Origin of the sequence: Bacillus sp. GB_SG_008 (genome assembly GCF_052038115.1) — a bacterium.
Classification (GTDB): Bacteria; Bacillota; Bacilli; order Bacillales; family Bacillaceae_G; genus Bacillus_A; species Bacillus_A rhizoplanae.
The window spans coordinates 288,356-345,180 of sequence record NZ_JBPZSK010000004.1 but is presented as its reverse complement, the minus strand read 5'-3'; the positions used below and the strand labels follow the sequence as shown (position 1 = coordinate 345,180).

Sequence of the window (56,825 nt, the reverse complement as noted above, 5' to 3'; positions counted from 1 at the left end):
AACGAGTGGGCATTGCCTATTAAAAAAGCCATCCTTATCATAAGGATGGCTAAAAAATAATATAGCATACAAATATAATAATCATAATGATTTGTAAAATCGCTTTAGCTATTGTGCTGCTTAAAAATCCGATAACTGTTGCAACTCCAACCATAAAGGCTTCTTGTGGTGCTTTTTTATGCATTAATTCTGTTACGAAAACGGAAAGAAACGGGATAATAATTAGCCCAAATGGCGGGAAAAAGAACGATCCAACAATAATAGAAACCATACCGATACGTTCGCTCCATTTTGTACTTCCGTACTTTTTTAAGAAATAGCTATTCGTAACAAAATCAGCAATGAAAAATATAATTGTAAATACAATTTGAATAAGCCAAAATGATTTTGTTAATTCTAAGTCGTTAATACCAAATTGATAAATACAAAACCCAGCCCATAAAGCGAGTATACCTGGAATAATCGGATAAATAAACGCAATGAACGATATAACGAAACAAGCAATAATACATATAGTTAAAAAGGTATTCACAGCGTAACTCCTTTTTGTGTATCTATTTTACTAACGGCGATTTTTTTTATTTGATGGCCATCTAATTCTAATGCTTTGAACTGATAATTTTCATATTGAATAGTATGGCCTGGCTCAATATTTACGTCAATTGTTTGTGACAAGAACCAGCCTCCGATTGTATCTAAATCACTATCATCGATATGAAGGCCAAACATATCATTTACATCAGAAATAAGCACTTTTCCGTCAAGTAACGTTAATGTTGGATTGCGTTTCTCAATCATTGGTGTTTCATCTATATCGAATTCATCTTGAATTTCCCCAATAATTTCTTCAATAATATCTTCCATTGTAAGAAGACCTGCAGTTCCACCATATTCATCCATAATAATTGCTAACTGGACACGATTTTTTTGTAGATGAATGAGTGCCTTTTTAATTGGTACAGTTTCGAATACTGTTAAAACAGGATGTATGTATGACTCTAGCGGCTTACAGATCCCTTTTGTTTGATCATGAAAGATTTCTTTTGTATTAATCATACCGACAACATCATCTTTATCTTTTCCGATAATAGGATAACGCGTATATTTTTCGTTAGAGATAATTTCCATATTTTCCGCTAATGAATTTTCAGTTGATAAACAGATCATTTCAGTACGTGGAACCATAATCTCTTTTGCAACTCGATCATCAAATTCAAAAATATTGTTTACATATTTATATTCAGATTGATTAATTTCTCCGCTCTTATAGCTCTCGCTTAAAATAAGGCGCAGCTCTTCTTCGGAGTGAGAAAGTTCATTCTCTTTTATCGGTTGTAATCCAAATAGTTTCGTGAAAAATAGAGCTGTGCTATTTAATAACCAGATAAAAGGATACATTATTTTATCGAATATAATTAAAGGTCTTGCAAACATTAAAGTAATTTGTTCAGCTTTTTGAATGGCAAAGGATTTTGGAACCAGTTCACCTAGTACCACGTGAAAGAATGTAATGACGCTAAAAGCTATAATAACTGATAATGTATGTTCCATTGAACCTGTTATATTCATTTTTTCAAAAAGCGGCTCCAATAAGCGCTCCACAGTAGGTTCACCAAGCCAACCGAGTCCTAATGAAGTAATGGTAATACCTAGCTGACAAGCAGATAGGTATACATCTAAATTGGAAACAACTTTTCTTGCTAGGATTGCTTGTCTATTTCCTTCATTGGCAAGTTGGTCAATTCGACTTTTGCGTACTTTAACAACAGCAAACTCTGATGCTACGAAAAAGCCGGAAATAAGAATGAGTAAAGCGATGAAAAAAAGTTTAAGTATGTCCAAGGATATTCTTTATTCTAAATTTAGAATAAAGATGTCACCTCCTGATAAAAGTTTTACTTTAATAATATATGGAAAAGGAAGGGATAGTCAAAGAAAGGAGGCGGGGAATGTGAAATTTTATGAAAAAATGGTCGTAAGAATATAATTGATGGGGATTTTTATCCCGCTACTTTTGGGCAGTAAGTCCCCCACCTCTAGGTTAAGAGAAAGCGAAGAAGATAGGTGGGGGGATGAAGGACCCCCACCACTTGATAGAAGCTTCACTTTATTGTTGTGCGTGATAGTGTATGGATACGCGCAATATGGCGATTTCTTTTCCATAATATTTGTAAGAGAGAAATCAGCATGTATGGGATATACAGTAATAAAAGGCCTATTGCAACAAGTGTTGGTGAACTAACACAATACTGTACAATAAATTGAAATAACCCATTTACATGAAAAATGCACTCCATATATATAAAGGAAATTAATATGGAACTAACGATAGATTTATGGCTTGCAAGCAGCGAAGTGAATAGTGTATTACTAAAAAAAGCTGAATTATGCGCATGAGTTGTTTCTTGTACTGTATATAAGAAAGGAATCCATGTTTTGATAGCTTGGATGATAATAATCATGGACGTACTACAAATGATTAAAAGAGAAGAAAAGTATGGAAAAGATATGTACGATGCTGTGAAGAGAAAAAGAGTGATGATGATACATTGTAGTAGGACAGTGCCAAATGAAAATGGAATCCAGCGTAAAAAGGAAAAACGTTTTCTATTTTTAGGAGATAACTTAATAAAAAATCGACCAATTCTAAGACTAAGGAGAAAACCGACAGTAAGTGAAAGTAAGAATCGCATCATAGATAAAAAATATAATTTCCATATGTATGGGAACAACGGAGTTGAATTTTCATGTGAATTAAATGATTTTGATATGTCATGTGGCTGATAAGAAGAAAAAAAGAATGATTCATGAATCCAATCTGTCATCGGAATAGAGATAGAATGAAAATGTACAAAATGATTAATCATTGTATATAGTACTTCAAAATAGGATTGTTTGTCGTTTAGAAGAGCAGCAGGAATTGGACTAATAAGAATAATAGCCACAAAGCCTAAAAGACAACGATACACATAAGTGATAATAGAAGACGCTATATATCTCACCTACTTTTATAAAATTCTGAAAATTATTACTACTATTTTAACGTTTCTTTTTGAAAGATACAATCTCTTTTTGATAGGATAAGAAAGGAAATTTTTATATAATATCTTCTTCCTCGTTTGTCGAAAAAATGAAAAAAATGATGAAAAACGATAAATAAAGTCAGAAAAATCAAATAAAATATTTATTTTTTTCTGAAAATATTATATATTTATGACACAGAAAATATTTTAACATAAGGGGGATTTTTATGAGGGTAAAAGGAAACTATGTTTCAAAAAAAGAAGTGTTGTTTTGTAAGGATACATATACGTTGCAAGAAGCGCTAGATCATTTAAATAGAACCGGATATCGCTGTGTTCCAGTTCTAGATAAAAAAGAAGAAACATTTTTAGGGAATATTTATAAAGTAGATATTTTAGAATATAAAGGTTCTTTAGATGATAATGTGAAAGAGTTATTGCGCAATAAAGATGGGTATGTAAAAGAAGATTCTTCATTCTTTAAAGTGTTCTTTACAATTAAAGAGTTACCATATATTGCTGTCGTGAATGACAATGGATTTTTTCTTGGTATTTTAACACATAAAAAAGTATTTGAGTTACTAGAAGATGCATGGGGCCTTCATTCTAGTATGTATTCAGTTATGGTCGGAACGCAAGATTATAATGGTGCTATTCAAAAATTATCAACTGTACTGAAAAAATATAGTGGAATTCAAAGTCTAATGACATTTGATAACAACGCACTATATGTACGTAGAATTATGTTTACATTAGGAGAAGGATTTGCGGCAGAAGAACTACAGCCGCTTTTAAAAGATTTAGAAGATCATGGATTCCGCGTTATACATGTAGAAGAAATGAAAAATTCACGTGAAGTGGAAATTGTAGAGTAAGAGGGAAATCCATCTCTGAAAATAGGAGATGGATTTTTCTTATCTAGTTCGAAAGAATTGCAGGAAGTAAAAAAGAAAGGTGCATAGGCACCTTTCTTTTTTGAAGGGAAATAAAAGTAACTGTCTAATATGAATATAAAATGAAACTTCCGTCAGTGGGGGGTTCTTCATCCACCACTGACGGAAAGCTCTCACCAATAGGGCTTTTACGGGCAGTTATCCCCCACCCATCTTCTTTGCTTTTCTCTGAATCTTGAGGTGGGGGTCTTACTGCCCGTTAATACGGGATAAATGGCAAGGAGGAATATAAAAATGGCTACTTTTGAAGATTTTATGAAATTAGATATTCGTATTGGGACGATTTATCGAGCAGAAGTATTTCCTGAAGCTCGAGTACCCGCTATTAAGCTAGAGATTGATTTTGGTGAGCTTGGAATGAAACAGTCAAGCGCGCAAATCACGAAACGATATACGCCGGAAGAACTTATTGGAAAGCAAGTTGTTGCAGTTGTTAATTTTCCGCCAAAACGAGTGGCCGGATTTAAATCTGAAGTACTTGTACTTGGCGGCGTTCCTGAAAAAGGTGATGTTATTTTATTAGAGCCAGGTATGGAGGTTCCCAATGGAACAGCAATTGGCTAAAAGTATGAGAAAAAAATGGACATGTATAAGCATCTCAAAAGGAAAATCTAATCAGTTTCTTTAGAAGTAACGTTCAATGTACCAATAAGAAAAGAAACGGTAAAAGATTGGAAGAAAGCAAAGCATACTAAGCCAAAATACAGAAGGGTCTGTCAGAAGTAAAATGAAACCAATACAAAGTGTGTAAGATGAAAGAAATTTGCCAAACAGTGTGTTTAAGGGAAGGAATTTGGACAAAGGAAAGCGTAGTTCGTGTAATTCTTGCTCAAAACAGCAACCATGATAAGTGAGGATTTGAAAAAACAAAGCAACTGTAACGAGATCACGCTTACGATAAATGCACTTTTTACATTTATAGCAACGTATATAATTTTTCATCATAGCACCTTCCTTTAATTTCTTATGCTTGAAATGAGTTTATACAGTATTAGATATAAAAAATATATACCGATATACGCACCAGTAAGAAGAAATAAAGGGTTTAATAATATACGATGAATGGTTGTCATAAAAACAGTCTGCTGAAGTAATACATCGTATACAGTAAATGCAATAATGGTTCCAAATCCATATAAACAAACATACGCAAATATATCTAACCAAATGCGAATACGTGGATGTACCGCAAGTAAAACAAATAAACAAGATAATATAATAGGAAATAATCCAATCATCAGTTTCAATTCTTTTCACCTCAATGCCAATATTGCCAAATTGCATTCGGTCTATTCTCTATAGCTTGTACATATGTTTATAGGGAGAGGGTGATCTAATGAGTCGAAGCTATTTTTATGTGAAACGGACAAGTCTTACAAAATTTATTTTTCTATTTTTAATAGGAATAATGGCTGCTTTTTTGTTTGTTAGTATGATCGTAACATCATTAAAAGAAACAAAATCAACGTATTTATATAAATGGTTAAATGACCTTTCTATGAATGGATATATGTATGTGCTTGGTTCAGAAAATCGTTACTTTACACAAGAATATCGTCATTTAAATGCAGATTTTTCTATCTCTTCTTTTCTTTTATCTGCAATGACAAATATCCGCTTTGATGACGTTCGTAGTTTAATTGGAACGGAACTTCCAGGTTTTTCAAAATATGACACGGAAATTGTGATTGCTGGAGAAGGAACAAACTATACAAATTTGCCTATTGAATCGAGTGTACCTCTAGAAGAGCTTGTAAAAGAGAGGACAGGAGAACAAGGAAATCCTCAAAAAACAGATTCAAATAAAGAGAAACCGAAGCCAGCACAAACGACGGGAAATCGGCAAGTAGTATTTATTTATCATACACATAGTTGGGAGTCATATTTGCCATTATTAAATTTAACGAATGACCCGGATCCAAATAAAGCCACCAGTGCAACAACAAATATTTCTTTGTTTGGAAACAGACTTCGTGAGCAATTTGAAAGTCATGGAATTGGAGCAGTAAATGATACAACGGACGTGGGTAAAAAACTAATTAGTAAAGGGTTAAACAGTAATAGCTCTTATAAAATGTCTCGTGAGATTGTTCAAGAAGCTATGGCCAGCGATAGACAGCTTCAATATTTTTTTGATTTGCATAGAGATAGTGCAAGGAAAGATGTAACGACGAAACAGATTGGTGATAAATCATATGCAAAGTTGGCATTTGTTATTGGGAAAGGAAATAAAAATTATGCAAAAAACCTACAATTGGCAACAGCGCTGCATGAATCATTAAACGAAAAGTATCCTGGATTGAGCCGAGGAGTAGTTCAAAAAGGTTTTAGTTCAGGAAATGGGGTATACAATCAAGATTTATCCGGTCAAGCGATTCTAATTGAAGTAGGCGGTGTTGATAATTCGGAAGAAGAACTCAATCGTAGTATTGATGCGCTTGCAGAAGCGTTTAGTGAGTACTATTGGAAAGCGGAGAAAGTGAATGGTTAAGCGTAAGCAAACATTGCTTACGCTATTTGTTTTGTATCGAAATTTGTCTCTTTATCTTATGAAAAAGGAAAAGGGATTTAGAAAAATAGTAGCGAATGTTCATTTATAAAATGGCTCTTGTAAATAATTTTATTATGTAAACAAAGTAACCGTAATGAGTAGGTAAATTGCAGTATAAGAAGCAAAAGCATCTCTGAAATTTTGAAATACGTTGGAGCGAATGGTTTAAACGGATGAGAGAATGGGGAAAAATATATGGTATGTGATGTTTAGAATTAACTGTTATTGAGCGTAACGGAAGTTGATGAGGATTGTATCGAAAAATTATTAGAATAAAAGGATGTTATATGAAGAGAAAATGGATGTTGTTTAGTGTAGCGATTGTCATTGGAGTGATTGCAATGCTGCAATATATAGAGCATAAGGAAAAACAAGCGATAGAAGCGCAAGGAAACGTTGTTTTTCCAAAGGTACAAGAAACAATTGCAAAAATTGAAGGAGGGCTTGCGGTTGTTAACAATCCAGATTCAACTCTTGTCCTTGTGAATAAGAAAAGGCGTTTGCCAGATTTGTATGAACCGCAAGATTTGGTAATACCAAAAGTTCGTTTTCTATATGAAGGCGATAATGAAAAAAAGAAAATGCGTAAAGAAGCTGCTACAGCATTAGAACGCATGTTTCAACAAGCGAATAGTGAAAAAATCTCTTTATTTGCTGTTTCTGCATTTCGTTCATTTGAACGGCAAAAAGCATTGAATACGATGTATAAAAAACAAGATGGGGAAGCAAAAACAGCGATGTCTAGTGCAGTACCTGGTACAAGTGAACATCAAACAGGATTAGCGATCGACATTACATCACAATCTGCAAATTTTCAATTAGAACCTTTATTTGGAGACACGAAGGAAGGAAAATGGCTTGCTGAAAATGCTCATAAATTTGGTTTTATTATCCGTTATGAAAAAGAAAAAGAAGCGATAACAGGATATACGTATGAACCGTGGCATGTGCGCTATGTTGGAAATCCATACGCGACGTATTTATATGAAAATCAGTTCACTTTAGAAGAAGTTATAAAGTGAACTTTCTATCAGTGGGGTTTTTCTTCATCGTGCACTTATCTTCTTTGTTTTCTCAAAATCTTGAGGTGGGAGTTTTACTGCTCACAAGTAGCAAAATAAAGTAATGATGATGGAGGGGAGAATGGTAGAATGACGATGCTATATAAGAAAAAAGTATATGCGTAAACAAGAAAGCGATGTTTCTATTTAAGAAACATCGCTTTCTCACTGTTACGTATACGTAAGTGATAAACATCATAGTGTAAACAACAGTGAGACATATATATGACTGAATTAGCTAAATACGTAGGAAATGTTTGCTTAGATAATGTAATGGTTTCTTATCTAAGTTATTTATTTCATGGTCTCATTTGTGAAAAAATATTTTTTGTCATTTTTTGAGAGGATTTGTCATGTGTAATAAAGAATATATTAATATATCGTTTTAGTATATTCTTCGTCTAATAGATGTGATACTACATACTTTCTAGTAATAGTAAGATTTTATTATTTGTGAATGGGCGCCTCAGCTTTTTAGTGGTTATTCGATACAACGTGATAAAGTGAAACTTCCATAAGCGGGAGGGGCTTCATCCCCCCACTGATGGAAAGCTCTCACCAATCGGGCTTTTACGAGCGGTTATCCCCCACCTATCTTCTTCACTTCCCTCAATCTTGAGGTGGGGGTCTTACTGCCCGCGAATAGCGGGATAAAGTTTTCTTTCTCTCATATACATATAAAAAATAGAATGGAAGCGAGGGTTGCACATGGCAGGATGGGTGATTTGGTTTGTCATTGCCGGACTTTTATTTATTGCAGAGATGCTGACTGTTACATTTTACTTATTATGGCTTGGAATAGGTGCAGTGATCGGAGGTCTAATTGCGCTATTTGTACCAAATTCTTTGCTACTTCAAGTTGTAATAGCATCTATTGTCAGTCTTGTTTTGACAATCTTTACAAAACGTATTTCCAAGAATTTTCGGGAGGCAAAAGGGTATACAGATGCAGTTGATCAACTTGTTGGTAAAAAAGGTATAATAGTGCAAACGATTACAAATGAAGCGAATGGCATTGTGAAAATAGATGGAGATATGTGGACTGCTGTTTCAGATGAACCAATTTTAGATGGAGAAAGCGTTATTGTTGTAAAGAGGAGCAGCACAGTTGTGCATGTGAAAAGGGAGTGTGAACTATAATGGTTGGTTTAATATTATCAATTATTTTAGTATTGATTGTTATTGTATTTATCGCTTTAACAATTAAAATTATTCCGCAGCAAAAAGTAGGTGTTATAGAGCGCTTAGGTAAATTCCAGCGTGTGATGCACCCGGGTTTAAATATGATTATCCCGGTTATTGATCGTGTACGTCTTTATCATGATTTACGTATCCAACAAACAAATGTACCACCGCAAACAGTAATTACAAAAGATAATGTACAAGTTGAGATTGATACGATTATTTTCTATCAAATTGTTGACCCAGAGCTGGCGACATATGGTATTTCAAATTATGAATTTGGGGTTCGTAATGTTACATCTGCAACAATGCGGCAAATCATCGGGAAAATGGAGCTTGATGAAACGTTATCTGGTCGTGAAAAAATTTCAACAGAAATTCGTTTAGCACTTGATGAGGCGACAGAAAAATGGGGCGTTCGTATTGAACGTGTTGAAGTTGTAGATATTATTCCACCTAAAGACATACAAGTAGCGATGGAAAAACAAATGAAGGCAGAACGAAATAAACGTGCAATTATTCTCGAAGCAGAAGCAGCAAAACAAGATAAAGTACTTCGCGCGGAAGGGGAGAAACAAAGTAAAATCCTAATGGCTGAAGGTGATAAAGAAGCGCGTATTCGAGAGGCAGAAGGTTTACGACAAGCGAAAGAACTAGAAGCGCAAGGGGAAGCAAAAGCAATTGAAGAAATTGCGAAAGCAGAACAAAAACGTATTCAAATGCTGCGTCAAGCAGGACTTGATGAGCGTGTTCTTGCATACCAGTCATTTGAATCATTAACTGAGATTGCAAAAGGACCAGCAAACAAAGTGTTCCTTCCATCAAATGCTGTTGAAACATTAGGAAGCTTAGGAGCAATTGGAGAGCTGTTTAAAGAGAAACAGCTGCCTTCTATAGATACGAAAAAAGAACAATAGAAACGAGGAAGAGAAATGGTTGCCATTTCTCTTTTTTTTTGAAGGTATATTTGAAGTTGAAGATGTGAGGAGTAGATATATAAAATGAAGCTGAAAATATATATACGAATTAAATAGTAGGTGTATATATTCAAGTTTCAAAACGTGCAGGACATAGTAGTGTAATCAGAATGTATATTGTATAAAGCTTGTACATACCCATGTATAGAAAGGGTGGTACGATGAAAAAGTATTTTATACATTCTCAGACACATAGTAAGAAGATTATAATTTTATTGTGTTCTTATGCATTTTTCATTTTAGTGGCTGCATCGTTAGTTACAACGATGTTACATACAATGAAATCATATTATGTGAATCAATGGTTTGGAAAAATTTCCTCACAAGGATTTATGCAAATGATTGAAATGGAAAATCATTATTTTTCTTTTGAATATTTTCAAACAAAGAAACGAGAATCAGTAGGAGTGTTATTGTTTTCGTTAACAACAGATATGCGTTTGCAAGATATTCGAACATTTATGGGAAAAGAAATCCCAGGAATGGCAAATTATTATTCTGATATTCTTGTAGCTGGAGAAGGAACTGATTATACAAATATACCAAATGAATCAAGTGTACCGATAGAAGAAATTACGAAAGAGCGTGAAGTGGCTAAAGAAAAAGTTCAGGAAGCAGAAAAGAATAATCCTGTTCAAAAGAAAGGAAATGCTATAGAGGGAAAAAATGCCGTATTTATTTATCATACGCATAGTTGGGAATCGTTTTTACCGTTATTACCTGGAGCAAAAATTCCAGATGAAGCATCAAGTCCAGATGTAAATGTTTCACTCCTTGGTACGAGATTAAAACAGCAATTAGAAGGACAAGGAATTCCGGCTGTACATGACAAGACAAACATGGGAGACTTATTAGCGCAGAAAAAGATGAAGTGGTATCAGGCTTATAAAGCATCGCATGGATATGTAAAAGAAGCGTTAGCTCAAAATAAGCAAATTGTATTTCCGATTGATATTCACCGAGATGATCAGCGTAAGAATGTTACAACAAAAGTGATTAATGGAAAGTCATACGCAAGACTTTATTTCATTATCGGGATGGAGAATGAAGGACGAGAAGAAAATATGAAAATCGCAAACGAAATTAATTCATATTTGGATAAACATTATTATGGACTCAGCCGAGGAATTTTCAAAAAGGACAAAAGTAAAGGAGATGGTACATATAATCAAGATTTATCTTCCAATGCTCTACTTGTAGAAGTTGGTGGTGTTGATAATACGCTAGAAGAATTGTATAACTCTATTGATGTACTAGCAGAAGCGTTTAGCAGGTATTATTGGGATGCGGAGAAAGTGAATTATTAATGAGAAATAAGAGCAATAGAAAGGGACGGAAAACCGTTCCTTTTCTATTTCCTGAAGACAAATGATAGTTGTACTTTATCTCGCATTAACGAGCTCAGGATTGAGAGAGAAGCGAAGAAGATAGGTGGGGGATGAAAAAAACACTGATGGAAGTTTCACTTTATCAACAGCAGCTACTTGTATGAACATGATTGGCTGCTGTTTTTTGTTGAAATGCAAATGCAGTTTGTTTTCATTCGAATAAAGGAATTAATGGGTCTTTCACATGTTCTGTCAATAAAGTATGTAGCTGTCCGCGATGATGATAAAAATGAGCAACAATTTCAAGTAACCATTCAAAACGAGAATAAGAAACGCCCCAGTAGGAATGTGTGATTTCTTCAAGCTCTGCTATGGAGTATGCTTGAAATGTTTTAGCAAGAAGTTGAAAACCTTCTTTCATTGTCTGTTGAACTTCTGCAAGTGTATGAGGTGTATGTTGTGAGTAAAATTTATTTAGTTCTTCTTTTGATGCTTCATTTAAAATAAGAAGATCGGCATAACAAATAAGAGATAAATGTGTATAAATTTCAAAGAGGGATCGCTTGTTTTTGATAGGGCGATGTTGTAATTCATCGTAAGTAAATTGTTCTAACATCTGTATTGTAGAATCAATCCCAAATTTTAATTGGTGTAGCGTGGCTTGAACAAACATTGTATTTCTCCTCACATCCGTTTATAATAGTGTCTTAAGAGTATTTTATCATATTCAAAATTCTGAAGATTCTTGTAGTTTGACGAAAAAAATGAAAAGTATTATATTGTTAAAGGTCCTATTGAACGATAAATAGAATGGAATTATTGAGTTAGGAGTTAGAATAATGATTTCAAGATATGGAAGAAATACAATTGTTGAAATTAATTTAGATGCTGTAAAACATAATGTAAGAGAATTTAAAAAACGTGTAAACGATGAAAATATTGCAATGATGGCAGCAGTAAAGGCAAATGGATACGGGCATGGTGCGATTGAAATTGCAAAAGCAGCGATTGAAGCTGGAGTAAGTCATTTTGCAGTTGCTTTTATAGATGAGGGAATTGAGCTCCGTGAAGCAGGAATTACTGCACCAATTTTAATTTTAGGTTATACGCCGGAAGAAGCTGTAGCAGATGCAATTGAATACGATATTATGATTACGGTATATCGGACTGAAGATTTAATAAATATTGACCGCATAGCGGAACGTGTTCAAAAGAAGGCACGTATTCAAATTAAAATTGATACAGGTATGAGTAGAATTGGCTTACAAGAAGAAGAAGTGGTACCATTTCTACAGAAATTGAAAGAAATGAAACATGTGAAAGTAGAAGGAATGTTTACACATTACTCGACTGCTGATGAAGTAGATAAAACATATACGTTGATGCAAAAAGATTTATTTGGGAAGGCTGTAAATACTGCAAAAAGTATGGGGATTCATTTGCCGCTTATTCATAGTTCCAATAGCGCAGGAACAATGGAGTTAGATAACGAATTTCAAAACATGGTTCGTGTCGGGATAGGGGTATATGGAATGTATCCTTCAAAAGAAGTGGACCATAAAGCAGTTTCACTTCAATCAATTTTAACGTTAAAGTCAAAAGTAGCTCATGTGAAACACGCGAAAAAAGGAAGAGGCGTAAGTTACGGAAATACGTATGTTGCAACAGGTGATGAGTGGATTGCTACGATTCCAATCGGGTATGCAGATGGATTTAGCCGTCAATTATCAAGTAAAGGATATGCGTTAATCAATGGCGTGAGAGTACCTATTATCGGTCGTGTTTGTATGGATCAACTTATGCTTGATGTAACAAAAGCGATGCCTGTACATGTTGGAGATGAGGTTGTCTTCTATGGTAAGCAAGGTAATGAAGAGATTACAGTAGAAGAGATTGCTGATTCGTTAGGGACAATTAACTATGAAGTAACGTGTATGTTAGATCGAAGAATTCCACGTGTATACAAAGAAGATGGTAAAATCGTTGGTATTGTAAATCCATTAAGAAGAAAGTAAAAAAGAAGAATGTTATGCATTCTTCTTTTTTATGTAAATGAAAACGGTTACTTCCGGACTATTTGTTAATTAAATCATAGTAATGATAGCTCGCAGTAATTTCAAAACCACAGTGCTTATAAAGTTGCAAAGCATTCTCATTTTTTGTCTCTACCTCTAGTGTAATGTTTCTTTTTCCTTCTTTTAATAATCGCTGTACAGTAGTTTGTAACATGTTTGTTCCAATTCCTCTTCCTTGATAAGAAGGATCTACAGCAAAGCCAGAGATAGATGTGACCTCTTCTTCATGAGAAACGGTTATCGTTCCTACTACTTCCTGATTGAAAAGAGCCATATAAAGCTGACGGTTAGGTGCTGATATTGTCTTATGTAACCATGTTATATTATCTTGTAAGGAATCGTTAAATGCTTTACTTGCAATTTTAGCGATATTCGGCAATTCCTCAGTAGTAGCTGGTACAAGGTGAATTGTATTTTTTATATTTATAAAAGATGTTGAATCTCGTTTAAATCGCATAGAGTATTCACTAAACAAAATTTGTAATCCAAAAGATTTAGCAAAGGCGTTTCCACTTGTAGAAGCGGCATTTACAATGAATAATAGTTCATTGATGTTGCGATTTTTTATTTCGTCAAAAGCTGCATTTAGAAGGTTACTACATATTTTTTGTCTTCGAAATGAAGGATGGACCATTCCTATTAATTCAAGTTTAGTAGGCCTTTCAAATTCATACATACCTACAAAACCAACTAATTTGTCGTCTTGGTAATAAAGAAAATCATTCACCTGATTTTTATTTCTTGTTTGGAGCACATCTACATATAAAGAAGGTTTATACTCCAGTCCATCGTTACGTTCACAGTATGTTGCTAAATCGATTATTTGCTGTATGTCTTCTGAGGTTAATATATATTTTTTCTTAATAGTCAACGAATCACACCCCATTTCATACTATTAATCTTTTTTGTAAGTAATAGTGTGTATGTCCTTTCGGGAAGTCTTCTATAACACCATATACTTCATAGCCATGTTTTTTGTAAAATTCCGGTGCTTGAAAGCTAAATGTATCAAGTTTAATAAGATTACAATCGTTTTCTTTCGCTATTCGTTCGGCTTCTAATAGGAGTTTACTGCCATAGCCTTTATGGCGCAGACTATCACTGACCCATAAAATATTGACGTGTAAGCATTGCCAAAATATGACCCCTGTTAAGCCAGCTACTATTTCTTCATTAGCGTTTTTTAGTGTTAAATTGATATCTTTAACAAGTGATTTCTCACTACCTGAAACTTGTGAATGATTGAATGCGATTAATTGTTTTCTAATATAATCGCTGTCCTCTTGACTCCATTTGTTTTGGATTTGCATATTGTATTCTCCTTTTTATATTGTGTTGTTTGATAATTAAAAGAAAGATGGGTGTTTTATCCACTCGTCTAGGTCTACACTTCCTTGGACAGACAGTAAACGATATAAATATCGATATGGTTCTCTGCATTGCTTGCATGGTTTTCGTAACCAGGATGTAATTCTTCTATCTGTAAGATAGGAGAAGAAAACATTGTTTGTAGCATCATAACGCATATGGACTCCTTTTCGAAAAATTCGAACAAAATAATTATATAATATTTATAGGTAAAATAGGGATATTTTAGGCGGATAAGTAAGGGAGCAGAATCAAAAAAGGTGTTGTAAACAGATGAAAAACATCGTTTACAGCACTTTTTTTGATTTTTTGTTAACGTTTCAAGATTTGTATTGAAAATTGTAAACTCTAGAAGTATCATATACATATTCAAACATTTGAAGATGTATATGATACTTCTAGGTTATTTAAAATTAACATTAAGTAATGGAGGTGTTTTAATGGGTGGGGAAATGCAACAATTTAAGGCTGATTTTTTTAAAGCCTTATCACATCCCTTGCGAATTCGAATTCTCGAATTGCTGTCAGAGGGAGAAAAAAGTGTAAATGAAATTCAAAGCATTCTTAATAAGGAAGGTTCCGCGGTTTCTCAACAGTTAAGTGTATTACGTGCAAAAAATATTGTTGTTGGTACCAAAGATGGAAAACGAGTTTTATATTCTCTTCGAGATCCAATGATTATGAATTTATTGGAAGTTGCACGGAAAATTTTTAATAACCATTTAATTGATACGATTTCAATGTTAGAAGAACTAGATGAAACAGACGGTGAAACGATAGCCAAGGAGGCACAGGTTGAGTATTGAGGTTAAGAAAGAAGTTATTATCCAACACGGAATTGAAATATTTCGTTTGATAGGAGCTCATCACGTTTGCAATGTTTGTATTAAAAGTGGGAATTCTTGTTGTTTTTCATGCCAACATTTACAAGATGGAGTTGGATGCCAAGAAAGGAATACAGCCTGTACAGCTTGGTTATGTGGGATTCAAAGTTTTTTATTTGATCAAATAGGATTACTGGATGAATGGAATCGTTTTTGGAGCGAAATTCCAGGCCAGATGTTTCGTAGAGATATGACGCCAGAGAAGGTATCGATTACAGCACTTATAGATACGCAGAAGTTAGATAGTCGAGTTGGAGAACTTCTAGCCGAAAGGTTGAAAACCTACGTGCAAGAAGGCGGGGATATAGGTAAGCTAGAATGCCGTTTGAACAAAACGTATAGTAAATATTAAGTTGATATTCTCTTAGAAAAATATAAAGTTTGCAATTCAAATTTATTAAGAATAGAAAAGAAGGGTTTGTATGAAAGGGTTATTTACGGGAAGATTTGAAGGATACTCATTGAGACATTTTCAAAAGGATCTTCTTTCAGGAACAATTGTCGCAGTTGTTGCGATTCCACTTGCTATGTCTTTTGCTATCGCTTCTGGGGTGAAACCAGAGTACGGGATTTATACAACGTGTATTGCTGGGATTCTTACTTCGTTATTTGGTGGTTCGAAGTATCAAATTGGAGGACCGACAGGTGCTTTTGTTCCGATTCTTTTAGGCATTGTAATTACTTATGGCTATGAAAATTTACTACTGGCGGGGTTATTAGCTGGAATTATCTTATGCCTTATGGGGATTTTTAAACTGGGATCTTTAATTAAGTTTATTCCACGTCCTGTAACAGTTGGTTTTACATCAGGTATTGCTGTTACTATTTTTACGGGACAAATTGCTGGCTTTTTGGGGCTGACAGGTATAAAAAAGCATGAGGAATTTATAGCAAATTTGAAAGAAATCTTTATTCATATTGATACCATTAATTTTTATAGTATTATAACTGCTTTGATTTGCCTTTTTGTGATATTGATAACACCAAAAATTTTACCAAAAGTTCCTGGTTCATTAGTAGGTATTGTTATTTCAACTGTAATTGCAACGGTATTTTTCTCGGGTCATGTACCTACGATTGGTACAGCATATGGTGCGATTCCGAGTACACTTCCTCAGTTCCATATTCCAGAAATCACATTGGAGCGTATAAAACAGTTAATTGGTCCTGCATTTGTTATTGCCATGTTGGGTAGTATTGAATCTCTTTTATCGGCTGTCGTGGCAGATGGTATGACAAATAGTAAGCACAACAGTAACAAAGAGCTTATCGGTCAAGGAATTGCTAATATTGTTACACCCTTATTCGGAGGAATTCCGGCAACTGGAGCGATTGCCCGGACAGCAACTAATATTAGGAGTGGAGCTACTTCTCCGATGTCAGGTATTATTCATGGGGTGCTTGTCTTATTAACGCTTCTACTGTTAGCTCCATCTGCTTCACATATTCCGCTTGCTAGTATGGCCCCCGTTTTAATGGTAGTAGCTTGGAATATGAGTGAACAAAAACATTTTGCTCACATCCTTAAAATGAAAACAGGAGATTCTCTTGTATTACTTGTAACATTTTTGTTTACTGTATTTACTAGTTTGACAACAGCTGTAGAAATCGGTCTTATTCTAGCTATTATTTTATTTACAAAACGTATGAGTAACATGCTTGTTATATCTAAAGTGCTTCCTGATCATACAAGAAAGAACGAAAAATTGCTGCCACATGTGGTGAATAAAACGCATGACTGTCCGCAAATTAGTATTTATACAATAGAAGGTCCGTTATTCTTTGGAGCTGCTCAAACGTTTGAACAAAACATTTTAGCAACTATTCATTATAAACCAAAAGTTTTAATTTTACGTATGGGAAAAGTTCCTTTTATTGATACAACAGGAGAATCCTATTTTAGGAATATTGTTCATCACTTTAAAAAACAAGGTGGAGTACTTCTTGTTTCAGGAATCCAAGCTGAGTTAAAAGCAACTTTAGATAAAAACGGATTGTATGCTGAAATTGGAGAAAAGAACTTTTTTGAACATACAGGGGAAGCTATCACTTATGCTTTAGAACATTTGGATACACAAAAATGTATAGGTTGTAAACATTTTGCTTTTCATGAATGTACCCAACTTTCTCATCAATCTCAACCAGTGAATGCATTAGATTATTAAAAAAGATATGTCAGGATATGCAAGAAAACAAGGCCCTTTTATCCTGTAGGATTAAGATAATAAGAAATGAAAAAGTGCTATAAACAGATAAAATATATCGTTTACAGCACTTTTTTTGTTGCTTATGTTACCTAAAACCAAGCTTTCTTTAATAATTGTATAGCACAGAGAATGTCGTTTGCTGATAACCCTCCAAACCCCATCAATACGTAAGATTCCTTCTGTAAAGCATTTTCTGCATCATATAGAGAAAGAGGATATACTTTGACTCCATTTTCAGCTGCCCTATCGATAAGCTCATGTTCATTCATTCCGTTATGAACATGTAATACAATATGAAGTCCAGACTGGGAACCTATGATATCGACGAGAGGGCCCATTTCTTGTTGAATTGTATGTACTAGTAAATGATGTTTCTTTTTGTATATAGTGCGAATTCGATTCAAGTGTCGATTCCAATAACCTTCTCTCATAAATGTTGCAAATGTGAGCTGTTGTATTTTTGAGACGGTTTGCTTGAAGATGGTACCATCATGTTGATAAGTTTTTAGCAAAGTTTGTGGAAGAACCATATAACTCATTCGGAGTGAAGGCAAAAATGACTTAGAAAATGTTCCCATATAAATGACACGTCCATTTGTATCTAATCCTTGTAAGGAAGGGATAGGTTTTCCTGTGTAACGAAATTCACCGTCATAATCATCTTCTATAATATAGCTATCATTTTCACTTGCCCATTTTAGCAGCTCCATTCGGCGAGAAAGAGGCATAATCATCCCGTATGGAAATTGATGAGAAGGTGTTACATATACGACATTAGCATCGCTTTTATATAAAGAGGAAATATGAATCCCTTTTTCATCTAAAAAAACCGGCTGTATATGCAAGCCGCAACTTTGCATGACAGCTCTTACGCGATGAAACCCTGGATTTTCCATTGCATATCTATACTCATTCCCAAGCAATTGCAAAAGTAACCAAAGAAGAGGCTGTGTACCTGCTCCGATGATAATTTGTTCTGGAGTAGAGTGGACACCACGCGCTTGATAGAGATAGCGAGAGATTTCATAGCGAAGCTGCCATTCACCTTGTGAGTCTTCTTTTGTAAATAAGTCATTCTCATATTCTAGGAGACAATTACTCGTTATCTTTTTCCAAGTAGACAACGGGAAGGAGTCTATATCAATGCTCCCATGACTGAAATCATAACGTAAATTTTCCTGAACAGGTTTCTCTTTATATGCAATATTTTTATTGTTTGTTGTCTGGATCATATCGTAATCTGCATCAGCAACAAATAAACCTCTTTTTTGTTTACTTTCTACATACCCTTCAGCTATTAATTGCTGATATGCATATTCAACTGTATTACGACTTACACCAAGCTGCAAAGATAAATTGCGGTGAGATGGCAGACGACTACCAACCTCAATACTTCCTTGTAAGATTTCTTGTTTTATATAGTTATAAATTTGTATGTAAAGCGGTATCTTACTTTCTGAATCTAATGGGATGATAAGTTCCATTGTCATCTTCCTTTCAAACTGTCCCTATAAAAAAGAATAAAACTGCCACTTACAAAAGGGGCATGTGCTTTTTATAATAACAATCATAAAACATTTTGAATTTTTTATAAATAATTGGAGGGAAAGAATATGAATACATGTGTGCAAGAGGTAAAAACAAAGCAAGAATTTTGTAAGGTGTTACCAGTATTACAGCAGTTGCGGCCTACACTTTCTCAAGAAGAAGCACAGTCTCTTTTGGAAAGAATGAAAGAAGAAAATTATCGCCTATTTGCTTTGTATAATAGTGAAGGAGAAGTAGTGAGTTTAGCAGGAACAGCAATTTGTACAAATTTTTATAATAAGAAACATGTCTTTATATATGATCTTGTTACAGCAGAGGCACATCGTTCAAAAGGATATGGAGAGACACTGCTGTCGTATATTGAGGGGTGGGGCAAAGAAAATAATTGTACTTGTGTCGTATTAACTTCGGCGTTTCCAAGAAAAGATGCGCACCGTTTTTATGAACGCGAAGGGTATGAAAAGGTGAGTTATTCATTTCATAAGGAAATAAAATAAAGCAGAGGATAGTCTTCTGCTTTACTTTATCCCACATTAACGGGCAGTAAGACCCCACCTCAAGATTGAGAGAGAGGCGAAGAAGATAGATGGGGATAACTGCTCGTAAAAGCTCGATTAGTGGAGGATGAAGAAAACCCCCACTGATTGAAGTTTCACTTTATACAAAGAGTTTGTTTTATGATTTTAAAGTCTTCTTTTTTCATTTGTACTACGTAAGCATCATCTGTCGTTGCTATGTGAAGGAATCCAAATTTTGTAAAACCCTTTGGCCAGAAATGTTGGTTTTTGCAATTCAATCTATCATAATTTCTCCGTTAAAATCCTCAAAGTAATATTCTAACAATAAACACATTGCTTCTTTTGTATATCCATTTCCACGATGTTTGTATTCAATTTTGATATTAAATTCTGTAGTTTTTGTATTTATGTCATATCTACCAAAGCTAATTTCTCCTATAGGGACATTATTTTTTGTATAAATTAAAGTGTAAAAGTGTTGTCCATCAGTCGGTTCAACATTTTTTAAAAACCAACTTCAATCTTATCTTTTAGTTGTTTCGAAGATAAGAAATATACGTACAAAATAACTGTTGCAATAAATAAGGCGAGAAAGAAAGCTGCAAATAAAATAGCAAATGAGTATGTATAAGGTTCAAATACAGTTGGAAATAAAGGGAGTGTTCTTGTACCGCTCAGAGATATTTGTTCGAATGAAAGAGATTGTAATAAGGATAGTTCCTTTAATGTGCCGCCTACATGATTTATAAATTGAAATGGTTCAAATGAAATGCTGTTTTCTTTCATATTGATGAATAAAAACGGAGCATTGATTAAACAGAGTATAGCTATAAAAATAGCTAGTAATTGAAAGAGAATGTGAGATATCTTCCTTAGCATAAAATTACCCTAAAAAAACATATTTTTACAATATTATACAAAATAATCGATTGTTTGTTTTGATTTTTCAGAAAAAACATTATAATAAATAAAACTAGTAAATAAATATAATGTTTCTCTAGTTCATTTAGAAATAGAGAAGAGTGATTTCGTACTATCTTTGCTAGTAAAACTTATAGTGTATTGATACATAGTAATTGAAAGATGAGAAAGCATATATAGGAGGATTCTATGGAACAAACTTATTTAAAAGGTGAAAAAGTAGTTATTCGAACGATAGAAAAAGCGGATTTGTATCCGCTATGGCAAGAAGTTTATAAAGAAGAGAATCCAGAGTGGAAAAAATGGGATGCACCGTATTTTCCATTTGTTAGACAAGAGTTTACTTCTTTTCAAGAAGGTCTATGTTCTAAATTAATGAAAGATCCATATTCAAGGTTTCTTATTGAAAAAGATGGTGAAATCATAGGAATCGTAACGTATTACTGGGAGCATGAGCCTTCACGTTGGTTAGAGATTGGAATTACCATTTACAATCCAACATATTGGAATGGAGGTTATGGTACAGAAGCTTTACGTATGTACATTGACTTTCTATTCCAACATATGACGATTGGAAGGGTCGGTTTGACAACATGGTCAGGAAATAGCCGCATGATGAAAGTTGCTGAGAAGCTTGGCATGCAATTAGAAGGAAGAATGAGAAAATGCCGTTATTATAACGGAGAATATTACGATTCGATTCGGATGGGGATGATCCGTGAGGAATGGGAAGAAATGAAAATAGCGAGGAGATGAGCAGCTTGTACGCAGTTATTGTAACGTTTGATGAACTATTTGCAACATATATAAAAAAGAAGTGGGATGAATTAAGTGATTTGTCATCTTATATAAACAACATTGAAGGAATGGAACCACATATTACATTAGCAGATTATAAACAGCTTGATATCGAAATATTCAAGCAAGAGCTGCATCAGTTTTCAAAGCGTACGAATACTATTGAAAGTGAATTTTCTCATATAGGAAGTTTCCCTGTAAATGGAACGGTCTTTTATGCCCCGACGATAACAGAAAATCTAAAACAGTTTCATACAAACTATCATAAATATTTTAGTTTTTTTCAAGATAATACAGATTCCTATTATGTACCAGATAAATGGGTTCCGCATTGTACAGTGGCAAGTAGACTAACCGAAATACAGTTAGGACAAGCTTTTCAACATGTATGTGAGAGCTTTGAAGTGATGCGAGCGGTAATAAATCGTATCAAGTTAATCCAAGTTGTATATGAAGGTGGAATGTGTGTGAAGTGTAACACATTAGCAGATTATAGATTGGGGGAGTCTTTATGAATTTTGTCATCCGTGAAATGAAAGAAGAAGATATTCCAGCCGTACAACATGTGGCCAAGATTTCTTGGAACGATACATATAAAGACATTATTCCAATACCGGCACAAGAGAAGTTTTTACAGCATGCTTATTCTCATGACATGATGAGCCACCGCTTACAACATTCACACTTATTTGTAGGAGAAGTAGACGGGAAAGTTGTTGGATTTGCAAATTTTTCACCGATAAAGTATCAATGTGAAACGGAGTTAGGGGCGATTTACTTATTGCCTGAATACCAAGGAAGTGGTATGGGAACAGCGTTATTACATAAAGGAATTACAACATTAGAAGGTGTCAAGAAGATATATATTAACGTAGAATCAGAGAATAAAACAGGAAAAGCATTTTATACTGCAAAAGGATTTGCAGTGGTAGATGCGTTTGAAGAAGACTTTGATGGATATATGCTGAAAACATTAAGAATGGTATTACATGTTTAATAGGAGGGGGAAAGAGGTTCTTATGATCCAAAGAGCAACTGAAAGAGATACGGAAAAAATTTTAGCTCATGCGGCCGAGTCTTTATATGAAGGGACTATGAAAACGAGTCAATTTAGCCAAGAGAAAGTACTAGAGATTACGGTGCCGCTTTTAGAAAAAGGAGCATTTTATCTTGTTATAAAACAGAAGGATATTTTAAATGGATGGATATTGATTGGAAGCAATAAGGACTATTTTTCTGGAGAAGAACTAGGTTTCATTTATGAATTGTATGTGTTGCCTTCTTATCGTGGAAAAGGTCTTTCACGCCAACTTATGAGAGCAGCAGTTGATGAACTCTATAAGCTAGGCTACTCAGAAATTCGTTTGAACGTATTTGCAGGGAATTTTGTGAAAGAGTTGTATAAAGAAATGGGATTCGTTGAGAGGCAAAGTGTTATGAGTTTAAAACGTGAGAGTATGTAATTTTGAAAGAAATATGGAATCACACTTTTAAATCTAAAAATAATGATAGGAAAGCATTTGAATGGGGATAAAGGATTATATTTGAGGAGGATATATGTATTGAAGGGGAATTTAGTAGAATTACGAGCTATTACAAAGGAAAATATGAACTCTCTTTATAAATGGCGCAATGATGATGAAGTAAGTTACTGGGCGACAGGAAATTCACCATTTTATACAAATGTTTCAATGGAACAGTTAGACCATTTTTTTGAACAAGTATGGAATTTAAATAAAAAAGATGAATGTGTGTTTGCTGTTTACACGTTAGAGGGAAAGTATATCGGAATAGCAGACTATAGAGATGTAGATGCGGTGACACATAAGGCGGTAATTGGCTTAACGATAGGGGATAAAGAATATTGGGGAAAAGGGTTTGGAACAGACGCTATACAAACACTTGTAAAATATTTATTTTTAAACTTAAATATGAGAAAAATTCAACTGGATACATGGAGTGGAAATGAAAGGGCAATTCGTTCATATGAAAAGTGCGGGTTTCAAGTGGAGGGTGTTCTCCGTGAAGATGTATATGTAAATGGAAAATACTACGATACAGTGATAATGGGCTTGTTACGAGAAGAATGGGGTCGAGATGTAATAATAAGTTAGGAGATGAGATGATGATATTAGAGGCAGCAATGCTCCGAGTGAAGCTTGGAATGGAAAATGAATTTGAAAATGCTTTCCAAGAGGCTTCTAGCATTATTTCTTCTATGAAAGGTTACCAAGGTCATACGCTTCATAAATGTATAGAAACCAAAGGGAAATATCTTTTGTTAGTGAACTGGGAGACGTTAGAAGATCATACGGAAGGGTTTCGAAAATCAAGTGAGTATGAAGAATGGAAAAAGAGATTGCATCATTTTTATGAACCATTTCCGATTGTAGAGCATTTTCAACATGTGAAATCGGGAGAGAAGAAAGTTTAATTGTAATAAAATGTGACTGCCATCAGAGGAGAAATGAGATATCCTGTACTGATGGCAGTTTCACTTTAGCGATACATTGTCCAAGTTCCAATATCCTTAAAGCCTAATCGTTTATAAATCCGTCCAGCAGCAGGGTTGCTGTAAAATAAACAAAGTGTTCTTCCTTCGGCGATAAAATCTTGAATCATTTTACTTATGATTTGAGAAGCATACCCTTTTCCGCGGTGATTTGAGTGTGTACATACACCTACAACCATAGCAGATAATGAATTTTCTGCAGATGTGGACGCGCACGCGATAATTTTTCCGTTTTCTTCTATATAATATGTCCGTCCGGTGTTTGTTTCAATTGCTTGGCGAAGGAGTTTACCTGCGCTGTCTGCTATCTTAAATTCTGTAATTTGTTTTCGTAAATGTATAATACGATCCACATCTTCAACCGTTGCCATTTTTATGTTTTCTTTGTTTATATCTTTTACTAACTGTTTCTCGGTTGTACATTCACAAAAGTATGTCTGAAGTTTTTTACCAAGGTTTAGGTTATCGAGATTTTCAAACTGTTCTACGACCTCTGATTTTCCAGAGAGTTTAATGTAGTTATGGTTAGTAAATTGATCAATAAATGCTTCTGGCTGGAATGAAGCCTCAGCATAGGCAATAAAGGAATCGTGGAATCTCAATAGAACAGCTTGTAATTCATTTTCTATCGTAAACTGTCCCCATAGTTCTTGAAAATCTTGATCATATCCAAATGCCTCAATATCACCAATTAAGAATAGGTTGAATGCAGCTTCTTTCTTTAAAAAAGAAAGTACTTGTTCATGGTCTTGTTCGGTTAGTTTTCGATTCATTTTTGCTGAATCTCCTTTTGTTTGTATTTTCTAAATATTAGTACTTATAATTTTGGAAATCAATAAAAAATTTTATGTTTAGTTCACAATGTTTAGGAAAAACTAGGAAGGATATGAAAAAGGAGGTTATGAACGGTGGATCATCCAATTCAAGGGCTGATGAAAGCAGCTATGGAAAATTTAAAAGAAATGGTTGACGTGAATACAATTGTTGGTGAACCTGTTCAAACAGCAGATGGCGGTGTTGTTTTAACGGTTTCAAAAGTAGCATTTGGTTTTGGTGCAGGTGGATCAGATTTTTCCACAAATGATGTGCAAAAGCCACAAAGTCATCCCGCATTTGGTGGTGGTAGTGCGGGGGGAGTTTCTATTACACCGGTGGCCTTTCTTGTTGTGAATAAGGATGGTGTAAATATTCTTCATTTGCAAAATGCAACGCACTTGGCAGAGAAGATAATCGAACTTGCGCCGCAAACAATTGATAAGATTCAGTCGATCTTTCAAAATAATAAAAAACAGGATAGCTCTCATTATCCACAAAATCCAGATGAAATTGCATGAAAAATGCCTGTTTATAAGCAGGCATTTTTTCTTGTAATAGTGATGTAATAAAACTCATAAAAATGTAAATAGTTTTTATAGTTTTTTCTATGTTTCTAAAAATTTTCGTGATAAAATATCCTATAGTATTGAAACATATAAAACGAAGGTGGCTAGGTGCTTTGTCTGGAGGATCTGACCAAATCAAGAATATGATTTATATTAATGGTAATCGTCGCAATCATTGTTTTATCACATCTGGAATTACGTTTGAGGAATTTGCAAGCAATATTCCTTCGCCGCTTCATCAAGTCCTGCTTTTAAAGCATAGTTTTGAATGGACTGATCTTCATTATCATACTTTATTTGAATATGCAGAAGAAGAGAACATACATAAATTAATTGCGGCAGATGTGGATGAGTTTGAAGAATTTTGCTGGGTTGATTTTGATGATGTGAATGACTTGGATGAATTGGAGCCAAAAGAAATTGCAGAATTACTCTATTTGGCACACAAAAAGGAACCACTCGGGAAGGCTTTTTTCCCACTTTTGAAAAATAGATTCGTTTATCTTTCTCATGATGATGGCTGGTACAATAAGGTATATTACCGAAGAATGCCGGACTTTGTCGGAATGCTTAGTAAGGTGATTCCTTATAAGCTTGGCTCATTTGGAAAAAAACGATTCGCATTCTTTCAAAAATCAAAAATTTATCCAGCGATTTCAAAAGAGGTCATTCTCAAACTTCTGCCATTTATGGAAGATGGCTTATATTTGGACTTAGCAGGAAAATTAGAATCAAGACGTGGCTTAGAGATTCCTGTTTATGTTATCGGTTCGTATGAAAGTACAAATGAAGTTTTAGACAGTTTAGAAGATTTGAAAAGCGAAGCTTCTGAAACAGGATGGCTTATCTTTGATAAGAAAGAACAAGAGTGGCAATGGATAATGGACTAAGGGAACTTGACGATAGAAGTCAAGTTTTCTTTCTTTTTGGAAAGGAGATAAAATGGGGAAGACTTTCACAATAATAAGCATTAGTAGTATTATATTTGTAGCAATTTTATTATTAACTTGTCCGAAGGAAGCGGACTTTCAAAAACATTTAGCAGATGAATATTCAATTGTGTGTAATGAAGTGAGTTTTAGTTGTACACAGCAAAAAGATAATAAAGAAGAGAAACTGGAGTTTGTTGGTAGTGATGTTCGAAACGGCGTATTCTTTATGAAAATAGAACAAACCTTTCAAACAGAAACAGGAAAAAAGAAGACGTATAGTGCCATTGGAATATTGGGGATGTTCCTCTTTTCCTCTGAAAAGACTTTCTAATGTTTAGAAGGTCTTTTTTTTATATTCTCTCTCATATAGTTATGGTAAGACAGGCTTGGGGAGGAGATTATTTTGAAAAAGACTTGTATGGTTTGCGGAGGAGAAGAATTTTTTTCTTCCACCTTATATGCACGTACAAAACAAGACTGGGCGTATGCGCCGAATATGTATCGCTTTGAAAAAGTATTTATTGAACAGCGAGATGAGGAGAACTATCCTGTGTTTCAAGAAATTACTGCTTATCATTGCAGTGGTTGCGGTTATGTGATGTTATTTCGTTAATAAGCAAAGGGATACAACAAATGCATCCATTGTTGAATGGATGCATTTTGCATTTTAGTTCTTTATTCCGCTACTTTTGGGCAGTAAGACCCCTCACCCCAAAACGAAGAAGATAGGTCGGGAATAACTGTTGGTATGCGCCTGATTGGTTTAACTAACCATCAGTGGGGGATGAAGTCTTCCACTGATGGAATTTTCACTTTATAAGAAAGCGCCTTTTAAAAGGCTGATAAGAAGAGAGGATATAATAAACTGAAAAGCAGAGAAAATCCTCCAAAGCCAATAGCTGTATATCCAAGTGTTTTTGCTTCATAACGAACAGCGAGAAGCCCAATTAAGATGGAAAGAGATCCAAATGTAATAGGATAGAAAGCAATTGAAAATAAAGAGATAAATAATGCGATGTACCCAACAATTGTACCAATGTCTGTTCTGTCTTCTTCTTTATGGATTTCTTTACGACGACGCCTAATTGGAAGACGCTGAGGGGTAATTTCTACCGCATATTCTTCTTGTTTTTCTCCGCTTTTTAAATGATGCGTTCGTTTTTTTGGCAATGAATAGCCCTCTCTTTCGATTTAGGGTATGTTTAGTATTTTTTATAAAGAAAAAAAACATGTCTGTTATTTATATCCAAACAAATAAAAATGGAGAAAGTGATTGCCCGTTGCTATGTTATCCATCTCTCCTTAAGAATAAACAGGAATAATGTAAAATGATGTAGAATGACTTTTAGATAGATGAAAAATGTAAAGGTGGGACAATAATGACAAAATTTAATTGGCATGAAGCAGCGCAGCAGAAATGGGATAATAATGCTGATTTTTGGAATCAAAATAGTCAAGAAATGTGGGATAGTGGCAGCCGTAGTGCAATTATTCCATTTTTCCAAAAATACATACGAAACGGGGCAACTGTTCTTGATGTAGGGTGCGGAGATGGATATGGAACATACAAATTAAATAAAGCAGGTTACAAAGCATGTGGTATTGATTTATCAGAGCAAATGATTGAAAAAGGAAAAGAGCGCGGTGAGAGTCCTAATTTAGCGTTTATAGTAGGAGATCTTACTTCATTACCGTTTCAAGATGAGGAGTTTGCATCAGTTTTAGCAGTAAATTCATTAGAATGGACGGAAGCGCCACTTCAAGCCCTGCAAGAAATAAAGCGAGTATTAGCGCCAGAAGGTTTTGCATGTATTGCCATTTTAGGACCAACAGCAAAACCACGTGAAAATAGCTATCCACGTCTATATGGAAAAGATGTCATTTGTAATACGATGATGCCGTGGGAATTTCAAAAGCTTGCACAGGAACAAGGATTCAATTTGATAGATGGAATGGGCGTATATAAGCGTGGTGTAAACGAAAAGATGATTGGACAACTTCCGCTTGAATTGCAGCAAGCTTTAACATTTATGTGGGTATTTATGTTTCAAAAGAAGTAACTTATAGGAGGATTATAAGTGCAGAAAATACAAAAAACTGATACAATATTTTCAGAAACAATTAAAGGGGGACTAGGGAATATGACAGCAACTACTACAGTAAAATCTGATATTGAAATTGCACAAGAAGCAAGCATGAAGAGAATCCAAGAGATTGCATCAGAATTAAACATTTTAGAAGAAGAATTAGAGCCATACGGCCATTATAAAGGGAAGTTGTCTCTTGATATTTTTAAGCGCTTACAAGAAAAAGAAGATGGAAAAATTGTTTTAGTTACAGCGATTAACCCTACTCCAGCAGGGGAAGGGAAATCAACTGTAACAGTTGGTTTAGGGCAAGCTTTTAATAAAATTGGTAAAAAAGCAGTTATTGCACTTCGTGAACCATCTCTTGGACCAACTATGGGATTAAAAGGTGGTGCAGCGGGCGGTGGTTACTCGCAAGTCGTACCAATGGAAGACATTAACCTTCACTTTACAGGCGATATTCATGCGATTACAACTGCAAATAATGCACTTGCAGCATTTATCGATAACCATATTCAACAAGGAAATGACCTTCGCATCGATACACGTAAAATTGTATGGAAGCGCTGTGTAGATTTAAATGACCGTGCGCTTCGCAACGTTGTAATCGGCCTAGGTGGACCAGTACAAGGTGTACCGCGTGAAGATGGTTTTGATATTACAGTTGCATCTGAAATTATGGCTGTATTCTGTCTAGCGACAGATGTACAAGACTTAAAAGTACGTTTAGCTCGTATTGTTGTAGCCTACAATATGGATAATGAGCCTGTAACAGTAAAAGATTTAGGTGTAGAAGGTGCATTAACACTTCTATTAAAAGATGCATTAAAGCCAAACTTAGTACAAACGTTAGAAAATACACCGGCAATTATTCACGGTGGGCCATTTGCCAACATCGCACACGGTTGTAACAGTGTAATCGCAACGACAATGGCAGCTAAACTTGGTGATTATGTAATTACGGAATCTGGTTTTGGTGCAGATTTAGGTGCTGAAAAATTCTTAGACATTAAAGCGCGTGCAGCAGGTATTAAACCAGAAGCAGTTGTCATTGTTGCGACAATTCGTGCTCTTAAAATGCATGGCGGCGTAGCGAAAGATGAGTTAAAAGAAGAAAATGTTGATGCGTTAGCAAAAGGTATGGAAAACTTACAAAAACACGTTGAAACTATTCAAGAATTTGGTGTTCCGTTTGTTATTGCAATCAACAAATTTATTACAGATACAGATGCTGAAGTAGAGTACTTACAAAATTGGTGCGGTGAGCGCGGTTACGAAGTATCATTAACAGAAGTATGGGAAAAAGGTGGTCAAGGCGGTGTTGACCTAGCAGAGAAGGTATTAAAAGTAATTGAAAAAGGTGAAAATAAATACGCACCTTTATATGATTTAGAACTTCCATTAGAAGAAAAAATTCGTACAATTGCTCAAAAAGTATACGGTGCAAAAGATATTGAATTTGCGCCAAAAGCTCGCAAGCAATTAACGCAATTTGCGGGAGAAGGATGGGGCAACCTGCCAATTTGTATGGCAAAAACACAGTACTCTCTTTCTGACGATGCGACAAAATTAGGACGTCCATCTGATTTTGTTGTAACAATTCGTGAGTTAAAACCATCTATTGGTGCTGGATTTATCGTAGCGTTAACAGGAACAATGTTAACAATGCCAGGACTTCCAAAGAAACCAGCTGCTCTTCAAATGGACGTAAATGAAGATGGAAAAGCAGTAGGTTTATTCTAAAAGGTTGTATTTCTTCTCTTTTATCGGTAAACTATACGTACATCACGCAGCGCCTTTCGATGGAAAGGCGCTTGTTTTTTGGAGGAATATATGTTTGATCCAACTGCTTTTGAAAATTTAAAAGTTATTGTTGAAGGAGCTGTATATGATTTTGATTTACATGGTGACATCATTGTAACTGACCGAAAAGATATAATGGATCTAGCATCGTTTAGTCGTACATATACCATTTCGTTTCAACTGAAAGAATATATAGAGTCACTAGTAGAAGCAACATTTTTATTATCAGTTGATGCAAAAAATTTATCAGGTGAGATATTAGAGGTACCGTATTTTGTGCCTGGCTGTGAAATGAAGCTTTTCTTTGCATTTTCTTTGAAGCATCCAGAAAAAGATTGTCAAGAAATTGAAGCGTTGCTACAATCCATATGGGGAAAAGAACGAATGATTACGCAGCAAATTTCATACGAATATAATAAGCAAGCGATTTCATATCATAATAAGGTAGAAATTTTATTTCAAAAAGCGATTACAGAAGACCATGTTGATGATTTAATAGCTGTTATTTCTCATATGATAGAAACGATGCGAATAATACAACAATTTCTTCAAAAATATAGATAAAGGAGAAAAAGAAATGATAAAAGATATGCAACCATTTTTGCAACAAGCTTGGGAGAAGGCTGGTTTTAAAGAGTTTACTGAAATCCAAAAGCAAGCTGTTCCAACTATTCTAGAAGGACAAGATGTTATTGCTGAATCTCCAACTGGGACAGGTAAAACATTAGCGTATTTATTGCCACTTTTACATAAGATTAACCCTGAAGTGAAACAACCTCAAGTAGTAATCTTAGCACCGACGCGTGAACTTGTGATGCAAATTCATGAAGAAGTGCAAAAGTTTACGGCAGGAACTGATATTTCAGGTGCATCTTTAATTGGCGGTGCGGATATTAAGCGCCAAGTAGAGAAGTTAAAGAAACATCCACGAGTGATCGTTGGATCACCTGGACGCATTTTAGAACTAATTCGCATGAAGAAATTGAAAATGCATGAAGTGAAAACAATTGTATTTGATGAGTTTGATCAAATTGTTAAACAAAAGATGATAGATGCTGTATCCGATGTAGTTAAATCGACAATGCGTGATCGTCAAGTAGTATTCTTCTCTGCAACAATGACAAAAGATGCAGAAGAAGTAGCACGTGATTTTGCAGTTGAACCGCAATTGATTCGCGTAAAACGTACGGAAACGAAGAGTCTTGTTGAGCATACGTATATCGTTTGTGAACGTCGTGAAAAAAATGATTTTATCCGTAAAATTATGCATACTGGTGATGTAAAAGCAGTTGCCTTCTTAAATGATCCATTTCGGTTAGATGAAATTGCTGAAAAATTGAAATTCCGTAAGATGAAAGCAGCAGCTCTTCATGCAGAAGCAAACAAACAAGAACGTGAAGCAACGATGCGCGCATTCCGTCAAGGAAAAGTGGAAATTTTATTAGCGACAGATATTGCGGCACGCGGATTAGATATTGATGATTTAACACATGTTATTCATTTAGAATTACCAGATACACTCGATCAATATATTCACCGTTCAGGGCGTACAGGACGTATGGGTAAAGAGGGGACAGTTGTTTCGCTTGTAACACCGCAAGAAGAGAAGAAGTTACTTCAATTTGCGAAGAAGTTAGGTATTCAGTTCAATAAGCAAGAAATGTTTAAAGGATCCTTTGTTGAATCGAAACCGAAGGCTCCAAAGAAAAAGAAACCTGCATTTAATGGGAAGAAGAAACCTAGATAAATAAAAAAGACGCGGCTACGAATATTATGTAGCCGCGTCTTGTTCATTATCATTTAGGTGTAGACTGATTAGTGGTTAGGAAGAGGTTTTGTCCTGAATAGCCAATGTAAGACACCTCTAATGAAAATTTTAAAATTGTAATCATCAGCGGAAATGAAAAATAATGATGAGAGTTTTACTTTATAGTTGTTTCTGATTGTTCCTGTTTCATCAAATAATCAATAATTCCCATCGCACTAATTTCCATATCAAGTTTCAACAAATCATAAATAGAATGTGTTGCTAGGACGCCTTTTTTTGTAAGGTGCGATGACACTTTTTCCAGCAAGAGATTGGACAGTTGATGGCTTGCTTTTTCAAAGTCTTGTCCTTTTTCAAATATTTGCTTGCCGGCTTCAACAAATATATGAAGCCAATGTTCTAGCTGAGTGCAGATTTCAGAAACATGGGAAGAGGCGCCATAATGACCGAAATAAATGTAATCAACATTCATATTTCGAATGAGATCTTTTGAAGCTAACATAGCTTCAGGTTGAAACTGCGTAGGAGATGTTGTTGGTAAATAAAGTTCAACACCTAGTTCAGCTAATTGACGGTAATAAATACCAATCGTATCACCTGTAAATATACCATTTGTTAAGGAATCATGAATGCTAATATGATGCTTTGCATGGCCAGGTGTATCATAGAATGTAAGCGTTCGATTTTCTGCGATTTGCAGTGTTTCACCATCTTGTACGATGTGAACGCGTTCTTCTGGAATAGGCAAAATGGGGTGAAAAAGTTTATCAAATGAATCTCCGTAAACAGCTTTTGCACCTTGAATGAGTTTAGTCGGATCAACCATGTGACGAGCGCCTCGAGAATGAACGAATAACGTTGCGTTGGGGCATTTCTCCATCATTAAGCCAGCAGCACCAGCATGGTCAAGATGAACATGTGTGACAATAATATTTTTAATATCAACAAGATGTATATTTAATTGTTTTAATCCATCTAAAAGATAAGGAAGAGAAGGTGCGGCGCACGTTTCAATTATAGTAATTTCATCACCAAGTAAGACATATGTACCTGTACGTTGTTCATGTTGTAAGTCGTGATCGTCGATGATATATAACTGTGAAGATATTTTCTCTACTTTTTTCAAACTTATCACTCCTTGTAATCTACTATTCTTTTATTATAAAAGAATAGGCAGAAAACGAAACATCGTTTTCTGCCTTTATGTAATATGTTTAGTTATTTTGTTGTTTACTGAGAGACATAATAAAGTATCCGACAAGACCACCAATTGCTGGAACAGTAATCATTCCTGCTAGTGTAAAGTATTTGCTTAAGAAAATACCGTTAACATCCATAAACCATCCTAAGACAAATAACATCATCATGTATAGTACGAAATAAAATTCGCGATTAGAAAGCTTTTCACCTTGTGTAGTTTTCATTATCAACACCATCCTTATTTGTAATAATGGAATTGAAAATGTCACAATTTAGAAGATAAAATGTCACATTTTGTTCACATTTTTATTGTAAAACTTTCCAAGCAAAATGTCTAGTTAGTTGTGACAACTTTTTGAACAAAAATAAAGCGTTCACATTAGACAATAAAGAAAAAGCGTCTTATGATGAGAGCAAGAGTTACATGATAGGAGTGAAAAGGACATGACAATTTATGATTTTTCTGCAAAAACAATAACAGGAGAAGAAAAGTCATTACGTGATTATGAAGGAAAAGTAGTATTAATTGTGAATGTTGCCAGTAAATGTGGTTTTACACCACAATATAAAGGCTTGCAAGCTTTGTATGAAAAATATAAGGAGCAAGGTTTTGAAATACTCGGATTCCCATGCAATCAATTTGGAGGTCAAGAGCCAGGAACAGAAGATGAAATTACGAGTTTTTGTGAACTGAATTATGGTGTGACGTTTCCGATGTTCGCAAAAATAGATGTAAAAGGGAATAACACGCATCCGTTATTTCACTATTTAACAGAGCAAGCGCCAGGGCTATTAGGGATGAAAGCGGTAAAGTGGAATTTTACGAAATTTTTAGTGGGGCGTGACGGCGAGGTAGTGAAGCGTTTTGCACCTAAGACGAAACCAGAACAGCTAGAAATGGAGATCGAAAAGGAAATATAGAGAAAAGAGGCCGATATAGAAGAGCCTCTTTTTTTGTTAGCTACCTTTTAAAACATAGATAACAGAGAAGAATTTTCATTGATAATAGGAGCATTCGAAAATAATATAGTAGTATAAGGATGTAGGGGGAAATAGTTTGAGAAAATTTATTTTTAGTATAGGATGTTTATTTATGATGTTAGCTGGTTGCAGTACGAGTAATTATGATGCACACGTTGAAGCAGGCATGAAAGCATTAAAAGATGAGAAGTATAGTGATGCAATTATGTGGTTTGAAAAAGCCAATCAAGAAAAGTCTACAGCTGAAACAAAAACTTATATGAAAGTTGCAAAATGGATGGAACAGGGTGCCACTGCATTAAAAGATGGAGATTATAAACAAACAATTGAAAATGCGAATCAAGTAATATATATGAAAAAAGATGCTACACTTGAAAAAGCTGTAAAATCAAATGCTGAAGAAATGTTGCAGAAGGCAAAAGATATAGAGAAAAAAGAAAAAGCGAGAGATGAAAAGAGAAAGGAAATAGATGAGAAAGGTATTGATAAAGCCATTAATGCGGTAGATAGTGTTGATCAAGTAAGAGAAAAGCAGAAGGAGATTGGAGAATCTTTAGATAAAGCCGAAAAAGCAACGGAAAAAATAGAAGCAAAGAAAAACTGACATGCAGAAACACCGAAGGCGCAAGAAACAAAGAATAAATTAAATGATAAACCATTCGTTTTAAATGTTCATAGCGATTTTCCATAAGGATGTTAACAGTTAGAAGGGAAAATTGAAGGAATTATGGTAAAATAGAGGCTCTAATAGAAGAGCTTCTTTTTTGTATATTAATTTAATAAAAAAAAGAAAAAGTTCACACGAAATACAAAAGTATTCGATACAATGTCTCGGTGAGAAAAAAGTCATAAATACATGAAGAGATATTCTATGTGTTCATTCAACAAATGTTCTAGTCAGAAAGGGAGAGAGAGATGAAGGAAGCGTTAAACAAACAATTTCAAAATATGCGCTTTATTTTGTTAACCGTTATTTTGATATGGTTAAAAACATATATTGTTACGCGATTTAGTTTTGATTTGAAGATAGATTCTGCTATGCAGGAATTTATTCTTTTTATTAGTCCGTTAGCATCTTCTTTGGTGTTAATTGGGCTTGCATTATTTGCGAAGGGACCAAAAAGGAATTATATAGCTATCATTATCGACATTATTATGACCATTATCCTCATTGGTAATGTAATGTTTTATGGTTTTTATAATGATTTTGTTACACTTCCAGTGTTAACGCAAACGTCGAATATGGACGGATTAGGATCTAGTATAAAAGCTTTGTTAGACATTAAGTTTTTATTAATGTTTGCAGATATTATCTTTTTATTTTACCTTGCTAAAAAGAAACCTAAATTTGCAAAAACAGAGCGTATTTCTGGCTCTATGAAGTCACTATACTTTTTAATCAGTATTGCTATTTTTATGGTAAACCTTGGTTTAGCAGAAAAAGAACGTCCTGAATTATTAACTCGTTCATTTGACCGCGTTATGATTGTGAAAAACCTTGGGATATATTTCCATCAAATGTATGATTTTGCATTGCAAGTAAAGACAAGCTCACAAAAAGTATTTGCTGATGGAAGTAAAATTCAAGAAGCAGAGAATTATATGAAAACAGTGGAAACAAAACCTGATCCAAATATGTATGGTATGGCAAAAGGAAAGAACGTTATTGTTGTTTCTTTAGAATCAACGCAGTCCTTTTTAATTGATTCTAAAGTAAATGGGCAAGAAGTTACACCTTTCTTAAATCAATTTAAAAAAGAAAGTTATTATTTCGAAAACTTTTATCATCAGACAGGACAAGGGAAAACATCGGATGCAGAGTTTATGATTGATAACTCATTATATCCGTTAGATCGTGGTTCAGTATTCTTTACGAATGCTAGTAATGAGTATATGGCAACTCCAGAAATTTTACATGAACAAGGCTATTATACAGCTGTATTCCATGCGAATAATGCTTCGTTCTGGAATCGTAATGTGATGTATCCATCCTTAGGATATGATCGTTTCTATAATGAATTGGATTATAACGTTACACCAGAGAATAAAATAGGATGGGGATTGAAGGATAAAGAATTCTTTGATCAATCAGTGGATAAGTTACAAAAGATTGATCAGCCGTTCTATGCTCGTTTTCTTACATTAACGAACCATTTTCCATTTACGTATGATGACAGTATAAAAATGATTGAACCATTTAATTCAGGCGACGAAACATTAGATAACTATTTTGTTACAGCGCGCTATGAAGATGAAGCTTTAAAAGAATTTATTCAACGTTTAAAAGACACTGGAATATATGACAACTCAGTTATCGTTTTCTACGGTGATCACTATGGTATTTCAGACAACCATAATCGTGCGATGGCACAATACTTAGGGAAAAATGAAATTACTCCATATGATCACATGCAGCTACAACGTACACCATTATTTGTTCATGTTCCAGGTCAAACAGAAGGAAAAACAATGACTGCTCCTGCTGGTGAAGTAGACGTGAAACCGACGATTCTTCACTTATTAGGAGTTGATACTTCTAATGATATTGAGTTTGGTCATGATTTATTTTCACCAGAGCGAGAACCGTTCGTTGTAGAACGTGATGGAAGCTTTATTACAGACAAATATATTTATTACAATAACACATTCTACGATCGTCTAACTGGTCAGGTCGCTCAAGTACCAGAACAAGAGGCAAAAGCACTTATTAATCGGGCACAGACAGAATTGAAAATGTCCGATAGTATTATTCAAGGTGACTTGTTACGTTTCTCAGATGCGGCGACTAAAGTGAAATCAGGAACAATCAAAACAGCGATTAAAGATGATAAGAAAGAATAAAGAATCATGAAAAAACCCGGTGCCTGAAAAAGGCATCGGGTTTTTGTTATATCTGTTAGTACTATGTTACGCAGAAATATAAAAAGGATTAAAACAGTTCTATAAAAGCATTTATTAAATAAAATATTTTAGCGGAGGAATCACCATGAAAAAGTCTAACATAAAGGTTTTTTCTTAAGGTTCTGGGATCAAATTTTGCTCATGAACAATATAAAAAAGATGCAAAAAATGTGAAAAAGATTTTTGTGATAAAATAGATTATAGAAAAATAAAAAGTACCAAAATCCCTGTAAAACAAGGTCACTTGGCACTTTCATCGTTTGTATGTTTTACAAAATGAATTATTTTAAAACTGCTCATTCTTTTCCCAAGATTCAACGATATAATGAGCAACTGTCGGATTTACACCGCGGCCGATTAAGTACGTGATCGCCGTAATTTCAGTCATGGCGTGTGCTACGGAAGTATGTTTTGCTTCATTTACACCGTAGTCTACCCAAGGTTTTACGAGGCTTAATACAGGTTGTTTTAAGTGGTGATATTGTAAAGCATATTGTTGGATTTGTTGTTGTGTTGGTTCTGTTGGCGTTGTAGGGCTGGATTGAGGGACACGTGAATCATAATAATACTGTTGGTGTGGTTGTGGCTCATAGTTTGATTGATAGTATGGTTGGTGTGGATAGGGCTGTTGCGGGTTATAGAACATTTTTTTTCCTCCTCCATGATACTAGTTACAACATATAGTATGGGCGGACGAGAAAATGTGTGATGAAAAAATGGGGGCGTGTTACAATAATAAATTGGGTGAAGATATTATGAAAAAACAAGAACAAATTGAAAAAACGATTACATTTGTAAAAGACATACTAGAAAAAGATGCAAGCGGACATGACTGGTATCATATTGAGCGCGTGCATAAATTAGCGATTGTATTATCTGAAAAGGAAGGCGGGCAGCGCTTTGTTATTGAAATGGCAGCTTTGCTTCACGACGTCGCAGATGAGAAGTTAAACGAAAGTGAAGAAGCTGGTATGAAGAAAGTAACAGATTGGCTTGAACAATTAGAGATTATACAAGAGGATGTAGATCATATTGTTCATATTATTGTCAATATGTCTTATAAAGGTGGACACGGTGGAACTGTGGCAACGTTAGAAGGAAAAATTGTACAAGACGCTGATCGCCTTGATGCACTTGGGGCAATTGGAATTGCCCGGACATTTGCTTATGGAGGGGCAAAGGGACGTTTAATATATGATCCAAAAATTCCACCGCGTGAAGTGATGACAAAGGAAGAATATCGAAAAAGTGATGAACCATCGTTGAATCATTTTTATGAAAAACTGTTAAAGTTGAAAGATTTAATGAATACAGCTGCAGCGAAAGAAGAGGCGGAAGAGCGTCATCGCTATATGGAGCAATTTATTGACCAATTTATGAAAGAGTGGAATGCACAAATATGAGAATGTTAACAGTCGAAAATGTATCCAAATCATATGGGGAGAAACCGTTATTCAATGGTCTATCTTTTAGTATTGCTGAAGGGCAGCGTGCTGGTATCATCGGTGTAAATGGAACTGGTAAATCAACATTATTAAAAATTATTGCAGGTGTAGAAATTCCAGATACGGGAGAAATGACACATACGCGTGGTTATACGATTAGTTATTTATCACAGCAACCGGATTTTAAAGAAAACTTAACTGTACTTGAGCAAGTGTTCCATGGCGATACACCGTTAATTCGTCTTCTTCGTGAGTATGAGCAGACATTATTAAACTTAGAAAAAAATCCAACAAATGAAAAAGCGCAGGAAGCATTATTTGCAGTGCAGCAGCGTATGGATGCAATGAATGCTTGGGAAGCAAATGCAAATGCAAAATCGTTGTTAACAAAGCTTGGGATTACTGATTTTTCTGCGGCAGTAGGAAATTTATCAGGCGGACAGAAAAAGCGTGTTGCGATGGCGCAATGTCTTATTCAAACACCAGATTTATTAATTTTGGATGAGCCGACGAACCATCTGGATCATGAAACAGTAGAGTGGCTAGAAGAATATTTATCACGTTACACAGGTTCCGTTTTACTTGTTACGCATGATCGTTATTTCTTAAATCGTGTAACGAACCGTATTTTTGAATTAGACAATGGTAAGTTATATAGCTATGAAGGAAATTACGGTGCCTTTTTAGAAGCGAAAGCACTTCGAGAAGAACAAGAAATTGCACAGGAAGCAAAGCGTCAAAACTTATATCGCCGTGAACTTGCGTGGATTCGCCGCGGTGCAAAAGCTCGTTCTACGAAGCAAAAAGCACGTATTCAGCGTTTTGAAGATCTGCAAAAGAAAGAAGGACCAACAGCAAAACAAAACGTTGATATTGCACTTGGCGGTAGTAGATTAGGAAAGAAAGTACTTGAATTAAAAGATGTGACAAAAACATTCGGGAATAAAACTGTTCTTCATAATTTCCAATATATTGTGAAACCAGGGGATCGTATCGGTATTATCGGTGCAAATGGTAGCGGGAAATCTTCTCTATTAAATATGCTAGCTGGGAAAATCACACCAGACAGTGGTGAGATTGAAGTAGGACAAACAGTAAAAATCGCATACTATACGCAAGAAAATGAAGATATGAACTTAAATCAGCGTATGATTGAATATATTAAAGAAGCAGCTGAAGTCATTCATACGACAGATGGAAAAACAATTAGTGCTTCGCAAATGCTAGAGCGCTTCTTGTTTGAGCCGCATACGCATGGTACACCGCTTAATAAATTGTCAGGCGGTGAAAGAAGAAGACTGTATTTACTGCGCATTTTAATGGGAGAGCCGAACGTTCTGCTTCTAGATGAGCCGACAAACGATTTAGATACGCAAACATTAACAGTGCTTGAAGATTATTTAGAAGAGTTTCCTGGTGTTGTGATTACCGTATCGCATGATCGATACTTCCTTGATAAAATCGCAGAAGAACTTTTTGTTTTTGAAGGTAACGGTCACGTTCGCGTCTTCTTTGGTAGTTATAGCGATTATTTAGATGAGAAAAAAGAACAAGAAGCACTGTTAAAAGCAGAAGTGCAGAAAGAAAAGAAAGTAGAAGAGGCTCCAAAACAGCAAAGGAAACGTAAACTTTCCTATAATGAACAGCGTGAATGGGAAACAATTGAAGATAAGATTGCAGAGTTAGAAGCGAAAATTGAAAGTATTGCAGCAGAATTAGAGAAAGTTGGCGCTGATTATACGAAAGCACAGCAGCTTTCTGAAGAGCAGCAACAAACAGAAGAAGAATTAGAGCAAACAATGGAGCGCTGGAGTGAACTATCTGACATTGTAGAAGGGTTAAAATAAGAACAAGCTGCATATGTTGAAAAATAAAGAGAAAATATTTACACTATTGGTAGAAAATATTTTAGGAGGGAAATCATGCGAACATCTAATCCAATGTTAAAGAAAGAGGCGTTTCGGAAAGAGGGCGTAAGTACTTCAGCGATGACAATCGGTGGTACAGTTGGTAAAACGTTTATTATGCTCATATTGTTATTAGGAACGTCTGTGTACGCATACATGCAGATGATAGAAAATAAGATGCAACCACCAGTATTAATTGGTGCTTTAATTATAGCGGCGATTGTAGCGCTTGCTTCGGCATTCGTACCGCGTATTTCACCAATTACAGCACCGATTTATGCAGCTGTGGAAGGGATTGTATTAGGAAGTATTTCTGCTATGTATACAATACGTTTTGGTGATTATATCATTTTACATGCAGTGTTACTAACCATTTCTATTTTACTAGCAATGTTAGTGTTATATGCAACGCGTGCTGTGAAAGTAACGGATAAGTTCCGTACAGGTGTTATGGCAGCAACGCTTGGGATTATGATTATGTATTTAATCGTTTTAGTTCTACAATTATTTGGCGTGGCAGTACCATTCTTACATCAAGGTGGAACAATTGGCATGATCGTTAGTGCAGTTGTGATTGTTGTTGCCGCGTTAAACTTAATGCTAGACTTTGATTTCATTGAAGGTGGTGCGCGCGGCGGTGCTCCGAAGTATATGGAGTGGTACGGCGCATTAGGATTAATGATGACATTAGTTTGGTTATACCTAGAAATTTTACGCTTCGTTTCTTATTTTGTAAAAAATGATTAAAATGGTGAAATCCTGCATGATTGTATCATGCAGGATTTCTTTTTTGAAGTTTTATCGAGATAAAGATGATTTTTTCTTATGCAAAAATATCTTTTTATATTTTTTACCACATGCTTCGTTTTTTCTACAATAAAGAAAAAAGAAGAGGTGAAGCAAATCGCATGATGAATATTCTCTGTACATAGTTATAGTCTACTTGACTTTAATTTTTAGACTATCTAAACAGCGAAAAAGAACAAGAAACTAAAACGAACAGTTTAGTAAACGTCTTTTAATACCTAAATACTTAAGAGATGGCCTCGGTTATAGTACCGGGGCCATCTTTTTTAGTGTCCATTGATAACAATGATGATTACGAGCTATGGTAATGATTTAAAGAATGAACAGCCAAGTCTGAAAACAATAAAAAATATTTTAAAGCTCTCTTTTCAAATTTATTTCTTTAACGGATTTTTGAGTGTGCCTATATAATAATATTTTTCTGAAATAAGAACGTCCCTTAAAAATGGTTAAATAGTTTTTTGTATTTCCATATTTTAATTCTATGCAAATCCTCGAGCGTTTTTTCTGTACTAAAATTCACCAAATCCTTATCTTACATAACCATCAAGTGATATGGCTATTTTAAAAAGGATGAATTCTATGTCTTTTATAGATTATTACATTGAATATGGGAAAGAAGGAAATTTTTATGGCTAACACAAAAAAATTAACACTTTTTGGGTTGATTGGTATTACAATGGCTTTTTTTGGAACGGTACGAAGTGTGCCGACTCTTGCAATTACTGGTTGGACCCAAATCTTCTATATGGTGATAGCTGCGTTTGCATTTGCTCTCCCTATTGCATTAATGTCAGCTGAGCTTTCAACGGCTTTCCCTGAGGAAGGCGGACCTCAAGTTTGGGTGAAAAATGGTTTAAGTGAGAAATGGGGATTTGTTACCTCATGGTTATTATGGGTTCAAATGTTTTTCGGGATGGTAATGGTTGCGTCAACTGTTGGTGTTCTATTCGGTTACGTTATTAATAAACCAGCATTATCTTCAAACAACTACTTTATTTTTGCCGTAATCTTAATTTCATACTGGAGTGTGACTTTATTAAACCTTAAGTTTGATATGGTAAAAGTTGCGGGTAACTGGGGCGCTGTTATTGGTGTGTACATTCCGTTTGTCATTCTTGTTATTATAGGTGTCATTTATATGATTAAAAACGGGATTCAAGCTAATAGTTATTTAGGGGGTTTTAAGCCGAGTGACCTTATTCCTAATTTTAAGGACTTAGGAAGTTTAACTTATTTATCAGGAATTATCTTTATTTTTGCAGGAGTAGAAATTTCGTCTGTACATGCGAATAATATTGACGATCCAAAACGGAACTATCCAATTGCTGTTATCACTTCTGTTATTTTATTAGCAATTTTTAATATCATTGCTGGTTTAACAGTTGCAAATGCGGTACCAAAAGGTAAATTGGAGCTTGCCAATATTACACAGCCATATATGATTTTCTGTAAAGATTTAGGTATTCCATCTATCGTTGTTAACATCATTTCTTTAATGATTTTAATTGGTGTATTAGTGCAGCTAAGTGCATGGGTACTTGGACCAAGTAAATCTATGATTAAAGTGGCAGAGGAAGGGAATTTGCCGAAGTTCTTCCAAAAGAGAACAGAGAAAGATATTCCAATTACTTTTGTGATGATTCAAGCAATTGTAATTTCGTTAGTATCTATCTTATATATAGTAGTTCCAGATGTTAACAGTGCCTTCTTAATCATAACAATTACAACAACGATTTTATATTGTGTTGTGTATGTTTTAATCGCTATTTCAGCCGTTCGTTTGCGCTATAAGATGGCAGATCTTGATAGACCATTTAGATTAGGAAGTAAAGGGAATGGATTAATGTGGACGGTCTCTATTCTTTCAATGATAAGTATTATTTTTACAATTATTGTAAGTATTATTCCGCCATCTATTTTAAAGCCAAGTCAATATACTGGATATGTTATTTATCAAGTGGCCGCTACAGTAGTAATGATTGGTATAGCACTTATCATCAACAAATTTAAAAAACCAGAGTGGAAAAAAGATAACGACCCACCGGGGGATTTAAAGAAATCAAGCTAAAGAGCCTATAAATATTTGGTACGTATTCCTTAAATTTGAGTTAGCTTATTTGACTAACAATGTTTTATACCCTGTTTTTGATGACAAATATTAATTTATGTGTGAATTTTTGTGCGGTAAAACCTAAAAATAATAACGTATTTTGTATCGAAGTTGCTTAGGAAAATATGTGAGATAATTTGGAGGAAATGAAAAATGAACTATAAAATTCCGGATATTAATTTAAAAGCACTATTCTTAGGTGATAAAGGTGAAAATGCCGACTTATTTAAAGAGCTGTTAATCAAAATGGTAGATGAACATGTAGGTTGGCGTCAAAATTACCAACCACAAGATTTACCAGTAATTACTCCGCAAGATAAAAGTTCACAAAGTTTTGAAGAAACTGCAGATCATATCCGTAGTGTAATGGATGTATTATCATCAAAACTTCGTACCAATTCATTACCATGGCATTCGGCGGGGCGGTTTTGGGGACATATGAATTCCGAAACATTAATGCCAGCTATTATTGGGTATACAGCTGCAATGTTATGGAATGGGAATAACGTGGCATATGAATCTTCCCCTGCCACTTCTCAAATGGAAGAAGAAGTAGGACATGAATTTGCTGCTCTTATGAGCTATAAAAAAGGTGAGAGTTGGGGGCATATTTGTGCGGATGGTTCGATTGCTAATCTAGAAGGCCTTTGGTATGCAAGAAACATGAAATCTCTTCCTTTAGCGGTTAAAGACGTAGCTCCTCAATTAGTGGAAAATAAATCAGATTGGGAATTATTAAACATGACTACAGAAGAGATATTAGATATTATAGAAAAAATTCCTGAAAAAATTGATGGCATAAAAGCACATTCTGCGCGTAGTGGTCAACATCTACGAGAGCTAGGTAAATGGTTGATTCCACAAACCAAACACTATTCTTGGCTAAAATCAGCGGATATTATTGGTATTGGCCTAGATAATGTGGAAGCAATTGATGTTGATCATAACTATCGAATGGACATTGGCAAACTCGAAGAAAAAATCCGAGAATTGGCTGCAGAAAAAATACCTATTCTTGGTGTGGTAGGCGTTATTGGTACAACAGAGGAGGGACAAGTAGATCGTATTGATAAAATTGTTGAGCTACGTGAAAAATTAGCAAAAGAGGGTATTTATTTTTACATTCATATAGATGCTGCTTATGGTGGGTACGCTCGATCTATTTTCTTAGATGAAAACAATGAATTTATTGATTATAACAAAATTGATGAAGTGTATGAAAAATATGGTATTTTCAATGAGAAAAATAAATGGCTGACTGAAGATATTTACCATTCTTTCAAAGCAATGATGCACGCTGAAACGATTACGATTGATCCACATAAAATGGGATATATCCCTTACTCAGCTGGTGGGATTGTAGTAAAAGATATTAGAATGCGTGATGTCATTTCTTACTTTGCAACATATGTGTTTGAAAAAGGAGCCGATATTCCTGCATTACTTGGTGCATATATGCTTGAAGGTTCTAAAGCGGGGGCAACTGCAGCCTCAGTTTGGACAGCCCATAAAGTATTACCATTAAACGTGACTGGTTATGGAAAATTACTTGGTGCAAGTATTGAAGGAGCTTACCGTTTTTATCATTTTTTACAGGATAAACAATTTAAAGTTGGGGATAAAACGATTAAAGTTTATCCATTAACAAAACCTGACTTTAATATGGTTGACTATGTGTTTAATGAAGAAGGAAACACAGATTTAGCAAAAATGAACAAATTAAATCATGATTTCTTTGGTGAAGCTTCTTACGTTAAAGGGAATATATATCACAATGAATTTATCACTTCTCATACAGATTTTGCTATCCCTGACTATGGAAACAGCCCACTTCCATATGTGAAAAGTCTTGGATTTAGTGAAGGAGAATGGGATAAGGAAAGAAAAGTAACAATACTACGAGCTTGTGCATTATCTCCGTACGCTCATGATAAAGATGTATTCGATGAATACGCTAGTAAGATTGAAAGCGCAATTCAAGAAAAGCTTGAAATCATTTACAATGTGGAAAAGAAAAGTAATGATGAGACATCTGTTTAAGATGCAGTATACGATATACGTTGAGGAAGCACAGTAGCTATCGATACTATTGCTGAGAGCAATAGTAATGGTACAATCTGGGTGGTAATACGATTAAGAATGGTCCTTATGTATTTTTTAGACATAGGGACTTTTGTTTTTAGACAAACTAAAAGAGTAAATTCTTAAAAATTAAAGGAGCTAGAAAAGCATGAACATCATTGACGAATTGGAATGGCGTAATGCTATCAACCAACAAACAGATGCAGAAGGGTTACGTGAATTAGTAGAAGAGAAAAAAATTTCCCTGTACTGTGGGGTAGATCCAACGGGTGATAGTATGCATATTGGACACTTAATCCCATTTATGATGATGAAACGTTTCCAATTAGAAGGGCATCATCCAGTAATTTTAATTGGAGGAGCTACTGGAACAATCGGTGATCCAAGTGGACGTCAAACAGAAAGACAACTTCAAACATTAGAACAAGTACAGCATAATGTTGAAGCGTTAACAGCGCAAATGCAAAAGTTATTCGACTTTGGCGGAAATAGCGAAGTGAAAATGGTAAATAACTACGATTGGACACATGAAGTAAGTATCCTTGAGTTTTTACGTGATTACGGTAAAAACTTTAGTATAAATAATATGCTAGCAAAAGATATTGTAGCAAGTCGTTTAGATACAGGGATTTCATTTACAGAATTCACATACCAAATTCTACAAGCGATGGATTTCCATCACTTATACAAAGAAGAAGACGTACAACTGCAAATTGGCGGCAGTGACCAATGGGGAAATATTACAAGCGGTTTAGACTTAATTCGTAAAAAAGAAGGACCAGATGCAAAAGTTTTTGGATTAACAATTCCATTACTATTAAAATCAGACGGTACGAAATTTGGTAAAACAGCAGGAGGAGCGATTTGGTTAGACCCTGAAAAGACAACACCATTTGAATTCTACCAGTTCTGGGTGAACACAGATGATCGCGATGTGATTAAATACTTAAAATTCTTCACATTCTTAACAAAAGATAGAATTGATGAATTAGTGGTTAAAGTTCAAACAGAACCTCATAAACGTGAAGCGCAAAAAGTGTTAGCAGAAGAAATGACGAAATTTGTTCATGGTGAAAATGCATTTCTACAAGCAGTAAAAATTACAGAAGCATTATTTAGCGGGGATATTAAAGCGTTAACTGCGGATGAAATTGAACAAGGCTTTAAAGATATGCCAACTTTCAATGCTGCAAAGGAAACAAAAAATATTGTCGAGTGGTTAGTAGATTTAGGAATTGAACCTTCTAGACGCCAAGCAAGGGAAGATATTAATAATGGAGCTATTTTGATGAATGGAGACAAAGTAACAGATGTAAATACAGATGTTACGGTAGAAAATTCATTTGATGGAAGATTTATTATTATCCGTAAAGGTAAAAAGAATTACAGCTTAGTAAAACTGGGAGAATAGGGTAGTGTTATAGGTGACAGCGGGAATTCATTATGCTTACGTCGTGGAAACAATTGTTAGATTTAATCACCATGTGATAACAGAGGTTAACAAAAACAAGTTAATAGGTCACTTAACATTAGTATCAACAGAGAATAAATAATATTAAAGAGTTAGTAAATACATTACATTCATCTTTTACCATTTCATTTTTTTAAAACTCTTCATGAAACTTCTTGTTTGCCATCCGGACATTTCCTCTTTGAAATCTATTATAAGGACTTAGCTAAGTTGAGCCCATATGTCTATACTAACTCTATGTTAGTGTACAGACGTTTACATAATTATAATGTGTAGAAATGAGAAGAGAGCTTTTCTATCGATATTGATGAATTAAATGATTAAAGTAAAGAAATCCTGCATGATTGTATCATGCAGGATTTCTTTTTGGTGTTTTATAAAGACAAAAATGAGTTTTTTTATACAAAAATATCTTTTTATGTTTTTTACGGCACTCTTCTTTTTTTCTACAATAAAGAAAAAAAGAAGAGGTGAAACAAATCGTATGATGAATCGAGTTGTATTAATCGGTAGATTAACAAAAGATCCAGAATTATATTATACAAAGCAAGGGATTGCTTATGCGCGTCTTTGTGTGGCAGTAAATAGAGGGTTTCGTAACAGTTTAGGAGAGCAGCAAGCTGATTTCATTAACTGCATGATTTGGCGAAAATCAGCGGAAAATGTAACGATGTACTGCAAAAAAGGAGCACTTGTTGGTATAACCGGACATATTCATACGAGTCAATACAATAATGAGAGTGGAAAAAGAATATATAAGACAGAAGTTGTTATTGAAAGAATTACTTTTTTAGAGAAGAAAAAAGAGCAAGCACCTCAGTAGGAGTCTCATTTCAGAACATGTTACAATACAGCTAAGAACAGCAATAAAGGAGAGACACTATTCGTGAAAATTAAAGGGATTGAACCGACACCAAGTCCAAATACAATGAAGGTTATTTTAAATGAAGTGTTACCGTCAGGAGCACGTAATAACTATACACGTACTAATATGGGAGAAGCTCCAGAAAGAGTGCAGCAAATTTTACAAATTGATGGTATAAAAGGCGTGTATCATGTTGCGGATTTTTTAGCAGTAGAGCGTAATGCAAAATATGACTGGAAACATATTTTACAACAAGTACGTGCTGTATTTGGGGAAGAAGTAGCAACGGAGAGTGAACAAGAATCTAATGCGCATTTTGGGGAAGTAAAAGTATTTATTCAAATGTTCTTTACTATTCCTATGCAAGTGAAGTTAACAGATGGTACAACAGAGGAACGAGTTGGATTACCAGATCGTTTTAAAGAAGCAATTATGAAAGTGCAGATGTCTGCGCCAAATGTTGTAAAAGAACGTAAGTGGGTTGAGCAAAGTACACGCTACGGTGACTTTGAAGATATCGGGAAAGAAGTTGTGGAAGAGATTGTTGCGGCATATCCAGCTGAGCGCGTAGAAACAATTGTACAAGAATTATTACAGCAAGCAGGAGCAAAAGAAGTAACGATTACAAAACGTCAGCCATATAAAGTAACAGAGGAAATGATGAATGATTCTGATTGGACAAAACGTTATGCGGCACTTGAACAAATGGATCCAACAGAAGAAGATATTCCTGTACTGAAGAAAGCGTTAGAAGATGAAAAAGTATCGATTCGTCGCTTAGCAACAGCTTATTTAGGAATGGTAAAAGGTGATGCCGTATTACCTTTACTATATAAAGCATTACTTGATAAATCAGTAAGCGTACGCCGTACAGCAGGTGACTGCCTATCAGATATCGGTGACCCAGCAGCAATGTTTGTGATGATTAAAGCGTTAAAAGATCCAAGTAAACTTGTGCGCTGGCGTGCGGCAATGTTCTTATTTGAAATTGGTGATGAAAGTGCAGTTCCGGCACTTCGCGTAGCACAGGAAGATCCAGAATTTGAGGTAGCGATGCAAGCTCGCTTAGCACTTGAACGTATTGAAGGCGGAGAAGAAGCGAAAGGTTCTGTTTGGAAGCAAATGACGGAGTATCGAAAAGGAGAATAATAGCCATGCTTGTTTTTTATGATAGCTGGTGCCCGATGTGTACAAAGGTTGCAAATCGAACGAAAGAACTAGATAAAAAGGGGAAAATCAAATTTGTCTCTTTTCGCGAAGAAGAAATTGTTCAGCGATATTGCTTATCAGAAGAGATACAGCAAAATATGGAGAAACAGCTGTATATTTATAAAGATAGTCGTTGGTATAAAGGCATTAAAAGTGTAGATGTTTTAGCGAAAGCAATTCCTGCATACTGGGCAATCGTACCTTTTATTAAATTATCGATTCTTTTCGGTTTTGGTCATTTTTTATATGATTATATTGCGACAAAAAGGGAAATTGTCCCCGTTGGACATTGTAAAAATGGGGTTTGCGAACTTCCGAGGAAAAAATAAGAAAGTCATTATGTTTCTTTTGCGTCTATTATTAGAGCGTGATATGATAAATCTGGAATGAAAGTTGAAGGAGAGATTAGTAACATGACAAATGCATACGAAGAATACATGCGTCAAATGGTAATTCCAATGCGCCAAGAATTAGTACGCTCGGGATTTAAAGAATTAACAACAGCAGAAAATGTGCAAGAATATATGGAAAATGCAGAGGGGACAACATTAGTTGTTGTGAACTCTGTTTGTGGTTGTGCGGCAGGCTTAGCGCGTCCATCAGCTGGTCAAGCGGTTGTACGTTCTGAGAAGCAACCTGACAATCTTGTAACTGTATTTGCAGGTCAAGATAAAGAAGCGACAGCGATGATGCGTTCTTACTTTGATGATATCCCGCCATCTTCACCATCTATGGCACTATTAAAAGGTAAAGAAGTAGTTCACTTTATTCACCGTCATGAAATTGAAGGTGCAACAATGGATGAAATTATTAATAACTTAGAACAAGCTTTTGAAAAGCATTGCTAAAAAGGGAGAGATTTTCTCCCTTTTTCTTTGTAATGAGGTGGCAGAATGATTGTAACGACAGCAGGGCGAACAAATAAAGAAATGACCGCATATGCTGAAAAAATAGCAGCAGATTTACAATGTTCTTTTTTTGCGAGAAATGACCGTCCTATTTATGAATTACATGATCAATATAAACAAGATGTACTTGTTACTGGGAAAAATCGTTTAGCGATTTTTCCGCAAGGAACGGAAGAATCGTTCTTTTTTCATCCAAATTCAGCGATGTTTCGCGTGAAGCGATTAATGCGCGGTGAACATGATCCATTTCTGCAAGCTGCGCAGCTAGAAGAAGGGATGGAAGTATTGGATTGCACACTAGGTATGGCATCTGATAGCATCGTTGCAAGTTATGCCGTAGGAGAAGCAGGACAAGTCACTGGGTTAGAAGGCAACCGCTATATGGCATATTTGATTGAGAAAGGTCTTAAGCAATGGAATGCCGGTGTGACAGAAATAAATGAAGCAATGCAACGAATTACAGTGAATCATACGGAGCATTTAGCTTTTTTACAACAATGTGCAGAGAATTGTTATGATGTTGTGTATTTAGACCCAATGTTTGAAGAAACAGTATTAGAATCAGACGGTATACGCGGTTTAAAACATTTTGCGCTGTACAATGATATTACGGATGAAACAATTGAAGAGGCTAAGCGTGTAGCAAGGAAACGTGTTGTTTTAAAAGACCATTTTCGTAGTACGCGTTTTAAAAAACATAACTTTTTTGTATATAAACGAAAAAGCTCTAAATTTCATTTTGGTGTAATTGAAACTTGCTAATTGTCAGATAATATGTATAATGGACTATAATAAATTGTATAGAAAATCTTGGATGAAGAGAGTAATTATTTTCAGAAGCGATAGCGAGCTAGGGATGGTGAAAGCCTAGCGCAGAGAAAATAATGAAGCGCACTTCGGAGATGCTGCTTGAACGGTATAGTAGAGTAAGCCGGGGATCCCCAACCTCGTTATAAACGGGAAAGTGGTTCGTTATGAACAACAAGGGTGGTACCACGGGTGTAAACTCGTCTCTTTTTTTAAAAAAGAGACGAGTTTTTTTATGATTAAAAAAGGAGGAAGAATGATGGAATATAAAATGAAGTTTGCAAAACATGTATTCGATGTATTAGACCCAAGTTTATCATTACAACAAATTACTGATCTAATGGAAACGCCAAAGCAAGATGAATTTGGAGATGCCGCTTTTCCTTGTTTCACATTAGCGAAACAATATAAAAAAGCACCAGCAGTTATTGCACAGGAACTAGCGGATAAATTATCTCACCTATTTTTTACAAAAGTCGAAGCGGTTGGGCCGTATGTCAATGTGTTCTTCGATCGTCAAACTGTAAGTAACGAAGTGTTGTGTAAAATTATAGATAAAAAAGAAGAATACGGACAGTTGTACTTTGGTCAAGAAAAAACAGTTGTGATTGATTATTCTTCTCCTAATATCGCTAAACCATTTTCGATGGGACATTTACGTTCTACTATGATCGGAAATGCACTAAAACATATATGTGAAAAATGTGGTTACGAAGTTGTTGGTATTAACTACGTTGGTGACTGGGGAACGCAGTTTGGGAAACTAATCACTGTTTATAAAAAATGGGGGAATGAAGAGCTTGTAAGAGAAGATCCAATTCGTGAGCTATTTAAGTTATATGTACGTTTTCATGAAGAAGTAATAGAATACCCCGAGTTAGAAGAGGAAGGGCGTGCTTGGTTTAAAAAATTAGAAGATGGTGATGAAGAAGCAGTATATTTATGGAACTGGTTCCGTCACGAATCTTTAAAAGAGTTTTCTCGTATTTACGAACTGCTTGGCGTAGAATTCTCAAATTTCCAAGGCGAGGCTTTCTATAATGATAAAATGGATGATCTTGTTTCGCTTCTAGAAGAACATCACCTATTAGAAGAATCTGACGGGGCACAAGTTGTAAATTTAGAGGCAGAAGGAATGCCGCCATGTTTAATTAAAAAGTCAGATGGTGCCACTCTTTATGCAACGCGTGATTTAACAGCTGCATTATATCGCCAAAATACGTATGAATTTGATAAAGCATTATATGTCGTTGGGGAAGAACAAAGCTTGCATTTTTCACAATTCTTCACTGTATTAAAGAAACTAGGATTTGAGTGGGTAGAAGGTATGGCTCACGTTCCGTTCGGACTTATTTTAAAAGATGGTAAGAAAATGTCTACTCGTAAAGGAAGAGTTGTTTTATTAGAAGAAGTGCTAGAAGAAGCAATTATGCTAGCGAAACAAAATATTGAAGAGAAAAATCCGAATTTGAAAAAGAAAGATGAAGTAGCAAGGCAAGTCGGTGTTGGCGCAATTATTTTCCACGATTTGAAAAACGAACGCATGCATAACATTGAATTTTCACTTGAAAATATGTTGAAATTTGAAGGAGAAACAGGACCATACGTACAATACACACATGCCCGTACTTGTTCGCTATTGAAAAAAAGCGATATAGATATTGAGAAACAAGAATTACAGTTAACAGATGATATAAGCTGGACAGTGATAAAACTGTTAAATCGCTTTCCGCAAGTAATTGAAACAGCTTTTGGAAAATACGAGCCATCTCATATTGCAAAGTATTTACTAGACGTGGCGCAGGCGTTTAATAAATATTATGGTAACGTTCGTATTTTAGAAGAAAATGCAGAGAAAGAAAGTAGAGTTGCGCTCGTATATGCGGTGGAAATTGTATTAAAAGAAGGTTTACGTTTGCTTGGGATGGAAGCGCCTGAGGAGATGTAGAGGATGTGAAAGAGAAGGGAATTGAGTGTTTATCAATTTCTTTCTCTTTTTTATTTATAACATTTCAGCTAATTAGTAAACCTAGATTACTTTTATAAAATAAAAGAGGCTGTACTCAAAACGAGTTTTCAATCATTTTGAGACAACCACTATCTTAATAAATCTATTTTTTTAGTATATTTTTAAGCTCCATCAAATTTGAAATTTCATAAGTAGGTTTCAATCCTAATGTATTTACAATTTTATTAGGATTAAACCAGCACGTATCTATACCAAAATTGATCCCGCCTTGTATATCAGAAGTTAAGCTATCTCCTACCATCAATACCTTGCTCTTGTCAGTATGCTGTATATTGTTTAAAGCGTGCTCAAATATTTTAGGGTCTGGTTTTGATACCTCAACATCCTCAGAGACTACGATATCTTCAAAGTATTTTGCTATAATAGATTTTCTTATTCTATTATCTTGAACATCTTTAAGACCATTAGTAATTATAGAAAGTCTATAATTTTTATACAGACTTTCTACAAGGTCTATACTCTCATCGTATAAAAAAGATGCATAAGATAAATGTTTCATATATAATTGTGCAAATTCAACTTCATCAAATTCAGCATTTAATTTATTTGATAACCGTTTAAATCTTTCAACATTTAATTTTTTCTGAGTAATAAGTCCATCCTCAAGCTCTTTCCATATAGCGGTATTTATATCCTTGTATACTTTCAAATGATGATTTTCATCATATTCTATATTAAATGCAAGCATAGTATTTTTAAGAGAATCTTTTTCGGATTTATTAAAATCAAATAAAGTCTCATCTGCATCAAATATTATAATCTCGTACTTCATACTAATCCTCCAAATATAGTTAGTTTTTCTAGTTATCACATACAAACTTTTTTATAAAAAAGTCTTGTCAACGTACTTATATGATGTCCTATAGCATTTTGTTACAAAATGTTATAACAAGTAAAATATCATTCTAGTTTTATATAAAATACTTATTATGCTATACAACACTTTATAAATTACAGTATTTATAAAGTGTTGTATATGACATATGTCATACTAAACAAGGGTTATGAGAAAACTTGAGCACGGGAAAATTACCTGTATTTAGTTTTTTTATACTTTTTATAATTTTAAATTTTCAAATAAAATATTATTAGAATTAAAGTTTCTAAACTCTAAAGAGGTGTACGATAAAATGAATACTGGGGTTAATTTATCAGTACAGGAAATCTTAAAGCATAGACATTTTCAAGATGCAAAAGTGATAGCAGGGAAAGCCGGCCTTTGTCGAACAGTAAAGTGGCTACATATTATGGAAATACCTCGAATTGGAAATCTGTGAGCGAGTAAATCATATGTATCCCCTCCGCGATTATATTGATGCTGGTATCATTGCTGCAGCTGCTTCTGATAGCCCGGTTATCATGCCAAATCCACTTCTTGGTATTCATGTCGCTGTTAACCGCTTGAGTTCATCCGGACAAGAGGTCGGAGCCAATCAGCGTGTTAGCATTTTGGAAGCAATTAAACTCTTTACTTGGAATGGTGCGTACGCAAGTTTTGAGGAAGCGGTGAAAGGCAGCATCGAAGTAGGAAAACTTGCAGACTTGGTTGTTTTGGATAAACCGATTCTAAACGTTCCTCACGAACAGATTAAGGATATACAGGTTGAACTGACAATGTTGGACGGTGAAATTGTATTTCAGCATTCAACTTCCTTAATTGGATAGTGCATAACTTTATCTCGCTATTTTGGAGCAGTAGGGTCCACATCTCAAGGTTTAGAGTATAGATGGGGGATAACTGTTGGCATGCGCCTGACTGGGCAGGATTTCCATCAGTGGAGGATGAAGAAACTCCCTACTGATGGAAGTTTCACTTTATCATGAAAGAATGAGTATCACCTTTAACAGGTGGTACTTTTTTTAAACATTATACAATTACTTATTAAAGAACCCTAAAGCATATTTTATCCCTTTTTCAATATCAGTTGTTTCGTATCCTACTAATTCCTCAAAGGTAATTTGTATTTTTACATTTTCTGGTTCGTAATAGCTGTCTAAATCAATATTCAAAAAAATTTATATGCATCAGCATTTACATTCGTTTCAATAATGTTGAAAGTTCGAATTGGATGTATGAACATAATCATTATTATGTTTGCATGAGCAACTTTCCTTTTCTTCCATATATTATTACATAGGGTGGAAGGGGGATATAGATATTGAATTGGGACAAATTAGGGTTCGTAATATGCAAACCAGACGCAGTATACTTAAATTTAGAACGAGAAATTCTGTCGTTTCTTGAGCGAAGAGGATTTCAAATTCTTGCCTGCAAATATGTGACGATTACACCGAATTTATGCCGGCGTTTATATTGGGATGAAAATAAGGAGTATTCTGAATGGTGGTGGGAATTAGAATCTGAATTCTTGAATTTAGGAGAAAGTTTATGTGTGTTGGTTCAAGGTACACCACAACCACCGTACAAATCGGTTTCCGAGCTGATTGAAAAAAAGTGGAAGGGAAACTTCAAGCCTGAAAAAGCAAAGAAAGGAACGATACGATGTACGTTTGGAGCAATGAATGGGATATTTAATCTATTTCACTCTGCAGATTGTACAAACGCAGTGAAACGGGAAGCATCATTGTTTTTTACAGCTGAAGAGATAGAACAATTAGCATGTGAAAATGCTTCATTCGTACTTAAGCAAAAAGAAGCGAGCAATCTTGATGTTATAGATATATACTTTCGTATCAAACGGCAATGTATACGAGTTTCATCCATGCATATGAAAGTAAAGAAAAGATATATAAGTTTTCTTGATAAGAAACAACGTCAGGCCATGAGTGTAAGCAAGTCAATGAAGCAGCTTTGGTTGTATAATACCTTGCAGGAGGAATATCGGATGTTTTACATGTACATTGGCAAAGACAAATTACTAGAGTGTATAACTAACAACAAAAATTTTAAAAGAATAAACTACAATATACTATTTCAAGCATTCGATAAGGCCGGTTTAAAACTTGCAAAATGGGAAACCTGTTTGTTTAAAACGACAATGTTAAGTTTTACATAAAAACCTTCAGTACACTGAAGGTTTTTATGTCGGTGCGATCATTCATGAAAAAAATCCTAAAGCGTATTTTACTCCTTCATGAATATCAGTTGTTTCGTATCCTGCTAATTCTTCAAAGGTAATTTTCATTTTTACTTTTTCTAATTCGTAACCACTGTCTAAATCAATATCCAATAGAACTTCATATCCATCAGCAGTAGCATTCGTTTCAATAATGTTGAAAGTTTGAATCGACGTACCTGTTTCATACTCGATTGATTCTGAAAAATCTGACATAGAAAACACCACCTCTTCTTTTTCAATCCTAATATTTTAGATATAATTGACTTAATAGCTTCCCATACGATAAAACATCTGTGGGTCTTTCAATAGCTTAACCATGCCAGCTTCTGATATTCATTAAGCATTCTGATATATGTTTAGAATAAAAAAGTGTAGTAAAGGTAAACATTAAAGGCATAAATAGAATTCAGATAGTTTTTTCTAAATTAATTGACAATTAGCGTTGCGTTGGAATAAAATAACTGTTAATAAAAGTATACAAATCTGATGACGAGAAAGAGTAAAATATATCGCTGTTCCCCAGAGAGCCGGTGCTTTGCTGAAAGCCGGTGTTCGGTTTATATTTGAAAATCATCTCCGAGGAGTCGAACTGAACATAGTAAGTTCGAACGGTTGTCTACCGTTACAAGGAACGCGTATGATTGTACGTTGCTGAGTGCTATTGATTGAACGGTTAATCAATAGAAGTAGGGTGGTAGCGCGGGTAAACCCGTCCCTAATGATAGGGACGGGTTTTTTGTGTACTTTTAATTATTTCATAAGGAGTGATTGTAGATGAAGAAGGTAGATGTGAAAGAATTAGCTGTAAGGAGAGAAGCGCGAATTCGTAAGCAATGGAATGAACAGGATACCTTTATACAATCGATTCGAAATCGTGAAGGTGCACAATCTTTCGTTTTTTATGAAGGACCGCCAACTGCGAATGGTCTTCCGCATGTCGGTCATGCGCTAGGACGGACAATTAAGGACTTGGTCGCAAGGTATAAAACGATGACAGGATATAAAGTGCTGCGCAAAGCCGGATGGGATACACATGGATTACCGGTGGAATTAGGAGTTGAAAAACAGCTTGGTATTTCTGGTAAACATGATATTGAAAAGTACGGTGTCGAAGCATTTCTTGCAAAGTGTAAAGAGAGTGT

Annotated in this window: 60 protein-coding genes, 4 pseudogenes and 2 other annotated features (2 of these 66 running past the window's edge); of the genes and pseudogenes, 47 read left to right on the top strand and 17 right to left on the bottom strand. The window is 34.9% G+C overall.

Features of this window, described 5'->3' with window-relative positions:
* Positions 1-23: the final stretch of an NAD(P)-dependent oxidoreductase gene (locus ACTDJC_RS13235; RefSeq protein WP_440603653.1), read on the top strand. It extends 598 nt beyond the left edge of the window; the window shows 23 of its 621 coding nt (coding positions 599-621); the start codon falls outside the window, past its left edge; it ends in the stop codon at positions 21-23.
* Positions 24-49: 26 nt separating this feature from the next.
* Here the strand turns inward: ACTDJC_RS13235 and ACTDJC_RS13230 are convergent, their stop codons facing one another.
* The gene (locus tag ACTDJC_RS13230) at positions 50-532 is read right to left on the bottom strand and encodes a DUF456 domain-containing protein (protein WP_440603652.1); all 483 of its coding nucleotides are present in this window, start codon (positions 530-532) and stop codon (positions 50-52) included.
* The gene (locus tag ACTDJC_RS13225; protein ID WP_098310488.1) at positions 529-1,842 is read right to left on the bottom strand and encodes a hemolysin family protein; all 1,314 of its coding nucleotides are present in this window, start codon (positions 1,840-1,842) and stop codon (positions 529-531) included. The genes ACTDJC_RS13230 and ACTDJC_RS13225 overlap by 4 nt, the downstream gene beginning before the upstream one ends.
* Before the next feature lie 633 nt (positions 1,843-2,475).
* On the opposite strand from ACTDJC_RS13225, the gene ACTDJC_RS13220 reads away from it, so the two are divergent.
* The 3 genes from ACTDJC_RS13220 (at position 2,476) to csaA (ending at position 4,540) form a co-directional block, all read left to right on the top strand.
* The gene (locus tag ACTDJC_RS13220; RefSeq protein ID WP_440603651.1) at positions 2,476-2,784 is read left to right on the top strand and encodes a hypothetical protein; all 309 of its coding nucleotides are present in this window, start codon (positions 2,476-2,478) and stop codon (positions 2,782-2,784) included.
* 466 nt (positions 2,785-3,250) lie between these two features.
* Positions 3,251-3,898, top strand: coding sequence for a cyclic di-AMP binding protein CbpA (gene cbpA, locus ACTDJC_RS13215; RefSeq protein ID WP_098310489.1), 648 nt, complete (start codon positions 3,251-3,253; stop codon positions 3,896-3,898).
* A gap of 312 nt (positions 3,899-4,210) precedes the next feature.
* Positions 4,211-4,540, top strand: a complete 330-nt coding sequence (gene csaA / locus ACTDJC_RS13210) for a chaperone CsaA (RefSeq protein ID WP_098310862.1) — start codon at positions 4,211-4,213, stop codon at positions 4,538-4,540.
* A gap of 392 nt (positions 4,541-4,932) precedes the next feature.
* Here the strand turns inward: csaA and ACTDJC_RS13205 are convergent, their stop codons facing one another.
* Positions 4,933-5,223, bottom strand: coding sequence for a hypothetical protein (locus tag ACTDJC_RS13205; protein ID WP_098310860.1), 291 nt, complete (start codon positions 5,221-5,223; stop codon positions 4,933-4,935).
* A gap of 89 nt (positions 5,224-5,312) precedes the next feature.
* Between ACTDJC_RS13205 and spoIIP (ACTDJC_RS13200) the strand changes: the two genes are divergently transcribed.
* The 5 genes from spoIIP (ACTDJC_RS13200) (at position 5,313) to spoIIP (ACTDJC_RS13180) (ending at position 11,054) form a co-directional block, all read left to right on the top strand.
* On the top strand, positions 5,313-6,467 hold the full coding sequence (gene spoIIP, locus ACTDJC_RS13200; protein ID WP_440603650.1) for a stage II sporulation protein P: 1,155 nt from the start codon (positions 5,313-5,315) through the stop codon (positions 6,465-6,467).
* A 347-nt stretch (positions 6,468-6,814) separates the two neighbouring features.
* Positions 6,815-7,549 carry a M15 family metallopeptidase gene (locus ACTDJC_RS13195; protein WP_440603649.1) on the top strand — a complete coding sequence of 245 codons (735 nt, stop codon included), beginning with the start codon at positions 6,815-6,817 and terminating at the stop codon, positions 7,547-7,549.
* A 747-nt stretch (positions 7,550-8,296) separates the two neighbouring features.
* Positions 8,297-8,728, top strand: a complete 432-nt coding sequence (locus ACTDJC_RS13190; RefSeq protein WP_440603648.1) for an NfeD family protein — start codon at positions 8,297-8,299, stop codon at positions 8,726-8,728.
* Complete coding sequence (locus tag ACTDJC_RS13185) at positions 8,728-9,687, top strand: SPFH domain-containing protein (protein WP_440603647.1); 960 nt, start codon at positions 8,728-8,730, stop codon at positions 9,685-9,687. The genes ACTDJC_RS13190 and ACTDJC_RS13185 overlap by 1 nt, the downstream gene beginning before the upstream one ends.
* A 221-nt stretch (positions 9,688-9,908) precedes the next feature.
* Positions 9,909-11,054 carry a stage II sporulation protein P gene (gene spoIIP, locus ACTDJC_RS13180; protein WP_440603646.1) on the top strand — a complete coding sequence of 382 codons (1,146 nt, stop codon included), beginning with the start codon at positions 9,909-9,911 and terminating at the stop codon, positions 11,052-11,054.
* 232 nt (positions 11,055-11,286) lie between these two features.
* Here spoIIP (ACTDJC_RS13180) and ACTDJC_RS13175 read toward each other — a convergent pair whose 3' ends face one another.
* Positions 11,287-11,748 (bottom strand): DinB family protein, encoded by a 462-nt coding sequence (locus ACTDJC_RS13175; RefSeq protein WP_098310854.1) that lies wholly within the window; start codon positions 11,746-11,748, stop codon positions 11,287-11,289.
* Positions 11,749-11,914: 166 nt separating this feature from the next.
* Between ACTDJC_RS13175 and alr the strand changes: the two genes are divergently transcribed.
* The gene (gene alr / locus ACTDJC_RS13170; protein WP_440603645.1) at positions 11,915-13,090 is read left to right on the top strand and encodes an alanine racemase; all 1,176 of its coding nucleotides are present in this window, start codon (positions 11,915-11,917) and stop codon (positions 13,088-13,090) included.
* 58 nt (positions 13,091-13,148) lie between these two features.
* On the opposite strand, the gene ACTDJC_RS13165 is transcribed toward alr, so the two are convergent.
* The 3 genes and pseudogenes from ACTDJC_RS13165 to ACTDJC_RS13155 all read right to left on the bottom strand — a co-directional run.
* A complete protein-coding gene (locus tag ACTDJC_RS13165; protein WP_440603644.1) occupies positions 13,149-14,021 on the bottom strand; it encodes a GNAT family N-acetyltransferase in 873 nt (290 codons plus the stop codon).
* Positions 14,022-14,037: 16 nt separating this feature from the next.
* The gene (locus ACTDJC_RS13160; RefSeq protein WP_440603643.1) at positions 14,038-14,460 is read right to left on the bottom strand and encodes a GNAT family N-acetyltransferase; all 423 of its coding nucleotides are present in this window, start codon (positions 14,458-14,460) and stop codon (positions 14,038-14,040) included.
* Between the two features lie 36 nt (positions 14,461-14,496).
* Positions 14,497-14,589 (bottom strand): annotated as a pseudogene (locus ACTDJC_RS13155) (nitrate reductase); the annotation flags it as partial.
* Positions 14,590-14,958: 369 nt separating this feature from the next.
* Between ACTDJC_RS13155 and ACTDJC_RS13150 the strand changes: the two are divergent.
* The 3 genes from ACTDJC_RS13150 (at position 14,959) to ACTDJC_RS13140 (ending at position 17,567) form a co-directional block, all read left to right on the top strand.
* Positions 14,959-15,324, top strand: coding sequence for an ArsR/SmtB family transcription factor (locus ACTDJC_RS13150; RefSeq protein ID WP_429709958.1), 366 nt, complete (start codon positions 14,959-14,961; stop codon positions 15,322-15,324).
* Positions 15,314-15,754, top strand: a complete 441-nt coding sequence (locus ACTDJC_RS13145; RefSeq protein WP_440603642.1) for a DNA mismatch repair protein — start codon at positions 15,314-15,316, stop codon at positions 15,752-15,754. The genes ACTDJC_RS13150 and ACTDJC_RS13145 overlap by 11 nt, the downstream gene beginning before the upstream one ends.
* A gap of 70 nt (positions 15,755-15,824) precedes the next feature.
* The gene (locus ACTDJC_RS13140) at positions 15,825-17,567 is read left to right on the top strand and encodes a SulP family inorganic anion transporter (RefSeq protein WP_440603641.1); all 1,743 of its coding nucleotides are present in this window, start codon (positions 15,825-15,827) and stop codon (positions 17,565-17,567) included.
* Positions 17,568-17,698: 131 nt separating this feature from the next.
* Here ACTDJC_RS13140 and pdxR read toward each other — a convergent pair whose 3' ends face one another.
* On the bottom strand, positions 17,699-19,093 hold the full coding sequence (gene pdxR, locus ACTDJC_RS13135; protein WP_440603640.1) for a MocR-like pyridoxine biosynthesis transcription factor PdxR: 1,395 nt from the start codon (positions 19,091-19,093) through the stop codon (positions 17,699-17,701).
* 129 nt (positions 19,094-19,222) lie between these two features.
* Here pdxR and ACTDJC_RS13130 point away from each other — a divergent pair, with 129 nt between their 5' ends.
* Positions 19,223-19,654, top strand: coding sequence for a GNAT family N-acetyltransferase (locus tag ACTDJC_RS13130; protein WP_440603639.1), 432 nt, complete (start codon positions 19,223-19,225; stop codon positions 19,652-19,654).
* A 295-nt stretch (positions 19,655-19,949) separates the two neighbouring features.
* Here ACTDJC_RS13130 and ACTDJC_RS13125 read toward each other — a convergent pair.
* Positions 19,950-20,153: pseudogene (locus ACTDJC_RS13125) on the bottom strand (GNAT family N-acetyltransferase); the annotation flags it as partial.
* A gap of 26 nt (positions 20,154-20,179) precedes the next feature.
* On the bottom strand, positions 20,180-20,554 hold the full coding sequence (locus ACTDJC_RS13120; RefSeq protein ID WP_098310844.1) for a hypothetical protein: 375 nt from the start codon (positions 20,552-20,554) through the stop codon (positions 20,180-20,182).
* 231 nt (positions 20,555-20,785) lie between these two features.
* Here ACTDJC_RS13120 and ACTDJC_RS13115 point away from each other — a divergent pair, with 231 nt between their 5' ends.
* From ACTDJC_RS13115 to ACTDJC_RS13090, 6 genes are all read left to right on the top strand, one after another.
* Positions 20,786-21,352 carry a GNAT family N-acetyltransferase gene (locus ACTDJC_RS13115; RefSeq protein WP_098310843.1) on the top strand — a complete coding sequence of 189 codons (567 nt, stop codon included), beginning with the start codon at positions 20,786-20,788 and terminating at the stop codon, positions 21,350-21,352.
* On the top strand, positions 21,322-21,909 hold the full coding sequence (locus ACTDJC_RS13110; RefSeq protein WP_098310842.1) for a 2'-5' RNA ligase family protein: 588 nt from the start codon (positions 21,322-21,324) through the stop codon (positions 21,907-21,909). The genes ACTDJC_RS13115 and ACTDJC_RS13110 overlap by 31 nt, the downstream gene beginning before the upstream one ends.
* On the top strand, positions 21,906-22,391 hold the full coding sequence (locus ACTDJC_RS13105; RefSeq protein ID WP_098310841.1) for a GNAT family N-acetyltransferase: 486 nt from the start codon (positions 21,906-21,908) through the stop codon (positions 22,389-22,391). Before ACTDJC_RS13110 ends, ACTDJC_RS13105 begins: the two co-directional genes overlap by 4 nt.
* 22 nt (positions 22,392-22,413) lie before the next feature.
* The gene (locus ACTDJC_RS13100; RefSeq protein ID WP_440603638.1) at positions 22,414-22,857 is read left to right on the top strand and encodes an N-acetyltransferase family protein; all 444 of its coding nucleotides are present in this window, start codon (positions 22,414-22,416) and stop codon (positions 22,855-22,857) included.
* A gap of 99 nt (positions 22,858-22,956) precedes the next feature.
* Positions 22,957-23,508 carry a GNAT family N-acetyltransferase gene (locus ACTDJC_RS13095; RefSeq protein WP_255258173.1) on the top strand — a complete coding sequence of 184 codons (552 nt, stop codon included), beginning with the start codon at positions 22,957-22,959 and terminating at the stop codon, positions 23,506-23,508.
* 11 nt (positions 23,509-23,519) lie between these two features.
* The gene (locus tag ACTDJC_RS13090; protein WP_440603637.1) at positions 23,520-23,828 is read left to right on the top strand and encodes an antibiotic biosynthesis monooxygenase family protein; all 309 of its coding nucleotides are present in this window, start codon (positions 23,520-23,522) and stop codon (positions 23,826-23,828) included.
* A gap of 65 nt (positions 23,829-23,893) precedes the next feature.
* Here ACTDJC_RS13090 and ACTDJC_RS13085 read toward each other — a convergent pair whose 3' ends face one another.
* Positions 23,894-24,679 carry a GNAT family N-acetyltransferase gene (locus tag ACTDJC_RS13085; protein ID WP_440603636.1) on the bottom strand — a complete coding sequence of 262 codons (786 nt, stop codon included), beginning with the start codon at positions 24,677-24,679 and terminating at the stop codon, positions 23,894-23,896.
* Positions 24,680-24,814: 135 nt separating this feature from the next.
* On the opposite strand from ACTDJC_RS13085, the gene ytfJ reads away from it, so the two are divergent.
* From ytfJ to ACTDJC_RS13065, 4 genes are all read left to right on the top strand, one after another.
* The gene (gene ytfJ, locus ACTDJC_RS13080; protein ID WP_440603635.1) at positions 24,815-25,240 is read left to right on the top strand and encodes a GerW family sporulation protein; all 426 of its coding nucleotides are present in this window, start codon (positions 24,815-24,817) and stop codon (positions 25,238-25,240) included.
* Between the two features lie 161 nt (positions 25,241-25,401).
* On the top strand, positions 25,402-26,178 hold the full coding sequence (locus ACTDJC_RS13075) for an oxalate:formate antiporter (protein ID WP_253629356.1): 777 nt from the start codon (positions 25,402-25,404) through the stop codon (positions 26,176-26,178).
* A 52-nt stretch (positions 26,179-26,230) separates the two neighbouring features.
* Entirely contained in the window at positions 26,231-26,551 is a 321-nt protein-coding gene (locus ACTDJC_RS13070) for a hypothetical protein (protein ID WP_098310834.1), read from the top strand.
* 72 nt (positions 26,552-26,623) lie between these two features.
* The gene (locus ACTDJC_RS13065; protein ID WP_141525095.1) at positions 26,624-26,833 is read left to right on the top strand and encodes a hypothetical protein; all 210 of its coding nucleotides are present in this window, start codon (positions 26,624-26,626) and stop codon (positions 26,831-26,833) included.
* 218 nt (positions 26,834-27,051) lie between these two features.
* Here ACTDJC_RS13065 and ACTDJC_RS13060 read toward each other — a convergent pair whose 3' ends face one another.
* Positions 27,052-27,390, bottom strand: coding sequence for a permease (locus ACTDJC_RS13060; RefSeq protein WP_098310832.1), 339 nt, complete (start codon positions 27,388-27,390; stop codon positions 27,052-27,054).
* A gap of 209 nt (positions 27,391-27,599) precedes the next feature.
* Between ACTDJC_RS13060 and ACTDJC_RS13055 the strand changes: the two genes are divergently transcribed.
* From ACTDJC_RS13055 to ACTDJC_RS13040, 4 genes are all read left to right on the top strand, one after another.
* Complete coding sequence (locus ACTDJC_RS13055) at positions 27,600-28,280, top strand: class I SAM-dependent methyltransferase (protein WP_440603634.1); 681 nt, start codon at positions 27,600-27,602, stop codon at positions 28,278-28,280.
* Positions 28,281-28,361: 81 nt separating this feature from the next.
* Positions 28,362-30,050 (top strand): formate--tetrahydrofolate ligase, encoded by a 1,689-nt coding sequence (locus ACTDJC_RS13050; protein ID WP_440603738.1) that lies wholly within the window; start codon positions 28,362-28,364, stop codon positions 30,048-30,050.
* A 90-nt stretch (positions 30,051-30,140) separates the two neighbouring features.
* Positions 30,141-30,674 carry a hypothetical protein gene (locus ACTDJC_RS13045; RefSeq protein WP_440603633.1) on the top strand — a complete coding sequence of 178 codons (534 nt, stop codon included), beginning with the start codon at positions 30,141-30,143 and terminating at the stop codon, positions 30,672-30,674.
* A gap of 13 nt (positions 30,675-30,687) precedes the next feature.
* Positions 30,688-31,857 carry a DEAD/DEAH box helicase gene (locus ACTDJC_RS13040; RefSeq protein WP_440603632.1) on the top strand — a complete coding sequence of 390 codons (1,170 nt, stop codon included), beginning with the start codon at positions 30,688-30,690 and terminating at the stop codon, positions 31,855-31,857.
* Between the two features lie 175 nt (positions 31,858-32,032).
* On the opposite strand, the gene ACTDJC_RS13035 is transcribed toward ACTDJC_RS13040, so the two are convergent.
* Both ACTDJC_RS13035 and ACTDJC_RS13030 read right to left on the bottom strand, forming a co-directional pair.
* Positions 32,033-33,004 (bottom strand): MBL fold metallo-hydrolase, encoded by a 972-nt coding sequence (locus tag ACTDJC_RS13035; protein ID WP_440603631.1) that lies wholly within the window; start codon positions 33,002-33,004, stop codon positions 32,033-32,035.
* A gap of 88 nt (positions 33,005-33,092) precedes the next feature.
* Complete coding sequence (locus tag ACTDJC_RS13030) at positions 33,093-33,314, bottom strand: DUF3925 family protein (protein ID WP_440603630.1); 222 nt, start codon at positions 33,312-33,314, stop codon at positions 33,093-33,095.
* Positions 33,315-33,522: 208 nt separating this feature from the next.
* Here ACTDJC_RS13030 and ACTDJC_RS13025 point away from each other — a divergent pair, with 208 nt between their 5' ends.
* The 3 genes from ACTDJC_RS13025 (at position 33,523) to ACTDJC_RS13015 (ending at position 36,900) form a co-directional block, all read left to right on the top strand.
* Positions 33,523-33,999 carry a glutathione peroxidase gene (locus ACTDJC_RS13025; protein ID WP_098310824.1) on the top strand — a complete coding sequence of 159 codons (477 nt, stop codon included), beginning with the start codon at positions 33,523-33,525 and terminating at the stop codon, positions 33,997-33,999.
* Between the two features lie 172 nt (positions 34,000-34,171).
* Complete coding sequence (locus ACTDJC_RS13020) at positions 34,172-34,663, top strand: hypothetical protein (protein ID WP_253631120.1); 492 nt, start codon at positions 34,172-34,174, stop codon at positions 34,661-34,663.
* 311 nt (positions 34,664-34,974) lie between these two features.
* A complete protein-coding gene (locus ACTDJC_RS13015) occupies positions 34,975-36,900 on the top strand; it encodes an LTA synthase family protein (RefSeq protein WP_098310823.1) in 1,926 nt (641 codons plus the stop codon).
* A 346-nt stretch (positions 36,901-37,246) separates the two neighbouring features.
* Here ACTDJC_RS13015 and ACTDJC_RS13010 read toward each other — a convergent pair.
* A pseudogene (locus ACTDJC_RS13010) lies at positions 37,247-37,594 on the bottom strand (hypothetical protein); the annotation flags it as partial.
* Positions 37,595-37,715: 121 nt separating this feature from the next.
* Here ACTDJC_RS13010 and ACTDJC_RS13005 point away from each other — a divergent pair.
* From ACTDJC_RS13005 to argS, 12 genes are all read left to right on the top strand, one after another.
* On the top strand, positions 37,716-38,363 hold the full coding sequence (locus tag ACTDJC_RS13005; RefSeq protein WP_440603629.1) for an HD domain-containing protein: 648 nt from the start codon (positions 37,716-37,718) through the stop codon (positions 38,361-38,363).
* On the top strand, positions 38,360-40,252 hold the full coding sequence (locus ACTDJC_RS13000) for an ABC-F family ATP-binding cassette domain-containing protein (protein ID WP_440603628.1): 1,893 nt from the start codon (positions 38,360-38,362) through the stop codon (positions 40,250-40,252). Before ACTDJC_RS13005 ends, ACTDJC_RS13000 begins: the two co-directional genes overlap by 4 nt.
* A 75-nt stretch (positions 40,253-40,327) precedes the next feature.
* Entirely contained in the window at positions 40,328-41,059 is a 732-nt protein-coding gene (locus ACTDJC_RS12995) for a Bax inhibitor-1/YccA family protein (protein ID WP_098310820.1), read from the top strand.
* Between the two features lie 691 nt (positions 41,060-41,750).
* The gene (gene tyrP, locus ACTDJC_RS12990) at positions 41,751-43,190 is read left to right on the top strand and encodes a tyrosine-tyramine antiporter (RefSeq protein WP_440603627.1); all 1,440 of its coding nucleotides are present in this window, start codon (positions 41,751-41,753) and stop codon (positions 43,188-43,190) included.
* 195 nt (positions 43,191-43,385) lie between these two features.
* The gene (gene tdc, locus ACTDJC_RS12985) at positions 43,386-45,272 is read left to right on the top strand and encodes a tyrosine decarboxylase (protein ID WP_440603626.1); all 1,887 of its coding nucleotides are present in this window, start codon (positions 43,386-43,388) and stop codon (positions 45,270-45,272) included.
* Positions 45,273-45,462: 190 nt separating this feature from the next.
* A complete protein-coding gene (tyrS, locus tag ACTDJC_RS12980; RefSeq protein ID WP_440603625.1) occupies positions 45,463-46,725 on the top strand; it encodes a tyrosine--tRNA ligase in 1,263 nt (420 codons plus the stop codon).
* Between the two features lie 544 nt (positions 46,726-47,269).
* Entirely contained in the window at positions 47,270-47,608 is a 339-nt protein-coding gene (locus ACTDJC_RS12975) for a single-stranded DNA-binding protein (RefSeq protein WP_098311095.1), read from the top strand.
* Positions 47,609-47,671: 63 nt separating this feature from the next.
* Positions 47,672-48,799 carry a conserved virulence factor C family protein gene (locus ACTDJC_RS12970; protein WP_253629370.1) on the top strand — a complete coding sequence of 376 codons (1,128 nt, stop codon included), beginning with the start codon at positions 47,672-47,674 and terminating at the stop codon, positions 48,797-48,799.
* A 5-nt stretch (positions 48,800-48,804) separates the two neighbouring features.
* Positions 48,805-49,188, top strand: coding sequence for a thiol-disulfide oxidoreductase DCC family protein (locus tag ACTDJC_RS12965; RefSeq protein WP_098311092.1), 384 nt, complete (start codon positions 48,805-48,807; stop codon positions 49,186-49,188).
* Positions 49,189-49,272: 84 nt separating this feature from the next.
* Positions 49,273-49,707 (top strand): BrxA/BrxB family bacilliredoxin, encoded by a 435-nt coding sequence (locus tag ACTDJC_RS12960; protein WP_098311091.1) that lies wholly within the window; start codon positions 49,273-49,275, stop codon positions 49,705-49,707.
* Between the two features lie 45 nt (positions 49,708-49,752).
* Positions 49,753-50,529 carry a class I SAM-dependent methyltransferase gene (locus ACTDJC_RS12955; protein WP_440603624.1) on the top strand — a complete coding sequence of 259 codons (777 nt, stop codon included), beginning with the start codon at positions 49,753-49,755 and terminating at the stop codon, positions 50,527-50,529.
* A 40-nt stretch (positions 50,530-50,569) separates the two neighbouring features.
* Positions 50,570-50,785: a binding site (T-box leader), on the top strand.
* Positions 50,786-50,833: 48 nt separating this feature from the next.
* Complete coding sequence (gene argS / locus ACTDJC_RS12950) at positions 50,834-52,522, top strand: arginine--tRNA ligase (RefSeq protein ID WP_440603623.1); 1,689 nt, start codon at positions 50,834-50,836, stop codon at positions 52,520-52,522.
* Between the two features lie 163 nt (positions 52,523-52,685).
* On the opposite strand, the gene ACTDJC_RS12945 is transcribed toward argS, so the two are convergent.
* Positions 52,686-53,375: a YjjG family noncanonical pyrimidine nucleotidase gene (locus ACTDJC_RS12945; protein ID WP_440603622.1), complete on the bottom strand. Its 690-nt coding sequence runs from the start codon at positions 53,373-53,375 to the stop codon at positions 52,686-52,688.
* A 358-nt stretch (positions 53,376-53,733) separates the two neighbouring features.
* Here ACTDJC_RS12945 and ACTDJC_RS12940 point away from each other — a divergent pair, with 358 nt between their 5' ends.
* The 3 genes and pseudogenes from ACTDJC_RS12940 (at position 53,734) to ACTDJC_RS12930 (ending at position 55,620) form a co-directional block, all read left to right on the top strand.
* The gene (locus tag ACTDJC_RS12940) at positions 53,734-53,880 is read left to right on the top strand and encodes a hypothetical protein (protein ID WP_440603621.1); all 147 of its coding nucleotides are present in this window, start codon (positions 53,734-53,736) and stop codon (positions 53,878-53,880) included.
* Positions 53,879-54,268 (top strand): annotated as a pseudogene (locus ACTDJC_RS12935) (amidohydrolase family protein); the annotation flags it as partial. The gene ACTDJC_RS12940 and the pseudogene ACTDJC_RS12935, both read left to right, overlap by 2 nt.
* Before the next feature lie 494 nt (positions 54,269-54,762).
* A complete protein-coding gene (locus ACTDJC_RS12930) occupies positions 54,763-55,620 on the top strand; it encodes a nucleoside-diphosphate kinase (protein WP_440603620.1) in 858 nt (285 codons plus the stop codon).
* 42 nt (positions 55,621-55,662) lie between these two features.
* On the opposite strand, the gene ACTDJC_RS12925 is transcribed toward ACTDJC_RS12930, so the two are convergent.
* Positions 55,663-55,896 (bottom strand): hypothetical protein, encoded by a 234-nt coding sequence (locus ACTDJC_RS12925; RefSeq protein WP_098311086.1) that lies wholly within the window; start codon positions 55,894-55,896, stop codon positions 55,663-55,665.
* A gap of 264 nt (positions 55,897-56,160) precedes the next feature.
* Positions 56,161-56,403, top strand: a binding site (T-box leader).
* 54 nt (positions 56,404-56,457) lie between these two features.
* On the opposite strand from ACTDJC_RS12925, the gene ileS reads away from it, so the two are divergent.
* Positions 56,458-56,825 carry the 5' portion of an isoleucine--tRNA ligase gene (gene ileS, locus ACTDJC_RS12920; protein WP_440603619.1) on the top strand. The gene runs 2,737 nt beyond the window's last position, so the window shows 368 of its 3,105 coding nt (coding positions 1-368); its start codon is at positions 56,458-56,460; its stop codon lies beyond the right edge, outside the window.

Excerpts from the sequence above, each read along its gene's own strand:
- ACTDJC_RS13070 (WP_098310834.1), top strand. The coding sequence starts at position 26,231 with ATGGGGAAGACTTTCACAATAATAAGCATTAGTAGTATTATATTTGTA.
- cbpA (WP_098310489.1), top strand. The coding sequence starts at position 3,251 with ATGAGGGTAAAAGGAAACTATGTTTCAAAAAAAGAAGTGTTGTTTTGT.
- tdc (WP_440603626.1), top strand. The coding sequence starts at position 43,386 with ATGAACTATAAAATTCCGGATATTAATTTAAAAGCACTATTCTTAGGT.
- spoIIP (WP_440603646.1), top strand. The coding sequence starts at position 9,909 with ATGAAAAAGTATTTTATACATTCTCAGACACATAGTAAGAAGATTATA.
- ACTDJC_RS13045 (WP_440603633.1), top strand. The coding sequence starts at position 30,141 with ATGTTTGATCCAACTGCTTTTGAAAATTTAAAAGTTATTGTTGAAGGA.
- ACTDJC_RS13110 (WP_098310842.1), top strand. The coding sequence starts at position 21,322 with ATGGGAAGAAATGAAAATAGCGAGGAGATGAGCAGCTTGTACGCAGTT.
- ACTDJC_RS13150 (WP_429709958.1), top strand. The coding sequence starts at position 14,959 with ATGGGTGGGGAAATGCAACAATTTAAGGCTGATTTTTTTAAAGCCTTA.
- ACTDJC_RS13120 (WP_098310844.1), bottom strand. The coding sequence starts at position 20,554 with ATGCTAAGGAAGATATCTCACATTCTCTTTCAATTACTAGCTATTTTT.
- ACTDJC_RS12960 (WP_098311091.1), top strand. The coding sequence starts at position 49,273 with ATGACAAATGCATACGAAGAATACATGCGTCAAATGGTAATTCCAATG.
- argS (WP_440603623.1), top strand. The coding sequence starts at position 50,834 with ATGGAATATAAAATGAAGTTTGCAAAACATGTATTCGATGTATTAGAC.
- tyrS (WP_440603625.1), top strand. The coding sequence starts at position 45,463 with ATGAACATCATTGACGAATTGGAATGGCGTAATGCTATCAACCAACAA.
- ACTDJC_RS13085 (WP_440603636.1), bottom strand. The coding sequence starts at position 24,679 with ATGAATCGAAAACTAACCGAACAAGACCATGAACAAGTACTTTCTTTT.
- ACTDJC_RS13140 (WP_440603641.1), top strand. The coding sequence starts at position 15,825 with ATGAAAGGGTTATTTACGGGAAGATTTGAAGGATACTCATTGAGACAT.
- ACTDJC_RS13005 (WP_440603629.1), top strand. The coding sequence starts at position 37,716 with ATGAAAAAACAAGAACAAATTGAAAAAACGATTACATTTGTAAAAGAC.
- alr (WP_440603645.1), top strand. The coding sequence starts at position 11,915 with ATGATTTCAAGATATGGAAGAAATACAATTGTTGAAATTAATTTAGAT.
- ACTDJC_RS12925 (WP_098311086.1), bottom strand. The coding sequence starts at position 55,896 with ATGTCAGATTTTTCAGAATCAATCGAGTATGAAACAGGTACGTCGATT.
- csaA (WP_098310862.1), top strand. The coding sequence starts at position 4,211 with ATGGCTACTTTTGAAGATTTTATGAAATTAGATATTCGTATTGGGACG.
- ACTDJC_RS12975 (WP_098311095.1), top strand. The coding sequence starts at position 47,270 with ATGATGAATCGAGTTGTATTAATCGGTAGATTAACAAAAGATCCAGAA.
- ACTDJC_RS12995 (WP_098310820.1), top strand. The coding sequence starts at position 40,328 with ATGCGAACATCTAATCCAATGTTAAAGAAAGAGGCGTTTCGGAAAGAG.
- ACTDJC_RS13190 (WP_440603648.1), top strand. The coding sequence starts at position 8,297 with ATGGCAGGATGGGTGATTTGGTTTGTCATTGCCGGACTTTTATTTATT.
- ACTDJC_RS13195 (WP_440603649.1), top strand. The coding sequence starts at position 6,815 with ATGAAGAGAAAATGGATGTTGTTTAGTGTAGCGATTGTCATTGGAGTG.
- ACTDJC_RS12940 (WP_440603621.1), top strand. The coding sequence starts at position 53,734 with ATGAATACTGGGGTTAATTTATCAGTACAGGAAATCTTAAAGCATAGA.
- ACTDJC_RS12955 (WP_440603624.1), top strand. The coding sequence starts at position 49,753 with ATGATTGTAACGACAGCAGGGCGAACAAATAAAGAAATGACCGCATAT.
- ACTDJC_RS13050 (WP_440603738.1), top strand. The coding sequence starts at position 28,362 with ATGACAGCAACTACTACAGTAAAATCTGATATTGAAATTGCACAAGAA.
- ACTDJC_RS12965 (WP_098311092.1), top strand. The coding sequence starts at position 48,805 with ATGCTTGTTTTTTATGATAGCTGGTGCCCGATGTGTACAAAGGTTGCA.
- ACTDJC_RS13030 (WP_440603630.1), bottom strand. The coding sequence starts at position 33,314 with ATGGTGTTGATAATGAAAACTACACAAGGTGAAAAGCTTTCTAATCGC.
- ACTDJC_RS13020 (WP_253631120.1), top strand. The coding sequence starts at position 34,172 with ATGATGTTAGCTGGTTGCAGTACGAGTAATTATGATGCACACGTTGAA.
- pdxR (WP_440603640.1), bottom strand. The coding sequence starts at position 19,093 with ATGGAACTTATCATCCCATTAGATTCAGAAAGTAAGATACCGCTTTAC.
- ACTDJC_RS13175 (WP_098310854.1), bottom strand. The coding sequence starts at position 11,748 with ATGTTTGTTCAAGCCACGCTACACCAATTAAAATTTGGGATTGATTCT.
- ACTDJC_RS13115 (WP_098310843.1), top strand. The coding sequence starts at position 20,786 with ATGGAACAAACTTATTTAAAAGGTGAAAAAGTAGTTATTCGAACGATA.
- ACTDJC_RS13185 (WP_440603647.1), top strand. The coding sequence starts at position 8,728 with ATGGTTGGTTTAATATTATCAATTATTTTAGTATTGATTGTTATTGTA.
- ACTDJC_RS13105 (WP_098310841.1), top strand. The coding sequence starts at position 21,906 with ATGAATTTTGTCATCCGTGAAATGAAAGAAGAAGATATTCCAGCCGTA.
- ACTDJC_RS13100 (WP_440603638.1), top strand. The coding sequence starts at position 22,414 with ATGATCCAAAGAGCAACTGAAAGAGATACGGAAAAAATTTTAGCTCAT.
- ACTDJC_RS13025 (WP_098310824.1), top strand. The coding sequence starts at position 33,523 with ATGACAATTTATGATTTTTCTGCAAAAACAATAACAGGAGAAGAAAAG.
- ACTDJC_RS13040 (WP_440603632.1), top strand. The coding sequence starts at position 30,688 with ATGATAAAAGATATGCAACCATTTTTGCAACAAGCTTGGGAGAAGGCT.
- ACTDJC_RS13055 (WP_440603634.1), top strand. The coding sequence starts at position 27,600 with ATGACAAAATTTAATTGGCATGAAGCAGCGCAGCAGAAATGGGATAAT.
- ACTDJC_RS13160 (WP_440603643.1), bottom strand. The coding sequence starts at position 14,460 with ATGCAAATCCAAAACAAATGGAGTCAAGAGGACAGCGATTATATTAGA.
- spoIIP (WP_440603650.1), top strand. The coding sequence starts at position 5,313 with ATGAGTCGAAGCTATTTTTATGTGAAACGGACAAGTCTTACAAAATTT.
- ACTDJC_RS13220 (WP_440603651.1), top strand. The coding sequence starts at position 2,476 with ATGATTAAAAGAGAAGAAAAGTATGGAAAAGATATGTACGATGCTGTG.
- ACTDJC_RS13015 (WP_098310823.1), top strand. The coding sequence starts at position 34,975 with ATGAAGGAAGCGTTAAACAAACAATTTCAAAATATGCGCTTTATTTTG.
- tyrP (WP_440603627.1), top strand. The coding sequence starts at position 41,751 with ATGGCTAACACAAAAAAATTAACACTTTTTGGGTTGATTGGTATTACA.
- ACTDJC_RS13000 (WP_440603628.1), top strand. The coding sequence starts at position 38,360 with ATGAGAATGTTAACAGTCGAAAATGTATCCAAATCATATGGGGAGAAA.
- ACTDJC_RS13090 (WP_440603637.1), top strand. The coding sequence starts at position 23,520 with ATGATATTAGAGGCAGCAATGCTCCGAGTGAAGCTTGGAATGGAAAAT.
- ACTDJC_RS13130 (WP_440603639.1), top strand. The coding sequence starts at position 19,223 with ATGAATACATGTGTGCAAGAGGTAAAAACAAAGCAAGAATTTTGTAAG.
- ACTDJC_RS12945 (WP_440603622.1), bottom strand. The coding sequence starts at position 53,375 with ATGAAGTACGAGATTATAATATTTGATGCAGATGAGACTTTATTTGAT.